The 51,213-nt window shown below is 68.8% G+C and carries 43 protein-coding genes and 2 riboswitches (1 of these 45 cut by a window edge); of the genes, 31 read left to right on the top strand and 12 right to left on the bottom strand.

The features are described 5' to 3' along the window. The 3 genes in view from EV651_RS18285 to EV651_RS18295 are tightly spaced (each overlapping or abutting the next) and all read left to right on the top strand, a layout consistent with a single transcriptional unit that may run on beyond the window. Positions 1 to 1,363 carry the 3' portion of a branched-chain amino acid ABC transporter permease gene (locus EV651_RS18285; RefSeq protein ID WP_133786387.1) on the top strand. Its footprint begins 353 nt before the window's first position, so only the last 1,363 of its 1,716 coding nucleotides appear in the window; the start codon falls outside the window, past its left edge; its stop codon occupies positions 1,361 to 1,363. Then, positions 1,360 to 2,373: an ABC transporter ATP-binding protein gene (locus EV651_RS18290; protein ID WP_133786388.1), complete on the top strand. Its 1,014-nt coding sequence runs from the start codon at positions 1,360 to 1,362 to the stop codon at positions 2,371 to 2,373. Before EV651_RS18285 ends, EV651_RS18290 begins: the two co-directional genes overlap by 4 nt. After that, positions 2,370 to 3,086, top strand: a complete 717-nt coding sequence (locus tag EV651_RS18295; RefSeq protein ID WP_133786389.1) for an ABC transporter ATP-binding protein — start codon at positions 2,370 to 2,372, stop codon at positions 3,084 to 3,086. Before EV651_RS18290 ends, EV651_RS18295 begins: the two co-directional genes overlap by 4 nt. A gap of 16 nt (positions 3,087 to 3,102) precedes the next feature. Here EV651_RS18295 and EV651_RS18300 read toward each other — a convergent pair whose 3' ends face one another. Beyond that, positions 3,103 to 3,843 carry a DUF554 domain-containing protein gene (locus EV651_RS18300; protein ID WP_133786390.1) on the bottom strand — a complete coding sequence of 247 codons (741 nt, stop codon included), beginning with the start codon at positions 3,841 to 3,843 and terminating at the stop codon, positions 3,103 to 3,105. Between the two features lie 126 nt (positions 3,844 to 3,969). Between EV651_RS18300 and EV651_RS18305 the strand changes: the two genes are divergently transcribed. Then, positions 3,970 to 4,560, top strand: a complete 591-nt coding sequence (locus EV651_RS18305) for a GNAT family N-acetyltransferase (RefSeq protein ID WP_238157017.1) — start codon at positions 3,970 to 3,972, stop codon at positions 4,558 to 4,560. Here EV651_RS18305 and EV651_RS18310 read toward each other — a convergent pair. Further along, entirely contained in the window at positions 4,523 to 4,942 is a 420-nt protein-coding gene (locus tag EV651_RS18310; RefSeq protein ID WP_238157018.1) for a hotdog fold thioesterase, read from the bottom strand. The two genes, EV651_RS18305 and EV651_RS18310, sit on opposite strands and share 38 nt — an antisense overlap. A gap of 74 nt (positions 4,943 to 5,016) precedes the next feature. On the opposite strand from EV651_RS18310, the gene polA reads away from it, so the two are divergent. Further along, the gene (gene polA, locus EV651_RS18315) at positions 5,017 to 7,719 is read left to right on the top strand and encodes a DNA polymerase I (RefSeq protein WP_133786392.1); all 2,703 of its coding nucleotides are present in this window, start codon (positions 5,017 to 5,019) and stop codon (positions 7,717 to 7,719) included. Here polA and EV651_RS18320 read toward each other — a convergent pair. Beyond that, positions 7,716 to 8,189: an NUDIX domain-containing protein gene (locus EV651_RS18320; RefSeq protein ID WP_133786393.1), complete on the bottom strand. Its 474-nt coding sequence runs from the start codon at positions 8,187 to 8,189 to the stop codon at positions 7,716 to 7,718. The two genes, polA and EV651_RS18320, sit on opposite strands and share 4 nt — an antisense overlap. 246 nt (positions 8,190 to 8,435) lie before the next feature. Between EV651_RS18320 and EV651_RS18325 the strand changes: the two genes are divergently transcribed. From EV651_RS18325 to EV651_RS18335, 3 genes are all read left to right on the top strand, one after another. Then, complete coding sequence (locus EV651_RS18325) at positions 8,436 to 10,184, top strand: extracellular solute-binding protein (RefSeq protein WP_133786394.1); 1,749 nt, start codon at positions 8,436 to 8,438, stop codon at positions 10,182 to 10,184. A 76-nt stretch (positions 10,185 to 10,260) separates the two neighbouring features. Beyond that, on the top strand, positions 10,261 to 11,199 hold the full coding sequence (locus EV651_RS18330; protein ID WP_133786395.1) for a carbohydrate ABC transporter permease: 939 nt from the start codon (positions 10,261 to 10,263) through the stop codon (positions 11,197 to 11,199). A 5-nt stretch (positions 11,200 to 11,204) separates the two neighbouring features. Then, the gene (locus EV651_RS18335) at positions 11,205 to 12,191 is read left to right on the top strand and encodes a sugar ABC transporter permease (RefSeq protein ID WP_133786396.1); all 987 of its coding nucleotides are present in this window, start codon (positions 11,205 to 11,207) and stop codon (positions 12,189 to 12,191) included. A gap of 3 nt (positions 12,192 to 12,194) precedes the next feature. Here EV651_RS18335 and EV651_RS18340 read toward each other — a convergent pair whose 3' ends face one another. Then, positions 12,195 to 13,466 carry a lipopolysaccharide biosynthesis protein gene (locus EV651_RS18340; protein WP_133786397.1) on the bottom strand — a complete coding sequence of 424 codons (1,272 nt, stop codon included), beginning with the start codon at positions 13,464 to 13,466 and terminating at the stop codon, positions 12,195 to 12,197. A 94-nt stretch (positions 13,467 to 13,560) separates the two neighbouring features. On the opposite strand from EV651_RS18340, the gene EV651_RS18345 reads away from it, so the two are divergent. Beyond that, positions 13,561 to 16,236, top strand: coding sequence for an alpha-(1->3)-arabinofuranosyltransferase family protein (locus EV651_RS18345; protein ID WP_166658651.1), 2,676 nt, complete (start codon positions 13,561 to 13,563; stop codon positions 16,234 to 16,236). Here EV651_RS18345 and EV651_RS18350 read toward each other — a convergent pair. From EV651_RS18350 to EV651_RS18360, 3 genes are all read right to left on the bottom strand, one after another. Then, a complete protein-coding gene (locus EV651_RS18350; RefSeq protein ID WP_133786399.1) occupies positions 16,143 to 17,180 on the bottom strand; it encodes an acyltransferase in 1,038 nt (345 codons plus the stop codon). The two genes, EV651_RS18345 and EV651_RS18350, sit on opposite strands and share 94 nt — an antisense overlap. Then, positions 17,177 to 17,977, bottom strand: a complete 801-nt coding sequence (locus EV651_RS18355) for a class I SAM-dependent methyltransferase (RefSeq protein ID WP_133786400.1) — start codon at positions 17,975 to 17,977, stop codon at positions 17,177 to 17,179. Before EV651_RS18355 ends, EV651_RS18350 begins: the two co-directional genes overlap by 4 nt. A 68-nt stretch (positions 17,978 to 18,045) precedes the next feature. Next, positions 18,046 to 18,798, bottom strand: a complete 753-nt coding sequence (locus EV651_RS18360) for a TipAS antibiotic-recognition domain-containing protein (protein WP_133786401.1) — start codon at positions 18,796 to 18,798, stop codon at positions 18,046 to 18,048. 103 nt (positions 18,799 to 18,901) lie between these two features. Here EV651_RS18360 and EV651_RS18365 point away from each other — a divergent pair, with 103 nt between their 5' ends. The 11 genes from EV651_RS18365 (at position 18,902) to EV651_RS18420 (ending at position 30,731) form a co-directional block, all read left to right on the top strand. Then, positions 18,902 to 19,786 (top strand): phosphotransferase family protein, encoded by an 885-nt coding sequence (locus EV651_RS18365; RefSeq protein WP_133786402.1) that lies wholly within the window; start codon positions 18,902 to 18,904, stop codon positions 19,784 to 19,786. A gap of 250 nt (positions 19,787 to 20,036) precedes the next feature. After that, positions 20,037 to 21,515 carry a 30S ribosomal protein S1 gene (gene rpsA / locus EV651_RS18370; protein ID WP_130450687.1) on the top strand — a complete coding sequence of 493 codons (1,479 nt, stop codon included), beginning with the start codon at positions 20,037 to 20,039 and terminating at the stop codon, positions 21,513 to 21,515. A 111-nt stretch (positions 21,516 to 21,626) separates the two neighbouring features. Then, the gene (gene coaE, locus EV651_RS18375) at positions 21,627 to 22,253 is read left to right on the top strand and encodes a dephospho-CoA kinase (protein ID WP_133786403.1); all 627 of its coding nucleotides are present in this window, start codon (positions 21,627 to 21,629) and stop codon (positions 22,251 to 22,253) included. Between the two features lie 204 nt (positions 22,254 to 22,457). Next, entirely contained in the window at positions 22,458 to 23,594 is a 1,137-nt protein-coding gene (locus EV651_RS18380) for a PrsW family glutamic-type intramembrane protease (RefSeq protein WP_238157019.1), read from the top strand. Beyond that, positions 23,591 to 24,688 carry a PT domain-containing protein gene (locus tag EV651_RS41890; protein WP_202870380.1) on the top strand — a complete coding sequence of 366 codons (1,098 nt, stop codon included), beginning with the start codon at positions 23,591 to 23,593 and terminating at the stop codon, positions 24,686 to 24,688. Before EV651_RS18380 ends, EV651_RS41890 begins: the two co-directional genes overlap by 4 nt. Further along, positions 24,685 to 25,617: a hypothetical protein gene (locus tag EV651_RS18395; protein ID WP_133786405.1), complete on the top strand. Its 933-nt coding sequence runs from the start codon at positions 24,685 to 24,687 to the stop codon at positions 25,615 to 25,617. The genes EV651_RS41890 and EV651_RS18395 overlap by 4 nt, the downstream gene beginning before the upstream one ends. A gap of 60 nt (positions 25,618 to 25,677) precedes the next feature. Next, positions 25,678 to 26,487, top strand: a complete 810-nt coding sequence (locus EV651_RS18400; RefSeq protein WP_133786406.1) for a hypothetical protein — start codon at positions 25,678 to 25,680, stop codon at positions 26,485 to 26,487. 58 nt (positions 26,488 to 26,545) lie between these two features. Then, the gene (gene uvrB / locus EV651_RS18405) at positions 26,546 to 28,651 is read left to right on the top strand and encodes an excinuclease ABC subunit UvrB (protein WP_133786407.1); all 2,106 of its coding nucleotides are present in this window, start codon (positions 26,546 to 26,548) and stop codon (positions 28,649 to 28,651) included. A 12-nt stretch (positions 28,652 to 28,663) separates the two neighbouring features. Continuing rightward, positions 28,664 to 29,032 (top strand): VOC family protein, encoded by a 369-nt coding sequence (locus tag EV651_RS18410; protein ID WP_133786408.1) that lies wholly within the window; start codon positions 28,664 to 28,666, stop codon positions 29,030 to 29,032. Positions 29,033 to 29,046: 14 nt separating this feature from the next. Continuing rightward, entirely contained in the window at positions 29,047 to 29,403 is a 357-nt protein-coding gene (locus tag EV651_RS18415; RefSeq protein ID WP_133786409.1) for an MmcQ/YjbR family DNA-binding protein, read from the top strand. A 287-nt stretch (positions 29,404 to 29,690) separates the two neighbouring features. After that, positions 29,691 to 30,731, top strand: a complete 1,041-nt coding sequence (locus tag EV651_RS18420) for a TerC family protein (protein WP_133786410.1) — start codon at positions 29,691 to 29,693, stop codon at positions 30,729 to 30,731. A 54-nt stretch (positions 30,732 to 30,785) separates the two neighbouring features. Here EV651_RS18420 and EV651_RS18425 read toward each other — a convergent pair whose 3' ends face one another. The 3 genes from EV651_RS18425 to EV651_RS18435 are packed head-to-tail and all read right to left on the bottom strand — an operon-like array spanning position 30,786 to position 33,537. Further along, positions 30,786 to 31,652 (bottom strand): NlpC/P60 family protein, encoded by an 867-nt coding sequence (locus EV651_RS18425; protein ID WP_133786411.1) that lies wholly within the window; start codon positions 31,650 to 31,652, stop codon positions 30,786 to 30,788. After that, positions 31,649 to 32,713 carry a mandelate racemase/muconate lactonizing enzyme family protein gene (locus tag EV651_RS18430; RefSeq protein ID WP_133786412.1) on the bottom strand — a complete coding sequence of 355 codons (1,065 nt, stop codon included), beginning with the start codon at positions 32,711 to 32,713 and terminating at the stop codon, positions 31,649 to 31,651. Before EV651_RS18430 ends, EV651_RS18425 begins: the two co-directional genes overlap by 4 nt. Continuing rightward, entirely contained in the window at positions 32,710 to 33,537 is an 828-nt protein-coding gene (locus EV651_RS18435; protein ID WP_133786413.1) for a serine hydrolase, read from the bottom strand. The genes EV651_RS18430 and EV651_RS18435 overlap by 4 nt, the downstream gene beginning before the upstream one ends. 44 nt (positions 33,538 to 33,581) lie before the next feature. On the opposite strand from EV651_RS18435, the gene EV651_RS18440 reads away from it, so the two are divergent. The 7 genes from EV651_RS18440 to EV651_RS18470 all read left to right on the top strand — a co-directional run bounded on the left by EV651_RS18440 (position 33,582) and on the right by EV651_RS18470 (position 41,532). Next, positions 33,582 to 34,535, top strand: coding sequence for a cobalamin biosynthesis protein (locus EV651_RS18440; protein ID WP_202870381.1), 954 nt, complete (start codon positions 33,582 to 33,584; stop codon positions 34,533 to 34,535). Further along, positions 34,526 to 35,206: a histidine phosphatase family protein gene (locus EV651_RS18445; RefSeq protein WP_202870382.1), complete on the top strand. Its 681-nt coding sequence runs from the start codon at positions 34,526 to 34,528 to the stop codon at positions 35,204 to 35,206. The genes EV651_RS18440 and EV651_RS18445 overlap by 10 nt, the downstream gene beginning before the upstream one ends. Before the next feature lie 36 nt (positions 35,207 to 35,242). Then, the gene (locus tag EV651_RS18450) at positions 35,243 to 36,220 is read left to right on the top strand and encodes a DUF3500 domain-containing protein (RefSeq protein ID WP_133786414.1); all 978 of its coding nucleotides are present in this window, start codon (positions 35,243 to 35,245) and stop codon (positions 36,218 to 36,220) included. Then, positions 36,221 to 36,333: riboswitch (cobalamin riboswitch) on the top strand. A gap of 32 nt (positions 36,334 to 36,365) precedes the next feature. Next, positions 36,366 to 40,067, top strand: a complete 3,702-nt coding sequence (cobN, locus tag EV651_RS18455) for a cobaltochelatase subunit CobN (RefSeq protein ID WP_133786415.1) — start codon at positions 36,366 to 36,368, stop codon at positions 40,065 to 40,067. A 12-nt stretch (positions 40,068 to 40,079) separates the two neighbouring features. Next, positions 40,080 to 40,838 (top strand): 5'/3'-nucleotidase SurE, encoded by a 759-nt coding sequence (gene surE / locus EV651_RS18460; RefSeq protein ID WP_133786416.1) that lies wholly within the window; start codon positions 40,080 to 40,082, stop codon positions 40,836 to 40,838. A gap of 237 nt (positions 40,839 to 41,075) precedes the next feature. Beyond that, positions 41,076 to 41,219 carry an alpha/beta fold hydrolase gene (locus EV651_RS43280; protein ID WP_133786457.1) on the top strand — a complete coding sequence of 48 codons (144 nt, stop codon included), beginning with the start codon at positions 41,076 to 41,078 and terminating at the stop codon, positions 41,217 to 41,219. A gap of 61 nt (positions 41,220 to 41,280) precedes the next feature. Next, the gene (locus tag EV651_RS18470) at positions 41,281 to 41,532 is read left to right on the top strand and encodes an alpha/beta fold hydrolase (RefSeq protein WP_133786417.1); all 252 of its coding nucleotides are present in this window, start codon (positions 41,281 to 41,283) and stop codon (positions 41,530 to 41,532) included. A gap of 606 nt (positions 41,533 to 42,138) precedes the next feature. On the opposite strand, the gene EV651_RS18475 is transcribed toward EV651_RS18470, so the two are convergent. Both EV651_RS18475 and EV651_RS18480 read right to left on the bottom strand, forming a co-directional pair. Continuing rightward, on the bottom strand, positions 42,139 to 44,367 hold the full coding sequence (locus EV651_RS18475; RefSeq protein ID WP_133786418.1) for an HNH endonuclease signature motif containing protein: 2,229 nt from the start codon (positions 44,365 to 44,367) through the stop codon (positions 42,139 to 42,141). A 153-nt stretch (positions 44,368 to 44,520) separates the two neighbouring features. Further along, a complete protein-coding gene (locus EV651_RS18480) occupies positions 44,521 to 45,207 on the bottom strand; it encodes a 3-keto-5-aminohexanoate cleavage protein (RefSeq protein WP_133786419.1) in 687 nt (228 codons plus the stop codon). A 59-nt stretch (positions 45,208 to 45,266) separates the two neighbouring features. Further along, positions 45,267 to 45,410, top strand: a riboswitch (cobalamin riboswitch). A gap of 68 nt (positions 45,411 to 45,478) precedes the next feature. Between EV651_RS18480 and EV651_RS43100 the strand changes: the two genes are divergently transcribed. The 4 genes from EV651_RS43100 to bluB are packed head-to-tail and all read left to right on the top strand — an operon-like array spanning position 45,479 to position 51,029. Then, complete coding sequence (locus tag EV651_RS43100; RefSeq protein WP_166658652.1) at positions 45,479 to 47,668, top strand: magnesium chelatase subunit D family protein; 2,190 nt, start codon at positions 45,479 to 45,481, stop codon at positions 47,666 to 47,668. A 1-nt stretch (position 47,669) separates the two neighbouring features. Further along, positions 47,670 to 48,284, top strand: coding sequence for a cob(I)yrinic acid a,c-diamide adenosyltransferase (gene cobO / locus EV651_RS18490; RefSeq protein ID WP_133786420.1), 615 nt, complete (start codon positions 47,670 to 47,672; stop codon positions 48,282 to 48,284). A 55-nt stretch (positions 48,285 to 48,339) separates the two neighbouring features. After that, entirely contained in the window at positions 48,340 to 49,677 is a 1,338-nt protein-coding gene (locus EV651_RS18495) for a cobyrinate a,c-diamide synthase (protein WP_133786421.1), read from the top strand. Beyond that, positions 49,674 to 51,029 (top strand): 5,6-dimethylbenzimidazole synthase, encoded by a 1,356-nt coding sequence (gene bluB, locus EV651_RS18500; RefSeq protein WP_133786422.1) that lies wholly within the window; start codon positions 49,674 to 49,676, stop codon positions 51,027 to 51,029. The genes EV651_RS18495 and bluB overlap by 4 nt, the downstream gene beginning before the upstream one ends. Positions 51,030 to 51,213 lie beyond the last annotated feature (184 nt).

Below are 51,213 nucleotides of genomic sequence, written 5' to 3' on the forward strand. Positions count from 1 at the left end.
GTCCGACGGCCTGATCAACGTGAACCCGGGCGCGTACATCTCGCTGGTGGGCGCGCTGTTGCTCGCGGTCTCGGGCTGGATGCTGCCGTTGCGGCAGTTGCGGGACATGAGTGCGGCGCGGCTGCCGGGCTGGTCCGAGATCCTCATGATCGCGGTGCTGATGGCCGCGGTGCTGTTCGCCGCGGCGTACGCGCTGGGGCTGCAGGACGCCTGGTCGTTCATTCTCTGCCTGCTGTTCATCGCCGTGGTCGCGACGGCGTTGTTCCGGACCGGCACGATGAGCTTCGTCGGTCACGTCGGGCAGCGGCACAGCAAGGTGCTCACGCTGTCCGCGTTCGTGGTGGCGTTCCTCTTCCCGTTCACGCAGAACGGGTCGGACGCGAACATGTCGATCGCGAACCAGGTGCTGATCTTCGGCGCGACCGCGATGGGCCTGAACATCGTGGTCGGCCTGGCCGGCCTGCTCGACCTCGGGTACATCGCGTTCCTCGGGGCCGGCTCCTACACGGCCGCGGTGCTGTCGACCTCGGCGTTCGCCACTGTCGGGTGGAAGCCGCCGTTCCTGGTCGTGATGCTGGTCGGTGCGGGTGTGTCCGCGACGCTGGGTCTCATCATCGGTACGCCGACGCTGCGGGTCTCGGGCGACTACCTGGCCATCGTGACGCTCGGCTTCGGTGAGATCTTCCGGTTCTCGATGGGCAACCTGGACGGCAACAACGGCCCGAACCTGACCAACGGACCGAACGGCGTCCCGGGCATCCCGGACCTGTCGATCGGCGGGTTCAACTTCGGCGACGAGCACGCGGTCGCGGGGATCGAGCTGGGCCGGTTCTCGAACTACTACTTCCTGCTGCTGATCCTGATCGGCTTCGTCATCCTGGTCTTCTCCCGGCTGAACAACAGCCGGATCGGCCGCGGCTGGGTGGCGATCCGGGAGGACGAGAAGGCCGCCGAGGCGATGGGCGTGAACGTGTTCGGGCTGAAGCTGCTCGCGTTCGCGGTCGGCGCGTTCCTGGCCGGTCTGGCCGGCACCATCAAGGCCCACCAGGACGCGGCGGTCAGCCCGGATCAGTACCAGTTCATCGAGTCGGCGTTCCTGCTCGCGGCGATCGTGCTCGGCGGTATGGGTACCATCGCCGGTGTGTTGCTGGGGGCAACGATCCTGAAGCTGCTGCCGGAGAAACTGCGGTTCTTCTCGGAGTACCGGCTGCTGATGTTCGGTCTGCTGCTGGTGCTGATGATGCGGTTCCGGCCGGAGGGACTGGTCGCGAGCAGACGAAGGCAGCTCGAGTTCCACGAAGAGGACGAGGAGCTGGCCGTCGCGGTCGAGGAAGAACGCCTGATCGTCGAGGAGGCCAAATGACCACCGCCGAGCAGGAGCGGGTGCGCCCCGAGGTGACCGGTGAAACGGTGCTCGAGGCCACTGGTGTGACGATGCGGTTCGGCGGCCTGCTGGCCGTGAACGACGTGAACCTCAGCGTCCGGCAGGGCGAGATCGTCGGTCTGATCGGGCCGAACGGCGCGGGCAAGACCACGTTCTTCAACTGCCTGACCGGCCTGTACAGGCCGACCAGCGGCCAGGTCCGGTTCGCCGCCTCGCCACCGCAGAAGAAGGAACCGGCGAGGTTCCTGCAGGTGCTCACCCGGCGTTCAGGCCTCGGCAATGTCGCCGAGGAGGTGCCGCTGCTCAGAGAGAACCCGGGGCTGACGCCGCCCGTGCCCGGGGTCCTCGGACCGCTGCCGCCGAAGCCGCGGGCCGTGGTCCGGGCAGGGATGGCCCGGACGTTCCAGAACATCCGGCTGTTCGCGAACATGACCGCGCTGGAGAATGTGATGGTCGGGCGCTACTGCCGGACCAGCTCCGGTGCGCTCACCTCGGTACTGCACGGGCCGAAGTTCCGGCACGAGGAGGCGGCCACCCGGAAACGGGCCCAGGAGCTGCTGAACTTCGTCGGCCTCGGCCGGTCGGCCGAGCACCTGGCCCGGAACATGCCGTACGGCGACCAGCGCCGGCTCGAGATCGCGCGGGCGCTGGCCACCGACCCGAAGCTCATCCTGCTGGACGAGCCGACCGCCGGTATGAACCCGCAGGAGACCCGGCAGGCCAGTGACCTGATCTTCAAGATCCGGGACTCCGGCCTGGCGGTCGTGGTGATCGAGCACGACATGCGGTTCATCTTCAACCTCTGCGACCGGGTGCTGTGCCTGGTCCAGGGTGAGGCCCTGATCGAGGGCACGCCCGAGGAGGTGCAGTCCGACCCGCGGGTGATCGAGGCCTACATCGGCACCGGCGAGGACGAGGAGGACGACGTCGACGTGCAGGACGCCCGCGTCCAGGACACGACGGTCGCCGACGAGGAGGGCCGGTCATGAGCGCGATGCTCGAGGTCAAGGACCTGGAAGTTGCCTACGGCAAGATCCTTGCGGTGAAGAAGATCAGCTTCAGCGTGGAGCAGGGGCAGGTGGTGTCGCTGATCGGCACCAACGGCGCCGGCAAGACCACCACGCTGAAGACGATCTCGGGCCTGCTCCGGCCGACCGGCGGGGAGATCTGGTTCCAGGGCGAGCGGATCGACCACGTGGCGGCGCACGACATCGTCACCCGCGGTCTGGCGCACTCGCCCGAGGGCCGGCGGATCTTCCCGCGGCTGTCGGTCGAGGAGAACCTGATGCTCGGCGCGTTCTCCCGCCGCGATCCCGGGGGCGTGCGCTCCGACCTGCAGGCGGCGTACGACCTGTTCCCGATCCTGGGGGAGCGGCGCAAGCAGCCGGCCGGTACGTTCTCCGGCGGTGAGCAGCAGATGCTGGCGATGGGCCGGGCGATGATGTGCCGACCGAAGCTGCTGATGCTGGACGAGCCGTCGATGGGGCTGTCGCCGATCATGATGAAGCGGATCATGACCACGGTGAGTGAGTTGCAGCGGCAGGGTACGACGATCCTGCTGGTCGAGCAGAACGCCCAGGCCGCGCTGAAGCGGGCCGACTACGGGTACGTGCTCGAGGTCGGGAAGGTCGTGCTGTCCGGCAGCGGCCGGGACCTGCTGGTGAACGACTCGGTCCGCAAGGCCTATTTGGGCGAGGACTGACGCGAGCGCTGCTGGTTCAGTTGCGGATGACAACGAGCAACTGAACCAGCAGCGGCGCGACGATCAACGCGGGCAGCAGGTCGGCGACAGCGACCTGCTTGAGCTTCAGCAGTCGCAGGGCCACGCCGATCAGCATCACCCCGCCGGTGGCTCCGAGCGCGGTCACGTGGGCCTGCGGCAGTACATCGCCCAGTAGCGCTCCGACGGCCGTCATCGAGCCTTGGATCACGAGGACGACCAAGGCGGAAGCCGCCACGCCCCAGCCGAAGGACGCGGCGAACGCGATCGACGCGAAGCCGTCCAGCACCGCCTTGAGGAACAGCTGATCGGCGCCGCGCCCGAGGCCGTCGGACAGTGACCCGAGGAAGGTGAGCGGCCCGACGCAGAACACCATCGAGGCGGACACGAACCCCTCGACGAACGTGCTCCGCCCCTCGCCGCGGTCGAACCGGCGTTGCAGCCAGCCGCCGAAGTCCTCCAGCCGTTGCTCGATCCGCAGCACCGAGCCGAGGATCCCGCCGATCAGCATCGCGCCGAGCACGATCAGGATCGGCGCACTGCTGCCGACGGCGTCGCTCAGCACCTTGTCACCTACGGTGAGTGCCGAGCTGATCGCGATCAGGAGCGTGACGAGCCCGAGCGCGTCGGTGACGAGGTCGCGCGTCCGGTGACTGAGCCGATGTCCGACGAGTACGCCGAGTACCGAACCGACGAGCACTGTCGCGACGTTCACGACGGTGCCGATTCCGATGAACAAACTGGTCCCTCCGGACAGCTGTGGTCAGCTTTGCATGTGACCCCCGAGGGCCTACTGTTGCGCGAGGACGAGCGTATCCGCCCGTCTGTTCACCTCGGGGGTGGACCGTACCGGGAGGTCGCTGTGGTGGCTGCCGTCGAGGTGAGGGACGCCCAGCCGGGTGACGCCGGCGCGCTGGTGGCGCTGTGGCGTGAGCTCAGCACCGCCGCCGGCCTGCCGTCCCGGCTCCCGGCGCCGCCGTCGGTCGCCGCGGCCGAGGTTGCCGTCAGCAAGCATCTGAACGACCCGTTCGGCCGGCTGCTGGTGGTCGAGCTGGATGGTCAGGTGCACGGTATGGCGTATCTGCGCCGGACCGTGATCAGTCCGCTGCACGAAGACTCGACCGTCACGGTCGAGTACCTGCACGTCAGCGACACGTCCCGCCGGCACGGCCTCGGCAAGGCCCTGATCGCGGAAGCGGTCGCCTGGGCCGAGCACGAGTGCTGCGTCCACCTGGCCGTGGTCGCGCCCGCGATCGCCCGCGAGGCCAACCGTTTCCTCGCCCGCCTCGGCCTCGGGCAGGCCGGCGTACTGCGGTTCGCGAACACCCACACCGTACGTCGGCGGCTCACCGCCGAGCACGCGCCGAACCTGCTCGCCCTGCTGTCCTCGCGCCGCTCGGCCGTCGCCCGCCGCGCCGTCAGCTCCCGGACGGCGCCTGAATCAGCTGGCAAGTGATCCGGGCGGTGCACACGCGCTTGTCCCGGTCGTCGGTGACGACCACCTCGTACGACGTGGTGGTCCGGCCGAGGTAGATCGGTGTCGCGACGCCGGTGACGACCCCGTCGCGGACCGCGCGGTGGTGGGTCGCGTTGATGTCGACGCCGACCGCGACCTTCCCGGACGTCGCGGCGTGCAGCGCCGACCCGATCGAGCCGAGGCTCTCGGCCAGCACACAGGACGCGCCGCCGTGCAGCAGACCGTACGGCTGCGTGTTGCCCTTGACCGGCATCGTCGCGACGACCCGCTCGGGAGACGCCTCGCTGACAACGATCCCCATCAACTGGAGGAGGGTGCCCTCCATGCTCATACCCGGCCCGAGGTTCGATTCGTCTGTCACGGAAGCAGTGTGTCAGAACTGTCCGTGGGAACCACTAGAGTCGGTGTGTGGCTCCAGATACAGACACTTCGACGATGACCAAGGACACCGTTCAGGCCGGCGCAGGCCGGCCGCGGATCCTGCTGCTGGACGGGCACTCGCTGGCCTACCGGGCGTTCTACGCGCTCCCGGTGGAGAACTTCTCCACCACCACCGGCCAGCACACCAACGCGGTGTACGGGTTCACCTCGATGCTGATCAACATGCTCCGCGACGAGCAGCCCACGCATGTCTGCGTCGCGTTCGACGTGTCCCGCAAGACCTTCCGCTCCGAGCAGTACACGGAGTACAAGGCGGGCCGGTCGAAGTCGCCGGACGAGTTCAAGGGGCAGATCTCGCTGGTCAAGGAGGTGCTGGAGGCGCTCCGGATCCCGACCACGGAGATCGACGGCTGGGAGGCCGACGACATCATCGCGACGCTCGCCACGCAGGCGGCCGAGCAGGGCTTCGAGGTGCTGATCAGCAGCGGTGACCGGGACTCGTTCCAGCTGGTCAGCGAGGACGTCACAGTGCTGTACCCGAAGCGCGGCGTGTCCGAGATCGCCCGGATGGACCCGGCCGCGATCGAGGAGAAGTACGGCGTCGGTCCGCGGCTGTATCCGGATCTGGCCGCGCTGGTGGGGGAGCAGAGCGACAACCTGCCGGGGGTGCCCGGGGTCGGCCCGAAGACGGCGGCCAAGTGGCTGAACCAGTTCGGCTCGCTGAACGACGTCGTCGACCGGGTGAACGAGATCAAGGGCAAGGCCGGTGAGTCGCTGCGTGAGCACCTCGCCGACGTGATCCGGAACCGGCAGATCAACGAGCTGATCCGCGACCTGACGCTGGACGTCACGGTCGACGACCTGGTCCGGGTGCCGTGGGACCGGGAGAAGGTGCACACGCTGTTCGACAGCCTGGAGTTCCGGGTGCTGCGCGAGCGGCTGGTCGCCGAGCACGAGGAAGTCGACGCGACCGTCGACCACGGGTTCGAGCTGGACGGTGTGCAGCTGAAGCCGGGTGAGGTGGGGGCCTGGCTCAAGGAGCACGTGAGCGGCGGCGAGCGGGTCGGTGTCGCGGTGCAGGGCAGCTGGGGCGGCGGGACCGGTCAGATCACCGGTCTGGCGCTGGCGAACACGTCCGGTGCGGCAGCCTGGTTCGATCCGATGACGATGACGCCGGACGACGACGCGGCCTGGCAGGCCTGGCTCGCCGACGAGAGGCAGCCCAAGGCGCTGCACGACGCGAAGGGTCCGCTGCTGGGCTTCCTGGAGCGCGGCTGGACACTCGGCGGCCTCAACTCGGACACTCAGCTGAGCGCGTACCTCGTCCGCCCGGACCAGCGGGCCTACGACCTGGCCGACCTGACGGTGCGTTACCTCAAGCGTGAGCTGCGCAACGAGGAGGCCGAGAACGGCCAGCTCAGCTTCGACGACGTCGAGGGCGGGCCGGCCGCGGACCACACGATGCTGCGCGCCCGCGCGATCGCGGACCTCGCCGACACCCTCGACGCCGAGCTCGAGAAGCAGGCCGGTACGGCGCTGCTCGCGGACGTCGAGCTGCCGCTGATCCACGTGATCGCCGGCATGGAGCGGGACGGCATCGCGGTCGACCGGCCGTACCTGGAGCAGCTCGAGGAGCGGTTCGCCACCGGTGTACGGGAAGCGGCCACGGCGGCGTACGAGGTGATCGGCAAGGAGATCAACCTCGGGTCGCCGAAGCAGCTGCAGGTGGTGCTGTTCGACGAGCTGCAGATGCCGAAGACCAAACGCACCAAGACCGGGTACACCACGGATGCGGACTCGCTGCAGGCGCTGTTCGAGAAGACCGAGCACCCGTTCCTGGCGTACCTGCTGGCGCACCGGGACGCGACCCGACTGCGGCAGACCGTCGAGGGGCTGCTGAAGACGATCAGCCCGCGCGACGGCCGGATCCACACCACGTTCAACCAGACCATCGCGGCGACCGGCCGGCTGAGCTCCACGGAGCCGAACCTGCAGAACATCCCGATCCGCACCGAGGAGGGCCGCCGGATCCGGCAGGCGTTCGTGGTCGGCGAGGGCAACGAGTCACTGATGTCGGCGGACTACAGCCAGATCGAGATGCGGATCATGGCGCACGTGTCCAAGGACCAGGGCCTGATCGACGCGTTCAACTCCGGGATGGACTTCCACTCGGTGACCGCGTCGCGGGTGTTCTCGGTCGAGCCGTCCGCGGTGACCCAGGAGCAGCGCGCGAAGATCAAGGCGATGAACTACGGCCTGGCGTACGGCCTGTCGGCGTACGGGCTGAGCCAGCAGCTGAAGATCGGTGTCGACGAGGCCAAGGGCCTGATGGACGAGTACTTCGAGGGCTTCGGCGGGGTCCGGGACTACCTGCGGTCGATCGTGATCGACGCCGGCAAGACCGGGTACACCGAGACCATCCTGGGTCGCCGGCGGTACCTGCCGGACCTGACCAGCGACAACCGGCAGCGCCGCGAGATGGCCGAGCGGATGGCGCTGAACGCGCCGATCCAGGGCTCGGCCGCGGATGTCATCAAGATGGCGATGCTGAAGGTCGAGCGGTCCCTGCGCGAGTCCGGCCTGAAGTCCCGGATGCTCCTCCAGGTCCACGACGAACTCGTCTTCGAGATCGCGCCCGGCGAACGCGAAACCCTCGAGGCCCTCGTCCGCCACGACATGGGCCACGCCGTCGACATGGCCGTCCCCCTGGACGTCTCAGTAGGCGTTGGCCGCACCTGGCACGAGGCCGCCCACTAAGAGGTCTCGAACTCCGGTTGCAGGCCGGGGGAGAGTGCTCGCTCGATGCAGACTCTCTCCCGGTCCGTGAGGTCCGGGAGGGCGTTCAGGGGCCACCAGCGGACGTCGAGAGACTCGTCGTCGTTGACACGGGGATCGCCGCGAAGCGGGCGGCAGCGGAAGCAGAGGTCTAGGAACTGGACCTGGTCGCCGTTGGGGTAGCTGGCGGGTGGGAGTGACTCGACGCTGAGCAGGCGCTCGACGGCTGCCTCGACCGCGGTCTCCTCCTGGATCTCGCGTACCAGCCCGACGGCGGGCTGCTCACCTGGCTCGAGGATGCCGGCGACCAGGCTCCACCGGCCGTTGTCGGCGCGCTTGACGAGGAGCACCTCGTCCCGGTCGTTGAGCACGACCGCGGTCAGCCCGCTCAGCCAGAGCAGGTCGTGCCCGATCTTCTCGCGCAGGTCGAGGACGAACTTCGGCGTCGGCATGCCAAGAACCCTATCGAGACCGGCCGGGACTTTCTTCGCCGCAAGAAATTTGGGCGCCGCAACGCAAGCGGCAAGCGCTTGCCGCGCAACTTACCAACAGTGATTGACCGATCTCGATCGGTATCGGCCGAGGCCTTCCGTCGAGTCACTTTCTATGTCATTCTCCCGGCAAAGATCCGAGATCCTATCGGATATCCGGCTCGGATATTTCCTGCCTGTTCCGTCCTAGACCGCCCTGGAGGACCCATGCCGAACGATCACGCACGCCCGGGACTCAGCCGCCGATCGCTCATCGCCGGCGCGCTCGGACTGACCGCGGCCGCCGGCGGCGGTGTGCTCAGCGCGTGCAGCGGCTCGAGCAACGCCGGCAGCACGGCCGCGGGTGCGGGCGGCGCGGCGCCCAGCGTCACGCTCGGCCCGAAGCTGACGACGGTGCAGTACCCGGAGGGGTACGTCGGCCCGGTCGCCCGTCAGCTGAAGCCGCTCACCAGCGAGAAGGTGACGTTCAAGATCGTCGTACCGCAGGACGTGACGATCGGGGACTGGAAGACCAACGCGTTCACCAAGTGGCTGGAGGCCAAGACCAACATCCACATCGAGTGGAACCAGGTCGGCGGCACCACCGACGACGTCATGACCAAGGTGAACGCGATGATCGCGGCCGGCGACATCCCGGACGCGTTCATGGGTATCGACTTCACCCGGTCCCAGCTGTATCTGTACGGCCAGCAAGGCCTGTTCACCGACGTCGGCCAGTACATCGACGGCTATGCGCTGAACCTCCAGCAGGCGATGAAGGACTACCCGGACGCCCGCAAGCTCGTGCAGGCGCCGGACAAGAAGATCTACTCGTTCCCGAACATCAACGACTGCTACCACTGCCGGGCCAGCAACGGCCGGACGTTCCTGAACACCGACTGGATCAAGCAGGTCGGGCTGGACATCCCGAAGACCACGGACGAGTTCGTCGAGCTACTCCGCGCCTTTAAGAAGGCCGACCTCGGCGGCAACGGCCGGACGATCCCGTTCGCGGGCTACAAGGACGCGCCGTTCGACACGTACTTCATGAACTCGTTCCTCTACAACCCCGGCTCCCCGTGGCTGGTCGTCAACGACGGCAAGGTCGACGTGACTTTCAACAAGGACGAGTGGCGCGAGGGCCTGAAGTTCATCCACGGCATGTACGCCGAGGGCCTGATCAACAAGGACGTGTTCACCGCGGACCAGGACCAGATGGACCGGTACGGCAACGCGCCGGGCAAGCCGATCATCGGCGGAGCGCGGTCGTACTACTGGGGCGGCTTCCTCGACATCGACCAGAAGGACCCGAACGCCCGCTGGCGCAAGTATCAGGCGATCCCGCCGCTGAAGGGCCCGAACGGCGTGCAGTACGCCGCCTGGAACTACCTCGGCGTCGGTGTCGAGGTGGCCAAGCTGGTGATCACCAAGAAGTGCGCGAAGCCCGAGTTGCTGGTCCAGTGGGCCGATTCCCAGATGGAACTGGAGGCGATCCTGCGCGGGTACGGCGGGCCGAAGTTCGAGTGGGCCAAGAAGGGCGAGCTCGGGATCAACGGCAAGCAGGCGGTGTACGGCTTCTCCGCAACCTGGAACACCGAGAAGAACATCTCCTGGAGCCAGGAGAACACGATGTACCGCTCGCAGGACTTCCGGCTGGCCGAGCGGGTGAATCCGGCGGATCTCACGTTCGAGAAGCCGCTCTACCAGCAGACCGTGGACAGCTACTTCCCGTACAAGCAGCCGCAGGAGATGCAGTTCCCGCCGGTCACGCTGGATCAGGACCAGGCCGCGCAGGAGGCGGAGCTGAAGACGAACCTGAAGAGCGAGGTCGACCTGTCGTTCTCGAAGTTCGTCACCGGCCAGCTGGATCCGCACGACGACGCCGCCTGGAACGCGTTCAAGGACCGGGTGGACAAGATCGGCGTGAAACCGTATCTGGAGCTCCAGCAGGCCGCCTACGAGACGTACAACGCATGAGCGAGCGGAGCGAGCTCATCATCAAGCACAGCGCGTCTCGTGTCTCATCCGCGCCCGGAGCGAAGCGAGGACGCGGATGAGCGCGGCAGGGACTCTGCCGCCGGATGAGCGGCGGCTGGGGACGGGTGCGCCGATTCAGGACACGCGGGGCGACAAGATCGCACTGGCCTGCATCTATACCGCGCTCGGGCTGTTCTGCCTCGCGATCCTCTATCCGATCGTCTACGTCCTCAGTGCGTCGGTGAGCGACACGCACAAGGTGTCGGCCGGGCAGGTGTGGTTGTGGCCGATCGGCTTCACGCTGGACGCGTACAAGGCGATCTTCGACTACGACGCGATCGTCAGCAGCTTCGGCAACTCGGTGTTCTACGCGGTGGCCGGTGCGCTCGTGGCCACGGTCCTCACGCTGCTGGCGGCGTACCCGCTGTCGCGCAAAGGGCTGCCGGGCAAGGGCATCATCATGGCCGCGTTCGTGTTCACGATGATGTTCAGCGGCGGCCTGATCCCGACGTACCTGGTGGTCGATCAGCTCGGGCTGCTGAACACGCGCTGGGCGATGATCCTGCCGACCGCGCTGGCGGTCTGGAACGTGATCATCACCCGGACCTACTTCATGGTGACGATCCCGGAGGAACTGGTCGAGGCCGGCAAGGTGGACGGCTGCAGCGACTTCGGGTTCTTCTGGCGGGTGGTGCTGCCGCTGAGCAAACCGATCATCGCGGTGAACCTGCTGTTCTACGCGGTCGGGCAGTGGAACTCGTTCTTCAACGCGCTCATCTACCTCACCAACGAGCACCTGTTCCCGTTGCAGGTGGTGCTGCGGCAGATCCTGATCCAGTCCAAGGTCGACCCGTCCCAGATGCCCGACACGAGCAAGCTGGCGCAGCTGAAGGAGTTGCAGCAGCAGCTGAAGTACTCGCTGATCGTGATCGGCATGATCCCGCCGCTCCTGGTCTACCCCTTCGTCCAGAAGCACTTCGTCAAGGGAGCCATGATCGGCTCCCTGAAGGGATGACGCCCATGACCACAACAGAAACAGAGGCTAGGTCGTCGGTCCGGTCGGCGGCCCACAAGCGCACCCGGGTGGCGAAGTCCAGCGCCGGGCTGGGTGTGCGGATGCGCCGGAACTGGCAGCTGTACGCGATGCTCGCGCTGCCGCTGATCTGGCTGGCGATCTTCGCCTACTGGCCGATGTACGGCGTCATCATCGCGTTCAAGGACTACAACGTGGTGTCCGGGATCTGGGGCAGCCCCTGGGCCGGAACGAAGTACTTCGAACGGTTCATCGAGTCGTACCAGTTCTGGAAACTGATCAAGAACACCGTGTTCCTGCACGTCTACGAGCTGGTCGCGACGTTCCCGTTGCCGATCCTGCTCGCGCTGTGCCTGAACACCGTCCGGAAGAAATGGTTCAGCCGGTCGGCCCAGCTGATCACCTACGCACCGCACTTCATCTCCACCGTGGTCGTCGTCGGTCTGGTCGTCGTCCTCACCAACCCCAACACCGGTGTCGCGAACAAGTTCATCGGGCTGTTCGGCTTCGGCCCGGTCGACATCATGGGTGACGCCGGGATGTTCCGGCACATCTACGTCTGGTCCGGCGCCTGGCAGACGATGGGGTTCGCCGCGATCATCTACCTCGCCGCCCTGACCAGCGTCCCGCCGGAGCTGCACGAGGCGGCGATCGTGGACGGGGCGTCCCGGTTGCGGCGGATGTGGCACATCGACCTGCCGGCGATCGTGCCGGTGGCTGTGATTCTGCTGATCCTGAACATCGGCTCGATCCTGTCGGTCGGGTTCGAGAAGGTCCTGCTGATGCAGAACAACCTGAACCTGGACACCGCCGAGGTCATCGACACCTACGTCTACAAGATCGGCCTCGCCTCTGCCGTCCCGCAGTTCAGCTACGCCACCGCGATCGGGCTGTTCCGATCCGTCATCGGACTCGTACTGTTGGTCCTCGCGAACACGTTCGCCCGGCGGTTTGCCAAATCAAGCCTGTGGTAACGGTCAAGCCTGTGGTAGTTCGGCGGCCTGGCGGCGCAGTCCTGCCGCCAGGCCTGCCGACAGCAGGAGCGCGCAGGTGCTGGTCGTCGCGGCCAGCACCTTCACGCCGTCCAGGCCGGTCGCGGTCCCGGTGCCGAGGATGATCCCGGCGGCCACCGCAAGTACCACGAGCCCGAGCCAGATCCCCAGCGCGGCGCGCTTCTCCTGCTGCGCGATAGCGGCGTACACGACCAGCTGCAGTACGGCGTACGCGGAGCCGGCGACTGCGAACAGCCAGGTGTAGGGGCTGAGCGGCGCGTAGTTCGCCTTGCCGCCGATGACCTCGACCACGATGCCGGGCAGGATCAGCGTCCCGACCACCGTGCAGACGCCGAGGCCCGCGACGGCGAGGATCGCACGGCGGAGCCGGACGGTGTCGCCGGGGGAGTTGGCCAGGGACGGGAACACCAGCACGATCACGAACTGCGGGAGGAACAGGCAGGCCTTGGCGACGATCAGGCCGGCCGCGTAGTACCCGCTGTCCTTCTCGTCGAGCAGGGCACGCGCGAAGAGTACGTCGGCGTTGGCGAGCGCGAAGAACGCGAGCAGCGTGTGCGTGCCGTGCACGGTCTCCCGCAGTACCTCTTTGATCTCCTGCCGGGTCGAACCGGTCGATCCGCGGAGGAAGAACTGACCCAGCGCTGCGGGTACGGCGGCGCCGAGCGCGAGGCCGGCCATCGCCCAGTCGAGCGACGGGTGAACGAGCAGCGCACCGCCACCGAGCACCAGCCGGCCGATGCCGCCCGAGGCGTAGACAGCGGCCAGCTCGGTCCAGCGGTGGCTGCCCTGCAGTACGCCGAGCTGGGAGCCCATCAGCGTGAGACCGCCGAGTGTGGGAGCGAGCAGCACGATCGCCACGATCGAGTCGATGTGCAGCAGCCACATGAACACCGGTGTCAGCAGCAGACAGAGCACTGTGAGCCCGAGAGCGGACCGGCGGCCCGCCTTCAGCATCGCGTCGCCCAGCGCGGCCGCGCCGTCGCCGGTGTGGGTGGCGAGCCGCCGGGCTCCGGTGGCCTGCAGCCCGAGTGAGGCGACGTTGCCGATCAGCAGCAGACCGAGCAACGCGGTGATCGCTCCGAACTGCTCCGGCAGCAGCCGGCGGGACCCGATCAGGGTGAATCCGTAGGCCGCGACGTTCATGATCGCCATCGCGACGGCAACAACCGTGGCGCTGCGCAGGAACGACCGGCGGGGTGCCTGCGGTTCGGGCGCCGGGGTGGTGCCAGATGTCATGCTGCGCTGCCTCGGATCCGTGTGAGATTTGCCGGACCTCACGGTACGGCAACGATGCCGCGCAGGAGCCGCCGGATCCGTTAATGTCCGGCCGGTGAGGAGGCTGAAGGCTGGTAGTTCGGAGCAGGTCGTCTGGCGGGCACGGCTCGTCCTGGGATGCCTTGCTCTGATCGCCCTGTGCTTTCAGCGTGCTCCCGGCGAGATCGTTCCGGATCGCCGGCTCGAGCTGACGGCCGGCCCGGGCGGTTTCCTCTCGCGTGCACTGCACCTGTGGGATCCGCACACCGGGTTCGGGCAACTGCAGAGTGATGCCTACGGCTACCTCTTTCCGATGGGGCCGTTCCACTGGTTGCTGGACACGCTGTCGGTGCCGGACTGGATCACGCAGCGACTGTGGTGGTCGCTGGTCCTGTGCGTCGGGTTCCTCGGTATCTGGAAGCTCTGCAACGTCCTGCAGTACGGCGTGGCTTGGACACGGCTCGCCGTCGCATTGTTGTACGCCGTGGTGCCACTGGCGTTCGGCGGACTCGCCATCGAGGTGTGGCCGCTGGCCATGGCCCCGTGGGTACTGCTGCCACTCGTCTCACCAGGGGCCCGTTCCGGCTGGTGGCGGGTCAGCTGGTCGGCTGTCGCGTTCGCGCTGATCGGCGGCGCGAACCCGGTGGCCGGCGCCGCGACCCTCGTCGTACCGGCCGTCTGGCTCGTTGCCCGCGCCAGAGTGAAACTGACTGCCGCGTGGCTGGGTTTCGTCGTCGCAGCGTCGATCTGGTGGCTGGTGCCACTGGTGATGCTGCTCCGGTACGGCGTCGCGCCGCAAAGCCCGCGCTGGGTACCGGTCGCTGCGGCCGTCGTCGGAGTGCCGCTCGCACCGGCTGCGGCGCACTACCTGCGTCGCCTGACCAACCTGTCCGTCTCACGAGGCGTCCACCGCCGCGTCGTACCTGTTCTGGTGACCTGTCTGGCTGTGGCCGCCGCCCTGCCCGTGGTGCTCAACCGACCGGATGGGGCGTTCGCTGCGATCCCACAGCACTGGGAGGACGCGGCCAGTTGGTTGGACGAGCAGACCACGCCTGGCAGCGTGCTGGTGCTGTCCAGTTCCAGCGAACCGCTCGCCGCCCTCGTGAACCGCCAACTGGCCGCGCTCACCAACGACATGCGCAGCCGCATCGAGTCCGGCGTCGGTGACCCGGCGCTGCGGCAGGAGCTGACCCGCGACGGCGTCCGGTACGTCGTCGTGCGCAACGACGTACCGGAAGACACGCCGTCGCTGGCGATCCACGAGAGCCTGGCCGACTCCGGCATCGGACGTGTGGCGTACTTCGGCCCGCCTGGGCAGTCCCGTCTGCCGTACCCGAGCGTGGAGATCTACGACGTCGGGGCGACCACACCGGGACGGCTGATCCCGCGGTCGCGGCTCGTAGCGGTCGGTGGCACTGCTGACGACGTACCGACTGTGGTCACCGCGCTCGGTGGCCAGGGGGCCGCAGTACTGCGGGCAGACGCCGACGGCAAGCTCGACGGGCTGCCGCTCATCGCCACTGACAGCCAGCAGGGTGATGCTCAGCCGAGTGCCGTGGTACTGCGGAACGCGCAGATCGGCCGGTCGGCTTGTGTGCACGTCGGGGCACGGGCACTGTGCAGCGAGGACCAGGCCAAGGACTCTGCCGAACCGAACGGCCTGTCCCGCGGAGTGCAGCTCCCGCAGGCCGCGACGTACGAGCTGCGTGGGACGGCTCTGCCGCAGGACGGCGAGGCGCTCGAACGGCTGCTGTCGGTGCAGGGAGCGATCACCGCCACCGCGTCGTCGCGGGCGGTCGCTGCGCCGGAAGGACGGCCGGATGCCGTGGTTGATCGTGATCTCGGCACGGGCTGGACGGCCGCGCCGGACGACCCGACGCCGAGCCTGACGCTGAAGTTGCCCACAGCAAGAGACGTGCACGGGCTGCGGTTCCGGGCGTACCTGAACGGTTCGCGGCCGGCAGATGTCACGTTGCACTTCGACGACGGCGCGTCGATCCCCGCCACGGTCGACGCCGACGGGTACGTCCGGTTCGCGACGAGGCACGTGCGGACCGTCAGGATCGACTTCACTGCGACGAAGCCGCTGCAGGACGCGCAGTCCAGTCCGGTCGGCGTGACCGAGATCGAGGTGCTCGGTGCGGACGAGTTGCGCAAGGCGGTCGCTCCGCAGCGTCGTGTTCCGGCGTACTGCGGCAACGGGCCGACGGTCCGCGTCGACGGCGTACCGGCGCGGACGCAGGTCGCGGCGACCATGCGGGACCTGCTGCAGCGGCGCCAGGTGGCGTTCAGCCTGTGCGGCCAGCTGTCGGCCATCCCGCTGCGGTCCGGGCTGCACAAGGTGGAGGTGGAGGCCAACGGTGGGCTGGTGCCGATCGAAACCACGCTGGCGAAGGCAGGTTTCGGGGACGTGTCCGTGACGCCGGTACAGGGCGTGGACGTGTGGCGTCCGAACCCGACCGAGCTGACGGTCGAAGTGCCTGGTGCTGACGCGCAGTCCGTGCTGGCAGTCGCGCAGACCTACAACGAGGGCTGGGAGGCGTACGACGGCAGCGGCCAGAAGCTCACGCCGATCCGGATCGGCGGCTGGCAGCAGGGCTGGGTGCTGCCGGCCGGACCGGAGCAGGTGGTCACGGCAAGCTTCATGCCGGACAGGGCCTACCGCGCCGGGCTGCTGCTCGGACTGGTCGCCTTGCTCTCGATCTTGGCCACCGCCGCGTTCTTCACGATAGGACGTTCGACCAGGCGGTAGCTGATTGCTGCCAGGGCGACAGAGGCCAGCAGCGTCACGGGCAGCTGTACGGCGAACGGTCCGTCGAGCAGGCCTAGTACGACGAACTGGTACGCCACAACGCCGTACGACAGTTGTGCGGCGCGCTGCGCCGGTCGACTGCCTAGTACGCGGACCGTCCCGGCTGTTGGCGTCAGGATCGGGAAGAGCACACAGGCGACGACGACTGTGTAGAGCAGGCTCTTGATGAGGGCCTGTGCCGCTGTCGGGGTGGTGTGGTCGTACGGTCCGGCGATGGGGGTTGCGGCGATCAGCAGGAGTGCTGCAGCGATTCCCCAGAGCGTGCCGGGGACTCTGGTCAGCGTGTCGAGTGTCGACGGGCCGAGCCGACCTGTGGCGCGGGCGACCTGCCAGAGCGCCATACCCATGCCGACGGCGAACCAGCCGAGGTACCCGGGCAGCCAGAGCCCTGCCTCGGGATGACCGGTTGCCATGACCGCGGCCATCCACACCGGTCCGAGTGCTGTCAGCGCGACCAGGACAAGGAGTCGCCAACGGACACTGCGGCGGGTGGGACGCTCGTACCCGGTCAGCAGCCGCCCCAGACCGGGCAGAAGCAGGTAGAACGGAAGGGGCGTCAGGACGGCCCAGCGGAGGTACGTGGTCGCCGGGTGTGGGACGAGGACGATCGACAGTACGACGGCGACCAGTAGTGCCGGGAGGATGCGTAGTGCGCGGTTGCGCAAGTACGGCAGGGTGAGCGGCGGCAGGGTGCCGGAGAACCACGCCAGCACGTGCGGCCGGTAGAGCAGGAACCCGGACACCGCGCAGAAGATCGCCCAGCCGACGTCCAGTCGGGACACGACCCCGGCGAACGGCGCATGCGTGTGCAGTCCGACCTGTGACACCACGATTGCGAGTGCAGCAATCACTCGCAGTCCGTCGACTGCGGGGAACCGGGTCATGCGGGCTGTCCTTTGTGGGCGGTCCAGATGGCTGTGCCGGGGACGAGGGGGCCGCGCTCGGGTCCCCAGCCGCCCCAGACGAGCTGGTGCCCGGCCGGCCATTCCGGTTCGAGCAGGTCGTCGACGACGAACCCGGCGCCGGTCAGCTCGCGGATCCAGTCGCCGGTCGTGCGGTGGTGCTCGACGTAGACCGGCGTACCGGAAGCGTCGACCTCGACGTACGGCGTCCGGTCGAAGTATGAGTGGGTGACCCGCAGACCGGCTTCCGACGGGTCGTCGGGCATCGTCCAGCGGAACGGGTGGGTCACGGAGAAGACGAGAAGGCCTCCGGGTTTCAGAACGCGCGCGATCTCACGGAACGCCGTACCGGCGTCGGCCACGAACGGGAGTGCTCCAAAGGCAGAGCAGACGATGTCGAAGGTGCTGTCGCGGTAGGGGAGTGCGACAGCGTCAGCGGCCACCGTTCGGACCGCCGTGCCCGTGCGTACGTCGAGTTCGTGAGCGATCCGGAGCTGCTCGAGCGAGATGTCGAAAGCCACCACGTCGGCGCCCTGCCCGGCGAGCCAGCGCGAGCACTGGGCCGCACCGCAGCCGACCTCGAGGATGCGCTTACCGCGTACCGGCCCGAGCAGCTGGGCCGCTTCCTCGTCGACGCCCTCCGGACACCAGACAAACCTGTCGTCACCGAGGAAGTCACCGTGCTCGGCCAGGTACTCCGCGGCGGCCCCGTCCCAATACGTCCGGCTGGCACGTGACGTCTGAGCTTCCGTCAGCTCAACCCTCCTAGGCTCCACCACCGGCTCAGCCTAGGGCACGTCTCCCGTGCCCTGGGGACCCCGGAGTCTGCAGCCTCCGAGGTCCTGGATCAGTCGTCCAGCTTGCTGTCGGCGTACACGGTCATGGCGTCGCGCAGGTACTCGACCAGTGCGTCGTCGCCGTTGCCGATGTTCTGCCGGAACCGCTCGTCGTCGACGTACATCTGCCCGAGTCCCTTGTACGCCGCACGTGTCGGCGTCCAGAACAGACTGGTGACCTCGTAGTGCAGCTGGATCAGCTCCTGCACACTCAGCTCGGTCACTGCTACTCCTTCCGCCTTCAGCGCGGCCAGCCCTTGGTGGACGTTGGGGTAAGCCGTCCGGGCCTTCTCTGCGTCCGCTTCGGTCCAGCCGCGCATCCGCTCGTAGCTCGCGTCCACGGCCTCGTCGCCCCAGCGCTCGCGCGCCTCGGCCTCGTACGGGTTGTGCTCGAATCCTTCGAAGACGTTCTCCGGTGACATCTCTCCTCCTCTCTTCAGGTTGTCGATGGTGGCGTCGACGGTCTGCACCAGCCGGCCCAGGCGCAGCTGCTCCTTGACCAGCCACTCCTTGTGCTTGGCGAGCACCTCGATCGCGTCCTGCTCGTCGCGGTGCGCGATCACCTCGCCGACCACGTCCAGACTCAGCCCGAGGTCCCGCAGCAGGAGGATCTGCTGCAACCGCAACAGTTGCTCCTGTTCGTAGTACCGCCGGCCGTTGGGAGCGACCCGCGCCGGCACCAGCAGGCCGATGGAGTGGTAGTGCCGGAGCGTGCGTGAGGTGACACCGGAGGACCGGGCGACCTCCGCGATCGACCACGCCATTGGGCTGCTCCTTTCGTTTTCCGTCGACGTCCCCGACGGTAGATGTTGCCGCTACGTCAACTTCAAGCCGATTTGTCGGGGAGATGCGGCAGGATGCGCAGACATGAGCGATTTCGCGGCCAGCGCCGTTCCGCTGACCGGCGGGTACGGCGGGCAGACGTTCGCGGTGAGCGCCGGCGACGAGGACGCGGTCATCAAGTTCTACGCGCGGGACCCGGAGCGGGCCGCCGTCGACGCCTCGCTGCTCGAGCTGGTGCGCGGACTGCTGCCGGTGCCGCGGGTGCTGGACCTGAAGCGCGACGGGTCCTTCGAAGATCCGCCGTACCTGCTGACCGAGCGGCTGCCGGGGATCAACCTGCAGGTCTTCCTCGAGTCGGCGACCGACGAGCAGCGGCGGCGGGTCGGGACGCAGTTGGGGGAGTTGCTCGCGCGGCTGAGCGGGATGCCGTTCCTGCAGTCCGGGATGTTCCGGGGCGGTGAGCTGACGGTCGAGCCGTTCGGGTTCGGCGACCTGGCGGAGTACGTCGCGGGCCTCCGGCTCGGGTTCGACGACCGGCAGCGGGACGGCTTCGCGGCGGTGGTCGACGAGGCGGAGGACGTGCTGGCGGACGGCGTGCACCGGGTCTGCCTCGTGCACAGCGACTTCAACCCGAAGAACCTGCTGGTCGACCCCGAGACGGCGCGGATCACCGGGCTGATCGACTGGGAGTTCGCGCACGCGGGTTCGCCGTACGCCGATCTGGGCAACCTGCTCCGCTTCTCGGAGGACCGGGTCCTGGCCGGGGCAGTGCTGGACGCGCTCCGGGGAATGGAGCTGGGGGAGCGGCTGGTCGACCTCGGCCGGGCGGCCGATCTGTGGGCGCTGCTGGACCTCGCGGAGCGGGCCGCCGAGCACGAGGTCGCGGCGGCCGCGCACCGTCTGGTCTCCCGAATGGCGGACACCGGCACCTTGGCCGGGGGCCGTCCGGACCTGGACGTCGTACATTGAGATCAGTGGCACGTCGGGAGACCTCGGCGGGCGGCCGGTCGGCACCGGGTGCCCCAGGTTGTGCTGCCTTCGTCAAGACCGGTATTCTGTGAGATGCGCTATGGGCCCGCGCGACCTCGGACGGAGCAGGCTCGTGCTCGCAGCAGTCGGTGGTGAATCTGTGCTCTTCAGGCAATCCAGCGGTTTGATGCGATCCAACGGTTCATGACGCGACCGCACAACACCACCAGTCCACGGAGCAACCCACCACATGACGGCCAGCATCGAGGCACCTCTCGACCCCGCAGTGCGCACCACCCCGCAGGTAGCGGTCAATGACATCGGGTCGGAGGAAGACTTCCTCGCGGCGATCGATCAGACCATCAAGTACTTCAACGACGGCGACATCGTTGAAGGGACCATCGTCAAGGTCGACCGGGACGAGGTTCTCCTCGACATCGGTTACAAGACCGAAGGCGTCATCCCCTCCCGTGAGCTGTCGATCAAGCACGACGTCGACCCGAACGAGGTCGTCAACGTCGGCGACCACGTCGAGGCCCTGGTTCTCCAGAAGGAGGACAAGGAAGGCCGTCTGATCCTCTCGAAGAAGCGCGCCCAGTACGAGAAGGCCTGGGGCACGATCGAGAAGATCAAGGAAGAGGACGGCGTCGTCACCGGCACCGTCATCGAGGTCGTCAAGGGTGGACTCATCCTGGACATCGGCCTCCGCGGCTTCCTTCCGGCCTCGCTCGTCGAGATGCGCCGGGTCCGCGACCTCCAGCCGTACGTCGGCCAGGAGATCGAGGCCAAGATCATCGAGCTGGACAAGAACCGCAACAACGTGGTCCTGTCCCGCCGGGCGTGGCTGGAGCAGACGCAGTCCGAGGTGCGGATGAACTTCCTCACCCAGCTGCAGAAGGGCCAGATCCGCAAGGGTGTCGTCTCCTCGATCGTCAACTTCGGTGCGTTCGTGGACCTCGGCGGCGTCGACGGTCTGGTGCACGTCTCGGAGCTGTCCTGGAAGCACATCGACCACCCGACCGAGGTCGTCGAGGTCGGCCAGGAGGTCACCGTCGAGGTGCTGGACGTCGACATGGACCGCGAGCGCGTCTCGCTGTCGCTGAAGGCGACCCAGGAAGACCCGTGGCAGCAGTTCGCCCGGACCCACCAGATGGGCCAGATCGTGCCCGGCAAGGTCACCAAGCTGGTTCCGTTCGGTGCGTTCGTCCGCGTGGAGGAGGGCATCGAGGGTCTGGTGCACATCTCCGAGCTGGCCGAGCGGCACGTCGAGATCCCGGAGCAGGTCGTCCAGGTCAACGACGACACGATGGTCAAGATCATCGACATCGACCTCGAGCGTCGCCGGATCTCGTTGTCGCTGAAGCAGGCCAACGAGGGGCTGGACCCGGTCTCGGACGACTTCGACCCGACGCTCTACGGCATGACGGCGACGTACGACGACCAGGGCAACTACATCTACCCGGAGGGCTTCGACCCGGAGACGGGCGAGTGGCTCGAGGGCTTCGACGCGCAGCGCGAGGAGTGGGAGCGGCAGTACGCCGAGGCCCACACGCGCTGGGAGGCCCACAAGAAGCAGATCGAGGACGCCAAGACGGCGGACGTCGAGGCCGGCGAGGCGTCGACGTACTCCTCCGCGGCCGCCCCGAAGGACGACGCCCCCGTCGAGGGTGCGCTCGCTTCCGACGAGGCACTGCAGGCGCTCCGCGAGAAGCTGACCGGCCAGGGCTGACCCGGTAGCAGTACCACTCAAGACCCCCGCACCCTCACCGGGTGCGGGGGTCTTGTTCGTTCAGCCCGGACGGCTCACCCGCAGGCCGAATCGGGTCGGTAGGCTGCGACGGTGCTGAGAGTGGGACTGACTGGCGGAATCGGTGCCGGGAAGAGCGCGGTGTCATCGCGGCTGGCCGAGCGGGGTGCCGTGGTGATCGACTCCGACGTGCTCGCGCGGGAGGTGGTCGCGCGCGGGACCGACGGTCTCGCGGAGGTCGTCGAGGCGTTCGGTCCCGGCGTACTGACGGCCGATGGTGAGCTGGACCGGCCGGCGCTGGGGAAGATCGTGTTCGGCGACGAGACCGCGCGGCGGAAGCTGGAGGCGATCATCCACCCCCGGGTCCGGGCGCGGGCAGCCGAGATCGAGGCCGGTGCGGCGGCGGACGCGATCGTGGTGCACGACATCCCGCTGCTGGTCGAGACCGGTCAGGCGGACCGCTTCGACCTGGTGCTGGTCGTCGACGTTCCGGTCGAGGTCCAGGTGCAGCGACTGACCGCGCAGCGTGGAATGACTGATGAGGAAGCGAAACAGCGGATCGCCAGCCAGGCGTCGCGGGACGACCGGCTCGCGGCCGCGGACGTAGTGGTCGGCAACTCCGGCAGCCTGGCCGACCTGGATCGCCGCCTGGACGAGGTGTGGGCCACACTCGGCACACTCCGACACCGCCAAGGCCACGGTCCGGACACGAAAAGGTGACCCTTGCGCGGGAAATGATGCATCCGGGACCGGCTGTACGAGAATCTGTCCCGGTTCGGCCCGGGATCTGTTCCAGGGCCGGACACGGTCGGCGCATCCCGTGCCGGTCCGGACGTTCGACGTTGGGAGGTTGGCGTGGTGTGTCCGCGCTGCAGCTCTGACGTCCCCGAGGTGTCGCACTTCTGCCATCACTGTGGCAACGACATGCGCACCGGGGACTCCGAGCGGAAGAACGCGTACGCCGCCAGACCCGATGAGGCCGTGGCCTCGTTCAAACTGGTGTCGACGATCATGCCGCAGGGATCCGGCAAGCAGCCGTACACCTACAAGGTCGCGCTCGGCATCGCCCTGCTGCTGACCGTGGTGACGGCCGCGCTCGGTGCGCTGCCGGTGGCGATCATGATCGCCGCCTTCGCGATCCCGATCGTCTACATCATCTACCTGTACGACGTGAACCTCTGGGAGGACGAGCCGATCCCTGTGGTCGCCGCGGCCTTCGTGCTGACCGGCGTACTCGCGGCGCTGTTCACCTGGATCTGGTCGGACAAGGTGGGGCTGTCGATCGCCACGATCGGCGAGAACCGCTCCGGACCGTCCCTGCGGGACCTGCTGATCCTGCTCCTGCTGGTGCCGGTCGTGTCGGAGCTGATCCGGCAGATCGGCCCGCTCTACCTCGCGTCGCGGCCGCGGTACGACGACCTGATGGACGGCTTCACGTTCGGTGTGGTCGCCGGCGTCGGCTACGCATGCTTCGAGACGCTGGTGCTGCACTGGGGCTGGATCAGCGGCGGCTTCGCCGGTCCGGGCAGCAGCGCCGGGACCTGGATCTCGATCGTCGTGCTGCACGGCTTCATCAAGCCGCTGGTGTACGGCTCGGCGACCGGCATCGCTGGCGCGGAGTTCTCCGGCCTGGGCGAGAAGTACGACGGTTTCACGCCGCGCTGGGTCGGCGGCCTGTTGCAGGCGATGGTGGTGAACGCGCTGTTCCAGGGCGGCATCTACCTGCTCGGCTTCGTCGGCGGTCGCGGCTCGACGATCGGCGCGGTCCTCGGCGTCGTCTGGGGCCTGTTGCTGCTCGGTGCGCTGATCATCCGGGTCCGGACCGTGCTCCACAAGGGCCTCCTGGAGGCTGCGCTGGAGTCGGCCGCTCGGGGTGGCTCCAACCACGCGTCCGGCGAGCTGGCGTTCTGCTCGCGCTGTGAGATGCCGCTGCTCCCGCACTCGGACTTCTGCTCGGCGTGCGGCAACTCGGTGCGATCCGTACCGAAGTCCGCCCGCGGGGTGACAGCCGCGGCCGGCGCCAGTGGGTACGAAGCGACGACTGGGGAGACGCAAGCATGAGCAACCAGCAGCCGCCCTACGGTGGCCAGCCGCCGCAGCAGCCCGGCCAGCAGCCCGGTCAACAGCCTGGCTACGGACAACAGCCTGGCTACGGACAGCAGCCCGGATACGGCCAGCAGCCAGGCCAGCCAGGCCAGCCAGGTCGGCCGGGTCAGCCGGGTCAGCCGGGGCAGCAGCCTGGTTACGGGCAGCCGCAGCAGCCTGGGTACGGCCAGCAGGCGCCGTACCCTCAGCAGCCGACGTTCCCTGGGCAGCAGCAGTACCCGCAGCCGCAGCAGGGCTACCCGGGTCAGCAGCAGGGGTATCCCGGCCAGCAGCCGGGCTTCCCCGGGCAGCAGCCTCCGTACGCCGGCCAGCAGCCGTGGGGTCAGCAGCCTCCGCGCCGTGGCGGTGGCGGCAGCGGCAAGACCCTGATGATCGCCGGGGGTGCGTTCGCGGTCGTGGCGATCATCGGCGTCGTACTCGCCCTGGTCTTCAAGGGCGGCGACGACGACCAGGCCGACCCGACACCGGCCCCGACGTCCGCGCCGACCTCGCAGCCGACCGAAGAACCCACGGGCGAGCCCACCGGTGAGCCGACGTCTGAGCCCACCGGCTCGCCGACCACGGAGCCGACCACGCAGCCGAACGGTGGCGACGAGGGCATCGAGGTCGCCGAAGGCGTCTACGTGAAGCCGCAGACGGGGTACATCCGCAAGAGCGTCGACGGGTTCAAGGGCGTCGTCCTGGTCAAGCAGGGCGAGGGCGTCTTCATGGTCCAGGCCGCGAAGGTGACGGGTACCAGCGCGGCGGCGCTGCTGCCGCAGGTCCTCAAGACGGACACCAAGAGCTTGTCCTCGGTCAAGACCAACGAGGTCAAGACGACGACACCGGGCCCGGAGGACAAGACCCCGGTCAAGGTCCTGCTCACCCAGTCGTACTCCGGCATGCAGAGCAGCCAGAGCGGCAGCCTCGCGGTCGTTGGGTTCGTCGCCGTCGTGGAGCGGGAGGACGGCGTGTTCACCGTCGCCAGGGCCTACGGACGCAAGGACAAGCTCTCGACGCTCGACCCGGACACCACGGCCATGTTGAAGTCGGTGCTGCAGAGTCAGTGAGCGGAAAGCGAGACAAGGGGACCGGCGGTAATCCCTGGGTCAACCAGACCGGACCGGACCCGGACGAGACCGACGAGGCGGAGGACCAGCTCCCGCCGTCGCCGTGGGACCTCGAGGTGGCTCCACCGCCGTCGCCGTGGGGCGGCGGCGGTGCGCCTGGACCCGGTCCTGGTCCTGGACCCGGGTCCGGTGCCGAGCCTGGCCCGGCGACGCAGACCTCGTCGGCATGGGGCGACAAGGTCGGCCCGCCCTCGTTGCGCCGTCCGCAGCCGGAGAAGAAGCGCTTCTCCGTCCCGCCGCTGCTGATCCCGATCGGCGCCGGCCTGCTCGTGGTCGCGCTCGTTGCGGTCGTGCTGGTGGCGCTGTCCGGCGGTGACAAGAAGGCAGACCCGGGCCGGTCGCCGAGTCCCTCTGCCGGTACGCCGACCGCGCCGGCATCGTCGTACCAGCCGCCGCCGAACGCGCTGCCGGTCGGGTTCGGCGTCTCGATCGTCGCGGCCCCGGGCTGGGTCGAGGTCACCTGGGAGAAGCGCGGCAAGCAGGTCGCGATCTACCCGCCGGGAACGAAGCCGAGCCCGAACGCCGACGGGCGGGCGTTCCTGTGGGTGCGCCAGAAGGAGAAGGTCACCGCGAACGCGTACCTGCTCGGCATCGTCGAGGGCGAGGTCGACAAGGAAATCGCGCAACTCGGCAATGTACGGAACCTGCCGTGCCCGAAGGACGTCCTGGTGGAGTGCGTCGCGATCGATTACACCTCCAGCTTCAAGGCTGCCGACGGCACGGAGACGAAGGTCAAGGGCTCCGTCGAGGCGTACCGGCGCAAGGACAACGTCGTCACCGCGCTGGACTTCCGGACCATGGCCGACTTCGCCCCGAAGGCAGAGGCGGACGCCGCGATCATGAAGAAGTCCGTGATCGACAGCCTGTGATCGACAGCCTTGTGATCGACAGTCTGTGACGGATCCCCAGAACTACCGCGAGGAACAACTATGAGTCAGCAGTACGGTCCGCCGCCGGGCCCGCCGCCGGCACCCGCTCCCGGCGGTTGGGGCACCGGGCCGCAGGTCCGGGGACAGCAGGGACCGCCCGCGCAGTTCGGCGGATGGGGCCCGGGTCCGGGCCGGCCGAGCCGTCCGCCGAAGCCGAACCGGACGCCCTGGATCATCATGGCGGGCGCGATCGTGGCGGTGCTGCTGGTCGCGGTCGGCGTCGTGCTGATGGTGAACGGCAAGGACGACAAGCCGACCACGCAGTCGTCGCCGGAGCCGACCGGACGCACCATGTACACGCCGTCGCCGACGCCGACCCCGAACGACTCCAAGGGGCCGAACGACGTCGGCGTCGAGGTCGGCTGGGGGATCTGGTTCACGCCGTCCAAGGGCTGGCTGCCGGACTGGGACAAGTCCCGGAGCGGGAAGAACTACATCCTGCAGCAGTTCAACGCGCGCGGGCTGATCGACGGGTACTACTGGGTCCGTCAGACCGAGCTGTACGACGCGAAGGGCTTCGCCGAGCACCTGGTCGACGTCGAGTCGAACGGCATGGAAGGCGTCCGGATCGGCAAGGGCACCACCTGCAAGCCGGCGAACCCGAACATCAAGGCCTGCTACGCGGTGACCTACACCGGCGCCTGGGTCGCGAAGAACGGCAGGAGGGTCGCGATGCAGGGCTTCGTCACCGCCTACCAGGACCAGTTCGACCGCACCACCGCCACCGACGCGGCCCTCGAGACCCGCGTCTACGCCCGCCGCGTGAACGAGCTGATCTACATGAACAACAGCGTCGTGAAAAGCTTCTGACAGCGCTCTGAGCTGGGGTTTTTAGAAACTGTCGGTGCGGGACCGTACGGTGGAGGGCATGAGACAGGTCTCGGATCTCCAGCGGATGGTCGCGCCGCTGAAAGTGGTGTCCGACTTCGAGCCGGCGGGCGACCAGCCGGCCGCGATCGCGGACCTCGAGCGGCGGATCAACGCCGGCGAGCAGGACGTGGTGCTGCTGGGTGCCACCGGTACGGGTAAGACCGCGACGATCGCCTGGCTGGCCGAGAAGATCCAGCGCCCGATGCTGATCCTGCAGCCGAACAAGACGCTCGCCGCCCAGTTCGCGAACGAGTTGCGGCAGTTCTTCCCCGCCAACGCCGTCGAGTACTTCGTGTCGTACTACGACTACTACCAGCCCGAGGCGTACGTCCCGCAGACGGACACCTATATCGAGAAGGACTCCTCGATCAACGAGGAGGTCGAGCGGCTGCGGCACTCCGCGACCTGGTCGCTGCTCACCCGCCGCGACGTGATCGTGGTGGCGACCGTCTCCTGTATCTACGGCCTGGGCTCCGCCGACGAGTACCTGAACCGCATGATCCATGTGAAGGTCGGCACCGAGATGGACCGCGACGGCCTGCTCCGCAAGCTGGTCGGCGTGCAGTACGCGCGCAACGACCTGGCCGGGACCCGCGGCACGTTCCGGGTCCGCGGCGACACGCTCGAGGTCTTCCCGGTGTACCAGGAGCTCGCCGTCCGGGTGGAGTTCTTCGGTGACGAGATCGAGCGGGTGATGACGCTGCACCCGCTGACCGGCGAGGTGCTCAGCGAGGAGGACGAGGTCTACATCGGCGCCGCCACGCACTACGTGACCGCGCCGGAGCGGATGGAGCGCGCGATCACCTCGATCGAGGCCGAGCTGGAGGAGCGGCTGGCCGAGCTCGAGCGCAACGGGCAGTTGCTGGAGGCGCAGCGGCTGCGGATGCGCACGACGTACGACATCGAGATGATGCGGCAGATCGGGACGTGCTCCGGGATCGAGAACTACTCCCGGCACACCGACGGGCGCGAGCCCGGTACGGCGCCGCACTGCCTGCTGGACTACTTCCCCGAGGACTTCGTGCTGGTCATCGACGAGTCGCACGTGACCGTCCCGCAGATCGGCGGGATGTACGAGGGGGACATGTCCCGGAAGCGGACCCTGGTCGAGCACGGCTTCCGGCTGCCGTCCGCGATGGACAACCGGCCGCTGCGCTGGGAGGAGTTCCTGGAGCGGATCGGCCAGACCGTGTACCTGTCCGCGACCCCGGGGCAGTACGAGCAGGACAAGTCCGACGGGTACGTCGAGCAGCTCATCCGGCCGACCGGTCTGGTCGACCCCGAGGTGATCGTGAAGCCGACCAAGGGCCAGATCGACGACCTGATCCACGAGATCCGGCTCCGGGTCGAGCGCGACGAGCGGGTCCTGGTCACGACGCTCACCAAGAAGATGTCCGAGGACCTGACCGACTACCTGCTGGAGATGGGGATCCGGACCAGGTACCTGCACAGCGAGGTCGACACGCTTCGCCGGGTCGAGCTGCTGCGCGAGCTGCGGATGGGGGAGTACGACGTTCTCGTCGGTATCAACCTGCTCCGTGAGGGTCTGGACCTGCCCGAGGTGTCGCTGGTCGCGATCCTGGACGCCGACAAGGAAGGCTTCCTGCGGTCGGGCCGTTCGCTGATCCAGACGATCGGCCGCGCCGCCCGGAACGTGTCCGGTCAGGTGTTCATGTACGCGGACAAGATCACCCCGTCGATGGAGCAGGCGATCGACGAGACCAACCGGCGGCGCGCGAAACAGATCGCGTACAACGAGGAGCACGGGGTCGACCCGCAGCCGCTGCGGAAGAAGATCGCCGACATCACCGACATGCTGGCCCGCGAGGACGCGGATACCGCCGAGCTGCTCGGCTCCGGCCGCACCCAGTCGCGCGGCAAGGCGCCGGTCCCTGGTGGCGGCAAGGTGAAGGCCGGCGAGAAGGCGAAGGAACTGGCCGGCGGTCTCCCGTCGTCCGACCTGGCCGACCTGATCCAGCAGCTGACCGACCAGATGCACAACGCCGCCGCCGAGCTCCAGTTCGAGGTCGCCGCCCGCTACCGCGACGAGATCTCCGAACTGAAGAAGGAGCTCCGCCAGATGACCAACGCCGGCGCGAAGTAGCCGGGAGAGTCCGTGTTCGACCATTTGTCGCTGCAGTGCGACGACCTCGACGCCAGCCGGCGATTCTACGAGCAGGCGCTCGGCCCGCTCGGGATCGCGGTGACCTTGGACTTCGGAGATGTTCTCGGGCTCGCCGGGCGGGACGGCGTTCCGAAGTTCTGGCTCGGCCGGCAGACCACCGGCGGGGTCCAGCGAGAGATCCACGTGGCGTTCACGGCGCCGGACCGTGCGACGGTCGGCACCGTTCATCGGGCCGCCGTGGACCTGGGGGCAGAGGTGCTGCACGAGCCGAAGGAGTGGCCGGAGTACCACCCCGGCTACTACGCGGTGTTCCTGCGTGATCCGGACGGCAACAACGTCGAGGTCGTCTCGCACAGCTGATCCGGAGGCACGAGATGGCGCGGCTTGGCGACGACGAGATACTCGAGTACTGCCTGGGGAAGGCGGGGGCTTGGCAGGATGAGCCGTGGGACGGGGATGTGGTCGCGAAGGTGGGGCCGAAGATCTTTGCGTTTCTCGGGGGCGGTGCGGTCGGGCTGAAGTGCGGTGCGAACCGCGAGGAGGCCGACGAGTTGGTGGACACCTACCCGGCCGACGTCGGCAAGATGGCGTACATCGGGCGCGCCGGGTGGAACACGGTGCGGCTCGGGGGCGCGGTGCCGGACGACGAGGTGCTGGAGCTGATCGACGCGTCGTACGAGACCGTGGTGGCGAAGCTGCCGAAGCGGCAACGACCGACGGCCGGCGATTGATCGGCGGCCAATAGGTTACGGGCTGCAACTATTCCCTGATGGGTCTGTGACGATTTCGACAGGCGGACGCGTGTCCTGGATTTGGAGACTTGGACGTCGAGCCGTCAGAATGGTTCTCGAGAAGGGGAGTATTCCTTTTGCGGCGGCATCGTCATCACGGTCAGGGCTCGTCCCGGACCCGGTGCCCTCGGCGACACACGGTGCAGCAGGATGGAACAAGCTGTAACACAGTGTGACGCGGAAGAGACCTTCGGAGTCGATTTTTCATCTGAGCTCCGGAGGTTTCTGTGCACGTAGCTGACTATGTCTGGTACATCACCGTCGGCCTGTTGCTGGCGCTGCTGGCTTTCGACGTCTTCGTCATCGGCCGCCGCCCGCACGAGCCGAGCACCCGCGAATCGGCCACCGCGATCGCGTTCTACGTCGGTCTCGCGGTCATCTTCGGTCTCGGGGTCTGGTGGTTCTCCGGCGGGGAGTACGCCGGGGAGTTCTTCGCCGGCTGGCTCACCGAGTACAGCCTGAGCGTCGACAACCTGTTCATCTTCTTGATCATCATGGCCAGGTTCGGCGTACCGAGGAAGTACCAGCAGACCGCGCTGCTGGTTGGCATCATCCTGGCGCTGCTGTTCCGCGGCGTCTTCATCGCGGTCGGCGCGGCCGCGATCAACCAGTTCTCGTGGGTCTTCTACATCTTCGGCGCGTTCCTGGTCTACACCGCGATCCACCTCGCCAAGCAGGGTGAGAACGACGACGAGGACTTCAAGGAGAACGCGGTCATCCGGTTCGCGAAGCGGCGGCTGAACGCCACCGACGAGTACAACGGCGTGAAGCTGACCGTGAAGAAGAACGGCCGCCGGTTCGTCACCCCGATGGCGATCGTGATCATCGCGCTCGGCACCACCGACCTGCTGTTCGCGCTCGACTCGATCCCGGCGATCTACGGCCTGACGCAGGAGCCGTTCCTGGTCTTCACCGCGAACGTGTTCGCGCTGATGGGCCTGCGGCAGCTGTACTTCCTGCTCGGTGACCTGCTCCGCCGCCTGGTGTACCTGTCGCTCGGCCTGTCGGTGGTGCTCGCGTTCATCGGCGTGAAGCTGGTGCTGCACGCGATGCACGTGAACGAACTCCCGTTCATCAACGGCGGTCACCACATCGACTGGGCCCCGGAGATCCCGATCTGGTTCTCGCTCGGCTTCATCATCGTGACCCTGGGCATCACCACGATCCTCAGCCTGCACAAGTCCCGCTCGATGAAGGCGGACGAGCAGGTCGAACCGGCCGACCAGGTCGAGCCCACGGAGCCGGAGCTGCACCACAAGGAGTCCTGAGCACAGTAGATCGCCCCGGACCGCACAGTCGCGGTCCGGGGCGATCGTGTGTGTTCAGAAGCGCGCTGCGGTGACCAGTGTCGCCCGGCGGTCGTCGGTGAGTGCCTCGTTCTCCAGGCGCTTTCCGGTCTCAGACGCGTGCAGCATCCCCGCCGGGGACACGAACCCGACGTGGTGCACCTCTTTGCCGGCTCGCGCGAAGAAGTACAGGTCACCCGGCCGCGCGTCGTCGATCGGGATGTTCGGCAGCGTGTCCGCCTGGTCGTGTGCGTCGCGCGGCGTCCGCAGACCGAGCACCCGGCTGACGGTGTGGATCAGCCCCGAGCAGTCCAGCCCGTACGCCGACGTACCGCCCCACAGGTACTCCAGCCCGAGGAACTGCTCGCCGAGGCGCAACCGCTCGTCGGCATCGGACGGCTCGGACACGGACCGCAGTGCGGCGTCCGCAAGCCAGCCCGAGCCGCCGTCGGGTGTCGCCACCCGCGTGTACCCGTCGGCGTGCTCGTCGGAGGCCAGCACGGTCCCGAACGACAGCTCTGCTACCGGCCGGCCATCAGGCTCGGCGAGCAACGAGGCCGTCGGTACGGCGATTGCGACCGGGTCCGACGCGCTCTGCGGCAGCTCGCCCAGGTGACTCGACGGGACCCAGCCCGGGTACCCGAGCTCGTCCTGGGACGACGGCTGCCACGGCGCGAGGATCTCGGACCAGCCGTCCCGCTCCGAGCGCACCAGGACGGGCTCGGCGAACAGCAGCTGGGTCAGGGTCCGGCCGTGCAGGCCGAGCCGGGTCTCGGTGTCCATCGACTTGGCCCACGCGGCCACGTCGGGTTGTGCGGCGGTGGCCGGGGCGTCGATGTCACGCGGCGCGTCCGGTGACGTCCAGACGGTACTGATCGGGACCTTGGCGGCGGCTAACTTCATACGGTCAAGCCTGTCACGCCCAGTCCCGGAGCAGAAGGCAGGTGGATCAGCGAGCCGTCGTACCGGATCCCGCCGGTCACCGGCGCCTCGCGGAGCCACCAGGCCGCATCCAGGTCGTTGACCGCCGTCGTCGGGTACGCCGAGACCAGTGCGGCCGCCGCGCCGACGCCGACGTGGCTCTCCATCATGCAGCCGACGATCGCGCCGAGGCCGTGCTCGCGGGCGAGTTCGAGGAGCGTCCGCGCCGGCGCCAGCCCGCCGCACTTCGCGAGCTTCACGTTCACGAGGTCGGCCGCGCCGTGCCGGATCACCGCCACCAGGTCGCGGACGCCGTACACGGACTCGTCGGCGAGGATCGGCGTACCGACCCGATCGGTCACCCAGGCCATGCCGTCGAGGTCGGCCGCGGCGACCGGCTGCTCGACGAGCTCGATCGCGCAGCCGGCGTCCTCGAGGGCGCGGATCACCGTGACCGCGTCGCGCCGCGTCCAGCCCTGGTTGGCGTCCAGGCGCAGCCGCGGCGCGGGCCCGATCGCGTCCCGGACCCGGCGGACGCGTTCGATGTCGCCGGCCGCGTCGGTGCCGACCTTGATCTTGAGTACGTCGAACCCGTCCGCGACCCGTGCCTTCCCGGCGTCGGCCAGCGCGTCCGCGTCGCCGACCGACAGTGTCACGTCCGTCCGGACCACGTCGGTCGTCGACCCGAGGAACCCGTGCAGCGTCTGCCCGCGCCGCCGCGCCGCGAGGTCGTGCAGCGCGACGTCGACGGCGTCCTTCGCCCCGAAGTTGCCGACCGCCGCGACCTGCACGCGGCGCAGGGCTTCGGTGAGATCGTCCGGGCCCAGGCCGTCGAGCGCAGTGGTGATCGGGCCTTCGATACAGGCCTGCGAGCCGGCGAGCGAGTCGCCGGTCACCTTCCAGACCTGCGGCGCCTCGCCCCAGCCGCTGTGTTCGCCGTCGCTCACCTCGACCAGGAGCGACTCGACGTGGGTCGCCGTCCGCAGTGCGGTGACGAACGGGGTGTGCAGCGGTGCCGAGACCAGGTGGGTGGTGAGTCTCACCGCACTGCCTCCAGGTTGTGCCGGTGGTTCCAGGCCTCGAGCGCGATCGACGCGATCAGTTGCTGTGCCTCGGTGTCCGGCAGGTCGGACGTCGTACACACGACGAGCACGAACGGGTCGGCGTCCTTCGGGCGAACGATGCCGCCGTCGTGCCGGATCCGGCTGTCCCAGCCGTTCTTGTGCTCGACGCGCGTTCCCTTCGGCAGCAACGCGGGGATCTCGCCGTTCCACTGGTTGGACGCCAGCAGTTCGCGCAGGAATTCGCCGTGCTCGCCCTGCTGGTTGCCTACCGCAACGAGGACCCCGGCCAGGCCGGCCGGGCTCATCAGGTTACTGATCCCGGCGCGGGCGGCGGGGACGTCGTCGATGCCGCGCTGGATCTTGGACTCCGGCGCGGGCGAGCTGGGCAGCGTCGCCTCGGCCAGGGCGGCGTGGGCGGCCGCGATCCCGACCTGCTCGAGCACCAGGTCGGTCGCCAGGTTGCTGGACCGGGTGATCATCTCGGTCGCCAGCCAGTTGAGCGGCACCTTCTTGCCCAGCTGCTCCCAGGTCTTCGGTGCCTCGTCCTCCGCCGGGTTCACGCCGAACCGGCCACCGGCCGCGGACTCGAAGTCGTTGTGCACGGCCACCGGCTGGAAGAGCGTCAGCTCACCCGCCTCGACCTTGCGCATCATCGCCATCGCCACCGGCAGCTTCATCGTGCTCGCGGAGTAATGCGCGCGCTCCGCCTCGTGCACGAACACCGGCGTACCGTCCAACCGGCCCAGCCAGACCCCGAAGTCACCGGCCCCGTCGACCTGCCGCAGCAGCTCCGCGATTCCCATGCCGCTCACCCAATCACAGCCGTCGACCTGGCAGACTGCCGAGGGTGTCTCGGGCAATCGGTCTCCTCATCGGCTTCGCGGCCGACCGGCTCGTCGGCGATCCCCACCGCTTCCACCCGGTCGCTGGCTTCGGCCAGACCGCTGCCCGCCTCGAGAAGCATCTGTACGCCGATTCGCGCGTGAACGGCACTGTCCACACCGCGGTTCTCGTCGGAGGTACGACGGTTCTGGGCCTCGCAGCCGAGCGGCTCGCCCGCCGGCATCCCATCCTGCACACCGCAGTCACTGCCGCCGCCACGTGGACAGTTCTCGGCGCCCGCAGCCTCGACCGCGAGGCCGAAACGATGGCCGCCTTGTTGGAGGAGAAGGACATCCCGGCGGCGCGTGACCGGCTGAGCCACTTGTGCGCTCGCGACGCGACCGACCTCGAGGCCGACGAGCTGGCCCGGGCGACGGTCGAGTCGCTCGCCGAGAACACCTCGGACGCATGCGTCGCGCCACTGCTCTGGGGCGGGGTTCTCGGTGTCCCCGGTCTGCTCGGGTATCGCGCCGCGAACACGCTGGACGCGATGGTCGGCTACAAGTCACCGAAGTACCTGAACTTCGGATGGGCGTCGGCGCGGTTGGACGACGTACTGAACCTGTTGCCGGCGCGGGTGTGCGCGCTGCTGACCGGCCTCGCGGCGGGTCGGGTGCAGGAGACGACGCGGGTTTGGCGGCGGGATGCGCCGAAGCATCCGAGTCCGAACGCCGGGCCGGTCGAAGCCGCGTTCGCCGGTGCGCTCGGGCTCACGCTCGGCGGGACGAACAGCTACGGGACCTACGCGGAGGATCGCGGCACGCTGGGCGACGGTCCGGCGCCGACGGTCGCGGACGTCCGGCGTACGGCGGCACTCGCACGGCGGGTCGGGATGGCCGCCGCGGTACTGGCGGCAGCGATCGGGAGGCAAGTGATCGGGGGCCAAGCGATCGGGGGAAGGGGGAAGCGATGGAGTTGATTCATCGGCCGATGCGGATCGCGTTGATCCGGCACGGTGAGTCCGAGGCGAACCTGGACAAGACGATCTACGAACGCACTCCCGACCACGCGGTTCCGTTGACGGCGCTAGGGCACGAGCAGGCGGGCAAGGCGGGGCGGGAGCTGCGGGAGCTGTTCGAGAACGAGCCGGTCCGCGTGTACGTGTCGCCGTACCTGCGGGCGCGGCAGACGCTGGACTCGCTCGGCCTGGACGACCTGATCGGCGTACCGCGGGAGGAGCCGCGGCTGCGGGAGCAGGACTGGGCCAACCTCCAGGACACCGAGGACATCGAGCGGCAGGAGCAGCTGCGCGACTCGTTCGGGCACTTCTTCTACCGGTTCACGCACGGTGAGTCCGGTTCCGATGTGTACGACCGGGTATCGACGTTCCTCGAGACCATGCACCGCGACTTCGAGAAGCCGAACGCGCCGCGCAACGTGCTGCTGGTGTCGCACGGGCTCACGATGCGGCTGTTCTGCATGCGCTGGTTCCACTGGTCCGTGCGGTTCTTCGAGTCCCTCCGGAATCCGGCCAACGCGGAAACCCGCGTGCTGCTTCGGCAACCGGACTTCCGCTACAAGCTGGACCGCCCGTTCGAGCAGTGGGCCCCCTACCAGCCGACCGAACGCGAACGCTCGGCCTGGTTGTAGGGTCCTGGGAGAGGGCTACTCGACGGGAGTGATCGCATGGTGGTGGACCAGATCCGCGCGGCAACCCAGGACCTGCTGGCGGCGCTGACGCCGGAGCAGCTGAAGAAGATCTCGGCGCCGTTCAACACCCCCGATCACCAGACCTGGACCTACCTGCCCGGTGCTGTTCCGGGCCTGCCGCTGACCGAGCTGTCGGCGGAGCAGGAGGCCCTCGTCGTCCGCCTGCTCGAACTCGTCTACAGCAAGCGCGGTCTGGCCGATTTCCGCTCCGTGATGGCGGCCGAGATCATCGTCCGTGGTCTCAGCGATCCGATGGAGGTCGCGGAGACCGGGGGATGGGAAGGTTCGACGGTCGGCGACCGCTACTACCTCCGCGTGCTCGGCGACCCCGCCGGGGCCGGGCCGTGGGCCTGGCGGCTGAACGGTCACCATCTGGCGCTGCACGTGACGCTGGTGGACGGGGCAATCTCGTTCACCCCGCAGTTCTTCGGGTCGAATCCGGCGGAGGTCCTGTCCGGGCCGCACGCCGGGCGACGGTTCCTGGCGGCCGAGCAGGATCTCGGCTTCCAGCTCCTGCACGCCCTCGAGCCGGCCCAGCTCGAGGTCGCCCTCGTCTCGGACGCGGCGCCCGACGACATCCTGACCCGCCACGACCCGGTCGCCGATCCGTCGCTGCTGCACCGCGGTTTGGCGTACGGCGACATGAACGAGGACCAGCGCCAGCTCCTGAGCCTCCTCATCGGTCAGTACGTCGGCCGCGCCGCCGGGCCGATCGGTTTGCAGACGTGGAACGACATCACCGAGCAGGGGATCGAGCGCCTGACGTTCGCCTGGGCCGGCGCGACCCAGCCGGGCGTCGGTCACGGCCACTACTACTCGATCGCCGGCCCCACCTTCCTCGCCGAGTACGACAACACGCAGGACAACGCCAACCACATCCACTCGGTCTGGCGGGACGTCCGCAATGACTGGGGCATGGACCTCCTGGCCGCGCACTACGCCATGCACCGCTAGAGTCACCTACGTCATCGACGGCATCAGCAGGAACCCGGTGTGAGTCCGGGGCGGTCCCGCCACTGTGACCCGTGAAGGGGAGTCAGGAACTGCCGCCGTCGACCTGAAGTCGGGGCGTGGATACCCCGGAAAGGAACGCGTGCGCATGCCTGCGAAGCTGCTGTTGCTGTCCACTGCCGACACCGACCTGCTGGCAGCCGCCGCGGCCGATGCCGGGTGGAACGTTGCGAACCCGGCCCGGCTCGACCTCGCCGGTCTCGCCCCGCTGCTCGACGACGCCGAGATCGTCGTTGTCCGCCTGCTCGGTGGACGCCGCGCGTGGGAGGACGGGCTCGACGCGGTCCTCGCCTCGGGGAAGCCCACGGTGGTCGTGAGCGGCGAGGCCGCGCCGGACGCCGAGTTGATGTCGCTGTCGACCGTGCCCGCCGGTGCGGTCACCGAGGCGCTCGCCTACCTGCGTGAGGGCGGCGCGGACAACCTCCGCAACCTGGCCGGCTTCCTGCGAGACACGCTGCTGCTGACCGGCGACGAATTCGAGCCTCCTCGCGCGCTCCCGGCGTACGGCGTCCGTGGGTCCTTTGTCGACGACGATCGTCCGGTGGTCGGGATCGTGTACTACCGCGCGCACGAGATCTCCGGGAACACCGCGTTCGTCGACGCGCTGGCGGCAGCGGTTGCCGAGGCCGGCGCGCAACCACTCCCGGTGTACTGCGGGACGCTTCGTGGGCTCGACCCGGCCGAGAACGTCGAGCTCTTCGATCTGCTGCGGAAGTGCGACGTACTGGTCACCACGCTCCTCGCCGCGGGTGGTGCGGTGGCGGCGAACGCGAGCGCGGGCGGTGCGGATGATGCGTGGGACGCGGGCGCGCTGGCGTCGCTTGACATCCCGTTGATCCAGGGCCTCGCGCTCACCTCGACCCGCGAGCAGTGGCTGGACAGCGACGCCGCCGTCAGCCCGTTGGACGCTGCGACGCAGGTGGCGATTCCGGAGTTCGACGGTCGGCTGATCACGATCCCGTTCTCGTTCAAGGCGTACGACGCCGACGGTCTGGCGCGTTATGCGCCGGATGCGGAGCGGTGCGCGCGGCTGGCCGGGATCGCGGTCGCGCATGCCCGGCTGCGGCACGTTCCGCCGGCCGAGAAGCGGATCGCGCTGGTGCTGTCGTCGTACCCGACCAAACACGCGCGGATCGGGAACGCGGTCGGGCTGGACACGCCGGCGTCGGCGGTCGTGCTGCTCGGGCAGTTGAAGGACGCCGGCTACGACCTGGGCGACCTCGATCTGAGCGAGCTGCAGGGGGCGGACGGTGCGGACGGGTTGATTCACCGGTTGATCGCGGCCGGCGGGCACGACGTCGACTGGCTGACGGACGAGCAGTTGGCCAACGCGGTCGCCAAGGTGCCGCTGTCCACGTACGCCACCTGGTTCGGGCGGGTTCCGGAGTCGTTGCAGGAGGCAATGACCGGGGCGTGGGGCGAGGCGCCGGGGGAGTTGTACGTCGACACGTCCGGTGACGAGCCGGCGATCGCGCTCGCCGCGCTGCGGTTCGGGAACGTGGTGCTGATGATCCAGCCGCCGCGTGGCTTCGGCGAGAACCCGGTCGCGATCTACCACGACCCGGACATGGCCCCCTCGCACCACTACCTGGCGGCCTACCGCTGGCTCGAGGCGTCACCTGACGAGGGCGGGTTCGGTGCGCAGGCCGTCGTACATCTCGGGAAGCACGGCACGCTGGAATGGCTGCCGGGCAAGGGGATCGGGATGGCGGCCGGCTGCGCGCCCGACGCCGTGCTCGGGAACCTGCCGATGGTGTACCCGTTCATCGTCAACGATCCCGGCGAGGGGACGCAGGCGAAGCGGCGGGCGCACGCGACGATCGTCGACCACCTGGTGCCGCCGATGGCGCGGGCCGAGACATACGGCGACATGGCGAAGCTGGAGTATCTGCTCGACGAGTACGCGACCGTGTCGGCGCTCGACCCGGAGAAAGTGCCGACGCTGCGCGCGCAGATCTGGACGCTGATCCAGGCGGCGCAGTTGCACCACGACCTGCACACTTCCGAGAAGCCGGACGACGAGGAGTTCGACGAGTTCGTGCTGCATCTCGACGGGTATCTGTGCGAGATCAAGGACGTGCAGATCCGCGACGGGCTGCATGTGCTGGGCGGGGCGCCGGAGGGTGAGGCGCGGGTCAACCTGGTGCTCGCCGTACTGCGTGCTCGGCAACTGTGGGGCGGTTCGTACTCGATCCCGGGGCTGCGGGCGGCGCTGGGTGATACGTTCGGGGTGGACGAGGCCGAACTGCTTGCCAACCCCGGTGCAGCCGCCGACCTCGCCGACCTCGCGACGCTGGCCGATCTGCCGGCGGTCAGTGGCGCGGACGGGGTCGATCTGCTGGAAGCGGTTGCGCGCAAGCTCGTGGTCGGGATGGAGACGCTGAGCTGGGACGTGACGAAGGTCCCGGTGGTGGTCGGCGAGGTTCTGGGCCGCGCGTCCGAGCAGGTCGAGGCGTCGCTCACGTTCGCGGCAACCGAAGTCGTCCCGCGGCTCGCACGCACGGGCGACGAGCTGACGAACGTCCTGCGGGCGTTGGACGGGCGGTTCGTCGAGGCTGGACCGTCCGGCTCGCCGACTCGCGGGCTGGTGAACGTGCTGCCGACCGGCCGCAACTTCTACGCGGTCGACCCGAAGGCGATCCCGAGCCGCAACGCCTGGGACGTCGGCGTCGCACTCGCCGACTCGCTGCTGGCGCGGCACCGGGCAGAGACCGGCGAGTGGCCGCGATCCGTCGGCCTCACCGTCTGGGGTACATCAGCCATGCGGACGCAGGGCGACGACCTCGCCGAAGTGCTCTGGCTGCTCGGCTGCCGCCCGGTCTGGGACGAGGCCTCACGACGCGTCACCACCTTCGAAGTGGTCGGTCTGGAGGAACTCGGCCGGCCGCGGATCGACGTGACGATCCGGATCTCCGGCTTCTTCCGGGACGCGTTCCCGCATGTCGTCGCGCTGCTGGACGAGGCGGTGCGGACGGCGGCCTCCCTGGATGAGGATGCTGCGAGCAACTACTTGCGCGCGCATGTGCAGGCAGACGTTGCTGCGGGCAATGATCTCAGGCAGTCGACGGCTCGCGTGTTCGGCTCCAAGCCCGGTTCGTACGGCGCCGGTCTGCTGCCGCTCGTCGACGCGCGGAACTGGCGTACCGACGCCGAGCTGGCGGAGGTGTACGCCGTGTGGGGCGGGTACGCGTACGGCAAGGACCTCGACGGCGCCGAGGCCCGCGGCTCGATGGAACGCGCGTACGCCCGGATCCAGGTCGCGGCGAAGAACGCGGACACCCGCGAGCACGACATCATGGACTCCGACGACTACTTCCAGTACCACGGCGGCATGATCGCGATGGTGCGGCACCTCACCGGCGCCAACCCGAAGGCGTACGTCGGCGACTCCGCCGCACCCGCACAGGTTCGCACCCGGACCTTGGACGAGGAGGCGAAGCGGGTCTTCCGTGCGCGGGTGGTGAACCCGCGGTGGATGGCGGCGATGCGGCGGCACGGGTACAAGGGCGCATTCGAGATGGCCGCGACCGTGGACTACCTGTTCGGGTACGACGCGACCGCGGGCGTCGTCGACGACTGGATGTACGAGTCGCTGACCACGGAGTACGTCGCCGATCCGGAGATGGCCGAGTTCTTCCGCAAGTCGAACCCGTGGGCACGGCACGGGATCGCGGAACGGCTGCTGGAGGCGGCGCAGCGCGGGCTGTGGGCGGAGCCGTCGGCCGAGGCGCTGGAGACGCTGCGGAACGCAGTCCTTGAGACGGAGGGTGACATCGAGGACCGCGGCTGATTGGGTAGATGCATGCCCCGAGTGCTGATCACCAATGACGACGGTTACCGAGCGCCAGGCATCCGGGCGCTCGCGCCGGCGATCGCCCAGCTCGGGTACGACGTACTCGTGGTCGCTCCGATGATCGACGAGAGCGGTGTCGGCTCCGCGCGGGCCGGGATCGTCAACCGGCCGATCCGGACCGCGTCCGACGTGGAGAACGGCGTGACGTTCGTCGGGATCGAGGGCACCCCGGCCATCGCGGTGACGATGGCGCAGGCCGGCGCGTTCGGTGCGCCGCCGGATCTGGTGCTGTCCGGGATCAACCGGGGGCTGAACATCGGTGTGTCGATCTTCCACTCGGGCACCGTCGCGGCGGCGCTGACAGCGGCCGAGACAGGTACATCGGCGGTTGCCGTCAGCCTCGACGCGGAGGACCCGTTGCACTGGGCGACCGCGGCGACCGTCGCGGGCGACGCGCTCGGGTGGATCGCCGGCGAGCCGGGCGGGACGGTGCTGACGATCAACGTTCCGGATCGTCCGCTGGACCAGCTGGCCGGCGTACGGCACGCGTCACTGGCGGTGAACCGGCGTACCCGTCTCGTCGCCACGACCGCTCCGTCGGGTGAGCCGATGATCGCCGTGGAGCGCACCCCGCAAGCCGCCGCGGTCCCAGGCACCGACGAGGCCCTCCTCGCCGAGGGCTTCGCAACGGTCACGCCGATCGTCGGCATCCGCGAGGTCCGGGACGACGCCGCCGCCACAGCCCTGGCGAAGCGCCTGATGCGATAAACGGGTCCGTCGCCGAGCACGGCCCGGCGGACGCGCCACCGCTGTTGTTCATCCACGGCCACGGCGGCGGTTACCACTGGCAGCGGTGTCAGGACGAATTGTTGGGGCGCTCCCTGCGGGTAATCGCACCGGACCAGCTTGCGCTCTCCGTTGCCGCCGGGTGAGCGCATCGATCTGGACGTGCTGCCGGCCGACTTCGAGGAGCTGCGCGAACGGCTCGGGATCGAGCGCTGAGCGATCCTCGGGCACTCGGCCGGCGGCAACTACGCGGTCGAGTACGCGATCCGGCATCCTTCGGCGGTCGGCGCGGTCATCTCCGACTGCCCGTTCTGGGACTTCGACGCCCGACCGCCGGCTGACGGCGGAGGACAAGACCTATGAGCTGCCATTCGGTCTCGGCGACCGTTCCAGGAGCTGTCCTTGGCTCGGTCGGTTGGCACTGATGCCGCGGCCGACCCTGCTGATCGAGGGCATCGAGGGCATCGTCGACCTCGCCATGGACCCGGTCTCGGTTGAGACCTACCGCAACACCGTTCCGACCTGCCAAGTCGTCACCTTCACTCACTCCGGCCACTTCCCCCACTTCGAAGAGCCGAAGCAGTACGCCGATCTGGTGCGCAACTTCGTCAATCAACACGTCACCCCCCACGGCCAAACCCGACACCAGCAGGAGACCACTAAGGACTCGCGCTGACAGGCCGCGAACACTGAGATGTCGCCGCGGCTCGGTCAGCTCAGCCTCCAGCGGCCTCCAAGCAGCTCGACATCACCGTGCTGCGTTCTGCATCGTGACAACCGTGCTGGTCGTCGGACAGCAGATCGATTGGCACGACCGGTGGAGCCCAGCGTGATGCCTATCCGCTCAGGTCCTGAGAAGCCGGCCGACCACGACCGACCACGACCGACCACGACCGACCACGACCGAACAGCGACCGGGCAGCGACTGAGCCGGGATCGAGCAGCGACCGGGCCGGGATCGGGTCGGGATCGGGTCGGGATCGGGCATCGCCCGGGCCGGGATCGGGCCGGGATCGGGCAGCGACCGGGCCGGGATCGGGCAGCCACCGGGCCGGGATCGGGCCGGGATCGGGCAGCGACCGGGCCGGGATCGGGCAGCCACCGGGCCGGGATCGGGCCGGGATCGGGCAGCGACTGAGCAGAGACTGGGCAGGGGGCGGGCAGGGGGCGGGCAGGGGCGCAGCGATCGAGCCGCGGCTGGGGTCGCGATGGGGCAGTTGCTAGCCGGGAGCTTTCCACGTGGACGGGGTCTGGAGACGTTGACGGCGAGACAGGCTGTCGGTCAGAACGGTGGTGGGTCCTCCGACGGCAGTCTTGTTGGTGGATGGATCCGGGGTCGCTGATCGTCGTGGTTCTCGTCGTGGTTCTCGTTGTGGTTTTGGACGATCGGGCCGCGGGCTGGTGGGACGGTGGTGTAGCGGTGGCCGGTGGGGGTGGTGAGGGTGATGGAGCCGTCGGGGTGTGTGGTGGTTTTCCAGCCCCATCCTGGGGTGTCTTTGATGACGTGGTGGTATTCGCAGTAGGGCGCTAGCCCGGTGAGGTTTGTGTGGCCGGATTGTTTGAAGGGTGTGGCGTGGTCGCGGTCGCATTGGCGTGAGGTGCGGTTGCAGCCGGGCCAGGCGCAGACGGGGTGTCGGGCGAGGAGTGTCTCGGTGACGATGGTGCCGGGGTTGTGGCGGGTGGTGGAGGCTTCGAGGATGGTGCCGTTGGTGGGGTCGGTGAGGAGTCGTCGCCAGGTGCCGTCGCGTGCGATGCGGCGGGCCATTGGGGCGGGGATGGGTCCGTAGCCGGTGAGTTCGCAGGGGTCGTTGTCCACGCCGAGGAGGGTGGTGATGGGGATGAGGATCTCGATGTGGGGTCGTCGGCGGTGTTGGTCGGGTAGTCGGCGGCCGAGCCAGTCGAGGCCGTTGTGCAGCATGTGTTCGAACACGTCGGCTACTACGTCGGCTCGGCGTTGCTCGATGTTCCGCTCGTCCTTTGTCCGCTGACCAGACTCCTTCTCGGCCGATCCACCGGAGAAGCCCGCTCCGGACTGGACCCTGCCGGTGACATCGCCAGCCCCCGGGGCGTCAGCCCCGGCAGCATCAGCCCCGGCAGCATCAGCCCCGGCAGCATCAGCCCCGGCAGCGTCAGCGCTGGCGCTGGCGTTGGTCTTGGTCGTCCGAGCTCCGGCGGCGGCGTCGGTTGTAGCGCTGGAGTTGCGAGCGCCCGGGGACGCGTCGTCGAACTCCACCAAGCGGCGATCACTTTGCGGATCGGCGACGGCGGTGTTGTCCGCGCTGTTGCCGTTGCCCGAGATGCTGGCGTTGCCCGAGGCGCTGGCAGTGCCCGGGGTACTGGCAGCGCTTGGGGTGCCGGGGGTGTCCGCGGTGTTCTGCGGGGCGGTCGTGCTGGCGTGGTGGGAGGCCGGCGCGTCGGTGTCTGGGGTGCTGGGGGTGTCCGCGGTGTTTTGCGGCGTGGTTGTGCTGCTGGGGTGCGGGGGAGGCGTGTCGGTGCCTGCGGTGCTGGGCTCACCGGCGGGCTGGGTGGGTGGCGTCTCGTTGCTTGCCTGGCCGGGCTTGGTGGTGGGTGTTGTTCGTTTGGTGAGGTCGGCCATGGCTTGGATGACGACCCACATTTGCTGGATCTTGTCGGCGGTGTGGACGACCCACAGGCCGGCCATGCCGTCGGTGAGCGGGACGATTTTGCAGGTGCGCTCCGCGACCGCGGTGCGGTGTCGCTCCGCGGCGTCCTGGGTGGTGTGTTTGGCGACCTGGCGGCGCAGGGATGCGTTCAGGTTGGCGTGGGTTTGGCCGGGGGCGCGGCGCAGTACGTGTGCCTCGACGGCTTGGGCGGCGGTGTCGGGGAGGTCGCGGGTGGCCTCGGAGATCGCGAGGGCCTTGGACCAGGTGAGGGCGCCGCAGCGCAGCGCGGTGTGGGTCGCGGTCAGGGTGCCGGTCAGATGCAAGGCGGTGTCGATGTGGCGGGCTGCGGTGTTGGTGGACAGCCGTAGCGCGGCGCCGATCTCGGCGGCCCAGGAGCGTTCGGGGTCGATCGGCCGGCCGGAGGAGTCGATCTGGGTGGGGCGGGGGATCTCGGTGGCTTGGGCTTTGCGTTGGCGGTGGAATGAGGCCATCGCGGAGGTCTTGATGGCCGCGGCCCAGGCTTCCATGCGGGCTGCGGCCTTCATGGCCTCGATCAGCGCGATCGGTGACTCGCACTGTGGTCGCAACTCCTCCAGCGCAGCGGCGAGTTCGGCGCCGGGTGGCAGGAAGACCCAGGCGGGTGCTTTCAGGCGCAGCATCTCGCGTTCGGCCTCGTCCTGCTCGACCCCGGCCCACAGTTCCCACTCCAGCCCGTCCACCCGCGACATCGGCGGCAGGTCGTCGTACCAGTCCTCCTCGCCCAGATAGCGCGGAGGACATGGATCCGCGGGGTCGGGCAAGTCATCCGGCGGCACCAGCGCCCACGCAGCCTCGGCCCCGGCGAGTGCCTGCTCGCCGGGAAGCTGTGCCATCACCACCGCCGTCATGAACCTACATTAGAACACCTGTTCGATTGAGACAAATCACGACGCCACCGACGTGTCGCGATTCCGGTGTGAGCGAAGGGCCTTCGCCGCCCTGAGGTCGGGCGATACACGGCGTCAGATGTCGAGATCGGTTCGCAAGACGGCGCGGACTACTTACACGTAGCGCAGTAGGTCCGCGGTTGACTGCGCTGGTTGGCCTTCGGGGGTTGTGAGCATGTCTTCCAGGCCGGCTCGGATGTTGTGCCCCTCCGACTGGGCCCAACGCAGTACCGGCCAGGCCCACTCGTTCTCGCCGTGCACCAGTGTGTCGGTGGGTGGGAGCAGATCCAGTACGGCGCGGGCCGCGGAGATACCGTCCGGGCCGGGGGAGATGCACGGGATCGCCTCGACGAGTACGCGGACCACGGGGCCGCCCCATGTGAGGTACTTCCGTGCTGCGTCGGAGGTGAACAGCCCGGCCTCCACGCCGATGCCTTTCGACAGAAGAAGGTCCGCGACGCGTTCGGCGCCTTTCTCGTGGAAGTTGACGCTCGCGAAGTCCGCTGTCGGCTCCCACGCGGCGATCAACCCGAGTCGCTCGTCCAGATCCGGGACGATGCCTTCCCGCGTCGACACGCCTACGGGCACACCGGGACAGTCCCGTCGTACGGCGGCCACCGCTGCCTGCACGTCGGCGTACACAAGGGTCTCGAGCCCGCTCGCGCCGCGAGGGTGGATGTGCAGCGCGTCAGCTCCGGCGGACACGGCTGCGGCGGCGTCCCGGCCGAGTTCGTCGGGCGTGATCGGCACGCCCGGGTGGTCCGCCCGCGTGCGGTCGCCGTTGAGGCCGGCCTTGATCATGGGCACACGGTACGTGGTGAGGCCCACGTGACCGGGGTGCGTTGTGGTGCGGGCGGATGTGTCATGATCGGGCCGACGGCTGTGGAGGAACACCGGTGACCAGCGTGCTGGGAGTCCGGGGCGGTCCCGCCACTGTGACCGGGAGCCATGGAGATCGACGTGGCCCGGAAGCCAGGACATCTGCCGCCGTCCGCGGGCTCGCGATCATCGTGGGCCGGCGTACCGGCCGTAGCGGGCGTGGACACCCGCTCGACGAAAGGGACCACCGCCGATGCGGGCTCCGTCATTCAGCGGACCGTCGAACTCGTTCCCGTTCACCGCGATCGTCGGGATGGACGATCTCCAGCTCGCGCTGATCCTGGCGACGATCTCGCCGGCGATCGGCGGCGTGCTGATCCGCGGCGAGAAGGGTACGGCGAAGTCGACCGCCGTCCGCGCCCTCACCGAGATCCTGCCGCCGGTCGACGTCGTGCCCGGTTGCCGCTTCTCCTGCGATCCCGACCACCCGGACCCGACCTGCCCGGAGGGCCCGCATGTGGGCGAGGAATGTGTCGGCGAGCGGGGTGTGCGTGCTGCGCGGTTGGTGGAGTTGCCGGTGGGGGCGACCGAGGATCGGGTGCTCGGGTCGTTGCATCTGGAGAAGGCGCTCGCGGAGGGCGTCACGGCGTACGAGCCTGGTCTGCTCGCCGCGGCGCATCGCGGGTTGCTGTACGTCGACGAGGTCAACCTGCTCCACGACCACCTGGTCGACGTGCTCCTCGACGCCGCCGCGATGGGGCGTGCAAGCGTCGAGCGGGACGGTGTGTCGGTGACTCACCCGGCGCGGTTCGTGCTCGTCGGCACGATGAACCCCGAGGAGGGCGAGCTCCGGCCGCAGCTCCTCGACCGGTTCGGGCTGACGGTCGACGTGGTCGCCAGCCGCGATCCCGCCGTCCGCGTGGAGGTGATGCGCGCGCGGCTCACGTACGAGGCGGACCCGGAGAGCTTCGTTGCCCGGTACGACGGTGCGCAGCGGGAACTCGCCGAACGCATCGTCAAGGCGCGCGATCTGTTGACCGAGGTGATCCTGACCGACGCGGCGCTGCGCCAGATCGCGGAGATCTGCGCGTCGTTCGACGTCGACGGGATGCGCGCCGACCTGGTCACGGCCCGTACGGCGGTCGCCCACGCAGCCTGGTCCGGCCGTACGGTCGTCGAGGTCGACGATGTGCGGGCCGCGGCCAAACTCGCCCTCCCGCACCGCCGCCGCCGGAACCCCTTCGACGCTCCCGGCCTCGACGACCAGCAACTCGAAGAAGCGATCAGGAACAGCACGCCACCCGAAGACCCCGACGACGACCCGGGTCCAGGCGGCCCTGGCGGCTCCGGCGGATCGGACGGGTCGGGCGGATCGGACGGGAACGAGGCGGCCGACCCCAGTCGAGCAGACGGCGCGGGGGACGCGGAGGGCGCGGACGGATCGGACAAATCGGACGAGCCGAGGGACACGGGCGCTCAGCCTGCCGATGCACAGCACGCCGGAACCGACACGGCGGATCCGACCACCGCTCACAGCCCGTCCGAGGCAGGTGGGCACCCCAAGAGCTCGGAGGACAAGACGACCGAGTCGGACCGATCAGGCGCCACGCCGAGTGGTGAGGTGGTCGGGAGTTCTGCGCCGTACGAGGCCCGGCTGCTGAGTGTTCAGGTGGCGGGTGCCGGCGTCGCGGGGCGGCGGTCGCGGGCGATCACCGAGGTGGGGCGTGTAGTGGGGGATCGCGGCCGGGTCGGACGGGAGGCCGGGCGGCCGCATCTGCTGGGGACGATGCGCAACGCAGCGCCGTACCAGAAAGTTCGCGGGCGGACCGGTCCGGGTCTGGTAGTGCGGGCGGACGACGTGCGGCTTGCTGTGCGGGAAGGGCGTGAGGGGAACCTCGTGCTGTTCTGCGTCGACGCCTCCGGTTCGATGGGGACGAAGAAGCGGATGGGTGAGGTGAAGACGGCGATCGTCTCGCTCCTCCTCGACGCGTACCAGCGCCGCGACACGGTGGGCCTCGTGACGTTCGCCGGCGCCGGCGCGACGGTCGCGTTGCCGCCGACGGGCAGCGTGGAGACCGCCGTACGACGGCTCGAATCCCTCCCGACCGGTGGACGTACGCCGCTCGCCGAAGGGCTGCTGCAGGCGGGCGAGGTACTGCGGATCGCCGCGATCCGCGATCCGCGCCGGCGCCCGCTCCTCGTGCTCGTGACCGACGGCCGCGCGACCCACGGCGAGAACGCGTTCGCCCGCGCCCGCCAGGCCGCCGGATGGCTGGCGCAGCGTGGGATCGCGACCGTCGTGGTGGATTGCGAGCCGCGCCGCGGCATCCGTCTCGGACTTTCGGCGGAGCTCGCCGCGGACCTCGGAGCGGAGTACCTCGACCTCGGAGACGTTGCCGCAGGCAACCTCATTCGGACGGTCACCGAACGGAAGGCGGCCTGAGATGCCGAAGGGACAGCCGGTCACCGTGCCGGAGGACGGCCTGACCACCCGCCAGCGTCGCAACCGTCCGCTGCTGATGGTGCACACCGGCGAGATGAAGGGGAAGTCGACGGCGGCGTTCGGGATGGCGCTGCGGGCCTGGAACCAGGGCTGGAACCTCGGGGTCTTCCAGTTCGTGAAGAGCGCGAAGTGGAAGGTCGGCGAGGAGAGCGCGTTCAAGGCGCTCGGCCGGCTGCACGAATCGACCGGTGAGGGCGGGCCGGTCGAGTGGCACAAGATGGGCGAGGGCTGGAGTTGGTCCCGCAAGGCGGGCACCGAGGAGGACCACGCTGCCGACGCGGTCGAGGGGTGGCGGGAGATCCAGCGCCGGCTGGCCGCCGAGACCCATGACCTGTACGTGCTCGACGAGTTCACGTATCCGATGAAGTGGGGCTGGGTCGACGTGGACGAGGTCGTCGACACGCTCGTCAACCGTCCCGGACACCAGTACGTCGTGATCACCGGACGCGATGCCCATCCGAAGCTCCTCGAGGCCGCCGACCTCGCCACCCAGATGACGAAGCTCAAGCACCCGATGGACGCCGGCCAGAAGGGCCAGAAGGGCATCGAGTGGTAACCCGACCGAGCCTGCGTGGGGTGGCGGCGAGCCCGCGCGGAGTGGGGGAGTCGCGATGATTCCGCGGGTGGTGGTTGCGGCGCCGGCGTCCGGGGCGGGGAAGACCACCGTTGCCGTTGGGTTGATGGCGGCGTTGCGGCGGGCCGGGCATGTGGTCGCCGGGTTCAAGGTGGGGCCGGACTACATCGATCCCGGGTTCCACGCGGTCGCGACCGGGCGGCCGGGGCGGAACCTCGATCCGATGCTGTCGGGGGAGGAACTGGTAGGTCCCCTGTTCGAGCACGGCTCCGAGGGTGCGGACCTGGCCGTGGTCGAGGGCGTGATGGGGCTGTACGACGGTGCGCTCGGGACGGAGGGTTTCTCCTCGACGGCTCACGTCGCGAAGTTGCTGAAGGCACCTGTGGTGCTGGTCGTCGACGCCTCGGCGGCGGGCCGGAGCGTCGGCGCCGTGGTCCAGGGTTTCGTTGCCTTCGACACCGAGATCCGCATCGTCGGGGTGATCTTGAACAAGGTGGGGTCGGACCGCCACGAGGCCGAAGTACGAGCCGGGGTCGCGCCGACCGGCGTACCGGTCCTGGGTGTCCTCCGCCGCGACACCCGCCTGACAGTCCCCAGCCGCCACCTCGGCCTGATTCCCGCCAACGAACAACACACCCAAGCCGAACAAGCCGTGGACGCTGCCGCAGAACTGGTCCGCCAAGGCGTAGACCTACAGGCGGTAGTAGCCGCCGCCCACTCAGCCCCATCCCACCAAGCCACCCCATGGGCACCCGAGCCGACTGCAGATGTGGGAATGCGATCGGTAGTGGCTGTTGCGGCGGGGCCGGTGTTTTCGTTCCACTACACGGAGACGACCGAGCTGCTCACTGCCGCCGGAGCGGAGGTCGTCACCTTCGACCCGCTCGTCGATCCGTTGCCCGAGGCAACCGCTGCGCTCTACCTCGGCGGGGGCTTCCCGGAGCTGCATGCCGAGGCGCTCTCCGCGAACGTCGAGCTGCGCAAACAAGTGGCCGCTGCGGTCGCCGACGGTGTCCCCGTGATCGCCGAATGTGCCGGCCTGCTGTACCTCTGCCGCGAGCTCGACGGTCACCCGATGACCGGTGTACTCCCGGCGACCGCCCGCATGACCGGCCGCCTCACACTCGGTTACCGTACGGCGATTGCGGCGACCAGCACCGCGTTCTTCGACGAAGGACGCCGGGTGCGCGGCCACGAGTTCCACCGCACTACGGTCGACCTCGAGGGCGACGTACAACCGGCCTGGCATCTCCCCGGCGGCGTCGAAGGAATCACCCTTCCTCACGTCCACGCGTCGTACCTGCACCTGCATTGGACCGCCACACCGGACGTCCCGGCTCGTCTGGTCGCTGCCGCCCGCGAGCGTGCGCGGTGAACCTGGTGGTCGGCGTCGGGCTCCGCACCGGTACGTCGTACGCGGAACTGCAGGATCTCGTGACGACAGCCCTGCATGAGCTCGCGGGTGAGGTCGGATTGGTCGTCACGATCACCGGTAAGGAGAACGAGCCCGCGCTGCAGGAACTGGTCGCGCAGCTCGGCGCAGAGCTTCGCACGTTCTCGAAGGACGAGCTCGCCAAGCAGCCGGTGCCGACCCCGAGCGAGCAGGTCGAGCAGCTCAAAGGAACCCCGAGCGTCGCCGAAGCAGCCGTCCTCGCAACCGGCGCCCAACTCCTCGTCCCGAAACAGCAAACCCCCAACACCACCATCGCGATCGGCGTCCAGCGGGCGGGTGGGTATGGCGTGCGGGATCGGGAGGTTGTGCAGCGGGTGATTGCTGAGCGGCGTGACGTACGGCGGGGGTTCTTGGACCTGCCCGTTGACGACGTGACGCTCGGGCGGGTGCTGGAGGCGGCGCATCGGGCGCCGAGTGTCGGGCTGAGCCAGCCGTGGGACTTCCTGGTGATCCGCAACCTCGCGACCCGCCGCAAGGTGCACGATCTCGCGACCGCGCAACGGGACGCGTTCGCCGCGTCCCTCCCGGAAGATCGCCGCGCGGCGTTCGACGGGCTCAAGATCGAGGCGATCCTCGACACCCCGCTGAACCTCGCGGTGACCTGCGACCCCGGCCGCGGCGGCCGGCACGTCCTCGGCAGGCATGCGGATCCGCGAACGACCATGTTCTCCGCGGCGATCGCGATCCAGAACCTCTGGCTCGCCGCCCGCGCCGAGGGCCTCGGCGTCGGCTGGGTCTCGTTCTTCGAGCCAGGTGAGGTCGCCGCGGTCCTCGACCTGCCCGCCCACATCGAGCTGGTCGGCTACCTCTGCGTCGGGTACGTCGACGAGTTCGCCGCAGCGCCCGAGCTCGTGCGTTCCGGATGGGCGAAGCGGCGCCCGCTGTCGTGGGCGATCCACCACGAGGAATGGGGCCGCCGCGACACGTCGATCGTCGACGACGCCCTGCAGGCCGCGCAGAACGCCGTACCGGCAACCGGTCAGCGGGTCCACGTGATCGTCGGCGGCGATGCGAGCCATCTGCGACAGGCCGACGTACTGGTCGTCGATCTGCACAAGGACCGCCCGCCCGCCGACTTCGGGGTGTTGTGGCGCCCGGCGCGCACACCGGCCGAGGCGGTCGAGTTCGGCGTCGAGATCGCCCGCGACCTCGCACTGCAGGGTGTCGGCAACCTCGTCGTACAGCTGGAAGAGAAGTCGGAGCGCGCCGAGGCGCTCGCTCGCGGTCTGCAGGTCGGTGCGTCGGCCTGTGGTCTGACACACTCCACGACATGACTGTACTGATGCCACGCCTCCGGCGCGGCGGGTCATGGGGCTGTAACTCCCGTCCTTCCCTCGTCGTTCCAGTCGCTTCGCTCCCTCCACTCCTCAGTCCAGGCCGGGAGGCCCCATGACACTCCCTGTGTCAACCTCAGGCAGCGACGGGCTTGTTGAGCGCTGCTGCGGCACCGTGTTTGGC

This window comes from Kribbella sp. VKM Ac-2571 (assembly GCF_004362255.1).
In the GTDB taxonomy this organism is placed as follows: Bacteria; Actinomycetota; Actinomycetes; order Propionibacteriales; family Kribbellaceae; genus Kribbella; species Kribbella pratensis.

Excerpts from the sequence above, each read along its gene's own strand:
- EV651_RS18290 (WP_133786388.1), top strand. The coding sequence starts at position 1,360 with ATGACCACCGCCGAGCAGGAGCGGGTGCGCCCCGAGGTGACCGGTGAA.
- EV651_RS18295 (WP_133786389.1), top strand. The coding sequence starts at position 2,370 with ATGAGCGCGATGCTCGAGGTCAAGGACCTGGAAGTTGCCTACGGCAAG.
- polA (WP_133786392.1), top strand. The coding sequence starts at position 5,017 with ATGACCAAGGACACCGTTCAGGCCGGCGCAGGCCGGCCGCGGATCCTG.
- EV651_RS18320 (WP_133786393.1), bottom strand. The coding sequence starts at position 8,189 with ATGCCGACGCCGAAGTTCGTCCTCGACCTGCGCGAGAAGATCGGGCAC.
- EV651_RS18325 (WP_133786394.1), top strand. The coding sequence starts at position 8,436 with ATGCCGAACGATCACGCACGCCCGGGACTCAGCCGCCGATCGCTCATC.
- EV651_RS18330 (WP_133786395.1), top strand. The coding sequence starts at position 10,261 with ATGAGCGCGGCAGGGACTCTGCCGCCGGATGAGCGGCGGCTGGGGACG.
- EV651_RS18335 (WP_133786396.1), top strand. The coding sequence starts at position 11,205 with ATGACCACAACAGAAACAGAGGCTAGGTCGTCGGTCCGGTCGGCGGCC.
- EV651_RS18340 (WP_133786397.1), bottom strand. The coding sequence starts at position 13,466 with ATGACATCTGGCACCACCCCGGCGCCCGAACCGCAGGCACCCCGCCGG.
- EV651_RS18350 (WP_133786399.1), bottom strand. The coding sequence starts at position 17,180 with ATGACCCGGTTCCCCGCAGTCGACGGACTGCGAGTGATTGCTGCACTC.
- EV651_RS18360 (WP_133786401.1), bottom strand. The coding sequence starts at position 18,798 with ATGGCGTGGTCGATCGCGGAGGTCGCCCGGTCCTCCGGTGTCACCTCA.
- EV651_RS18365 (WP_133786402.1), top strand. The coding sequence starts at position 18,902 with ATGAGCGATTTCGCGGCCAGCGCCGTTCCGCTGACCGGCGGGTACGGC.
- rpsA (WP_130450687.1), top strand. The coding sequence starts at position 20,037 with ATGACGGCCAGCATCGAGGCACCTCTCGACCCCGCAGTGCGCACCACC.
- EV651_RS18380 (WP_238157019.1), top strand. The coding sequence starts at position 22,458 with ATGCGCACCGGGGACTCCGAGCGGAAGAACGCGTACGCCGCCAGACCC.
- EV651_RS41890 (WP_202870380.1), top strand. The coding sequence starts at position 23,591 with ATGAGCAACCAGCAGCCGCCCTACGGTGGCCAGCCGCCGCAGCAGCCC.
- EV651_RS18400 (WP_133786406.1), top strand. The coding sequence starts at position 25,678 with ATGAGTCAGCAGTACGGTCCGCCGCCGGGCCCGCCGCCGGCACCCGCT.
- uvrB (WP_133786407.1), top strand. The coding sequence starts at position 26,546 with ATGAGACAGGTCTCGGATCTCCAGCGGATGGTCGCGCCGCTGAAAGTG.
- EV651_RS18415 (WP_133786409.1), top strand. The coding sequence starts at position 29,047 with ATGGCGCGGCTTGGCGACGACGAGATACTCGAGTACTGCCTGGGGAAG.
- EV651_RS18425 (WP_133786411.1), bottom strand. The coding sequence starts at position 31,652 with ATGAAGTTAGCCGCCGCCAAGGTCCCGATCAGTACCGTCTGGACGTCA.
- EV651_RS18435 (WP_133786413.1), bottom strand. The coding sequence starts at position 33,537 with ATGGGAATCGCGGAGCTGCTGCGGCAGGTCGACGGGGCCGGTGACTTC.
- EV651_RS18445 (WP_202870382.1), top strand. The coding sequence starts at position 34,526 with ATGGAGTTGATTCATCGGCCGATGCGGATCGCGTTGATCCGGCACGGT.
- EV651_RS18450 (WP_133786414.1), top strand. The coding sequence starts at position 35,243 with ATGGTGGTGGACCAGATCCGCGCGGCAACCCAGGACCTGCTGGCGGCG.
- cobN (WP_133786415.1), top strand. The coding sequence starts at position 36,366 with ATGCCTGCGAAGCTGCTGTTGCTGTCCACTGCCGACACCGACCTGCTG.
- surE (WP_133786416.1), top strand. The coding sequence starts at position 40,080 with ATGCCCCGAGTGCTGATCACCAATGACGACGGTTACCGAGCGCCAGGC.
- EV651_RS18470 (WP_133786417.1), top strand. The coding sequence starts at position 41,281 with ATGCCGCGGCCGACCCTGCTGATCGAGGGCATCGAGGGCATCGTCGAC.
- EV651_RS18475 (WP_133786418.1), bottom strand. The coding sequence starts at position 44,367 with ATGACGGCGGTGGTGATGGCACAGCTTCCCGGCGAGCAGGCACTCGCC.
- EV651_RS18480 (WP_133786419.1), bottom strand. The coding sequence starts at position 45,207 with ATGATCAAGGCCGGCCTCAACGGCGACCGCACGCGGGCGGACCACCCG.
- EV651_RS43100 (WP_166658652.1), top strand. The coding sequence starts at position 45,479 with ATGCGGGCTCCGTCATTCAGCGGACCGTCGAACTCGTTCCCGTTCACC.
- cobO (WP_133786420.1), top strand. The coding sequence starts at position 47,670 with ATGCCGAAGGGACAGCCGGTCACCGTGCCGGAGGACGGCCTGACCACC.
- EV651_RS18495 (WP_133786421.1), top strand. The coding sequence starts at position 48,340 with ATGATTCCGCGGGTGGTGGTTGCGGCGCCGGCGTCCGGGGCGGGGAAG.